The following is a 57,671-nucleotide window of genomic DNA, read 5'->3' as shown; positions in this document are numbered from 1 at the left end:
GCTTTCCCGCTTGCCCCTCTCAGAACGTGGAGCGCATTATAGGCATCCCCACACACAACACAACCCCTTTCTGCACTTATTTTGAATTTAATTTCAAAGCGGTTAAAAAAAGGCCTAAACTGGTTATTTAACATACAAAAAGACGTTAAATGGGTGATTTTTAACCAACAGATTAGAAAAGCCCTAAGCTTGCGTCCGTATATCTTGTTGTTTGACGCGGCAGCCCATTATTAACAGCTTCTTTCAAGTCCAGGTTAATTCCACCAGTTGGAATGTTTAAATAGAATCCCTGACCTGCGCGCATAATCCCTTCAACGTACTCTCCTCCCCCAATCGGGTTAGAAGGATCACCGGTAGTAAACACATCGGTTCGCCAAGGCAACGCTTCCGTTTGTAGCCCTAAGAACAACCCTCTAGCTTCTTCACCATTCCCAACATCCAGACTTTGATACTTATTTAAGGGAAAACATGTTTCTATTCCCGCCAATTCACAACCATCTGTATAGAGATCGATATCTCCCCCGGTACAAACACCGAATAAACCACGAGAAGTGCAGTCTGTTGTTGCGCCAGTTTCAGGCGGAGCAAACAGCGTCATTGCAGTCTGTAGTAGAAACCAGTTAATCGGACCAACGTCACTGGCGTCAACTCGGAAGTTAGTTCCATCTTCCACCCCAATATGGGTTGCCCGGTAATCCAAAGCCTGGCCTGGATTCGGTCCATCAGGACCTTGCTGCAATATGGCTCTGGTCGATAGCTCACTATCACCTAACAATATCGGTGCAACATATTTCAGCAAGACGCCAAAAAAGCCATCGGGGTCTTGAGACGCCAATGCTTGAGCATTGTCCTGAATAATAACGTCCAGGTTTCCTGATAAGGAAGCAATGTCGGTTGTGAACGTTCCTTTTGCACCGCCAAAGCCTATTCGCACTCCAGCAATACTTTGCACGCCATTTTCTTGTTTATACGCAAATTCAATGAAAGGGTCTTTAATATTAAAGGGCATTGGCACACCTTTATCACTTAATCTAAACTGCCTCCCCGTTTCCGGGTTAATGGGGAATTTAGATGGATCTGGCTTAGGCAAACCATCCGACCCATAAACAATGTCACCTTGCCGGTTCACTTCAAAATAATCATGGGGATTAAAGTAGCCGCCTAACGCTACGTTCTTCATATCAATGTCCACGCCTGCTCCATTGATGTCTCTGGAGTCCGAATAGCGCCCCAACTCAAGTTCATCGATGGTAAGGATTGTATCTATATCCATCCCAAAATTTATTCGGGTGTATTTATATTTGGTAGCCCCTTCGGTAATGGATTCAGGTTCATCAATAGTGATGAATGCCTGACCGGTGTATTCAGACAACTCACTATCAGGCAGAGGCTCTAATTTGGAAAACACAACGGGCGCAAATAAAAACCCTAACAGAAATACATACAATCGAGTGAGCGGATTATTCATCTTAATTACCTTTTATTATTATTTTTAAAAGGCAACTTTAGAGTAAATACTCAGCTCAATAGTTAAACGAAACGGACGATTTCATGACATTAATAGACAACTCTGAAAATACCTTAAAAAGCGATGTTTATGCGTACTGTTTTAATGATAAAAAGAGACAGCACCAAATCACAGACTGAGACTTTTTTAATACAATATTACGAGCACCCTACTCTTTTTTCATAAGACCCACAGTCGCTCCACTGCTGATAAATCTGCTGCCAATGCTCGATCGGCACTGGTCGAGAAAACAAATAGCCTTGATACGCGGAACAAGAAAGCTCTCGTAACAATTCAAGCTGCCTTGGAGTTTCAACACCCTCAGCAATAATTCTCATATTCAATGAATGCGCCAACCTGACAACCGCTTCCAAAATTGCTCGATTTCTGGGCGTTTCTTCCATCTTCCAAATAAAACTACAATCCAGTTTAAGCGTATCAATGGTATCAAACTCCAATAAATAGCCGAGAGAAGAATAGCCCGTTCCGAAATCATCTAAGGCAATATTTAACCCCATGTTCTTTAATGTTAACAACACATCTCGGGCTTTGTTTGTATCACCAAGCAAGATGCGTTCAGTAATTTCTAATTCGAGTAAATCTGCTGATAAGGAATGCTTTTCGAGTAATCGTCCGATGAACTCAGGTAACTGTGGTGACATCAATGTAAGTGCCGACAAATTCACTGAAGTTCTGGTCATAATCCCCAGCTCTCTCCAGTCAACCAATTGCCGGCAGGCTTCCTCAATGACCCAAAATTCAACGCTTTTAATTAGCGGCGACTGCTCAAGTAATGGAATAAATTCACTTGGCATAACCAATGTGCCATCAGGCAACTGCCATCGTAACAGCACCTCTGCGCCAGAAATATTTTCCTGTCCCATTTGAAGCTGAACGAACAACCTAAACTGCCCTTCATCCAAAGCCCGCTCCAGTCGACTCTCTAACTCTAACTTGCGTATAGTACTGCGATGAATTTCAGCACTATAAAACTGATAATTATTTCTTCCCGCTTCCTTCGCTCGATACAAAGCGGCATCAGCATTGAGCACAAGAGTTTTGTCGTCATTACCATCTCTAGGGTAAATGGCTATACCAACACTCACAGTGACATTAAAAGGTTTTTCGCCCAATAAGAACGAAGCGGCCATAATTTCTAGGATTTTATTTGAAAGAATGACCAGGCTTTGCGCATCTGGATTATTCTCCGCCAAAATCACAAATTCATCACCACCACTACGAGCCACCGTATCCGTTTCACGTACCGTCCTTTTCAAACGTGAGGCAAATTCTTTAAGCAATTGATCACCAGCATCATGTCCGAGCGTATCGTTCACTAACTTAAAACGATCCAAATCCAACATCATAACGCCCAACATCTCGCCACTTCGTTGTGCATGCAAAACCGCTCGAGAAAGGCGATCGGAAAGCAAAGCCCGATTGCCAAGACCAGTCAAAGGATCATGATGAGCCAGATAAATTAAGTTCTCCCTTAGGTGTTTTTGCTCACTGATATCTCGCAGGGTGATAAGCTGGACAAACCTGCCACGCCATTCAGTAGCCATTACATGCATTTCGACATGTTTGCCGGAAGACAATTGAACTTCAACCCGCTCCTTGCTTCCTACCACATACCCAAACTGTGCCCCTTCTAAATGACCGCCCTCCTCACAGCACAATTGAGTCGCAGCCACGTTCGCAAAAAGGACCCAGCCATTTTCATCAACCACTACCATCCCGTCCGGATTATTACTTAATAGTTTCCGATGTAAATAATCTCCCTGAAAGCGCTGAATTGCTTTCTCCATAGCGCGAAGCAAAGCGTCTGTGGAGAGTGTTGATTTTTCCAGATAATCTTGTGCCCCAAGTCGCAATGCCTGCATTGCTATATCTGAATCTTGTTGTCCGCTAAGCACAATGATCGGCGTATCACAAATACTCAACAGACGAGAAACCGTCACCAAACCACCACTGTCCGGTAAGTTTAAATCACATAAAACAACCGCCATTGTTTTATTATTCAACAATTCAATCGCAGCGGATAACGAAGTACAGTGCTCTATCATCTGAGACGATGACCAACCGCTCAAATACTCAAACACCAGAGCTGCGTCTGCAGGGTTATCCTCTATCAACAAAATGCTATTCTGAGCGGTCATCATATTTTGGTTTTGAGCCCGCCGTAACAGCTGTAGTTCCAAAGCTCGATGCAAAGCCGAAACTAACTCTCGTTCATTCCAGGGCTTAATAAACTTGTCACTGACAAACCCGGCAAGCTGAGTATCCCAACATACGTTTTGCTCTAGCTCATTGCCAACCACAATAAACGCGGTTTCAGGGTATTGATGATGCATATGTTCAATCAACTTATCACCGTCAATTCCCGGAAGTTGCAGCTCCACAACAACCAAAGCATAAGAGTGTTGTGCCATTTTAAGCAGCGCTTTACTGCCATCCTCTGCTGTATCCGTTTCTAAACCATGCGCTTTCACTGAACGCACGAAGCTGTCACAGGCTTGAGGATCATTATCAACATAAAGTATCTCAGCATTTGCCATGAGTCGCTCCTTAACCAACGGAATACGATTGTTTAGTGTGTATATGGGAAAAGTGGCCAGGTGCTTCTTGCCATTGTTGAAAAAAAGCTCGCCAGGCAATAGGCTCCAGTGGCGGTGCAAATAAGTACCCTTGAAAAGCATCGCAGTGCAGCGCATGCAAACCAGCCAGTTGAGACATCGTTTCCACCCCTTCTGCAATGACATTCATTTCAAGTGAGTGCGCCAGCTGGATAAAAGTTTTTAAAATGGTTAAGTCGCGTTCTCCTCCTGAAGCATTGAGGGTCAATGACCGATCCAGCTTTAACGTATTTAAACTGGGCAGCTCTCTTAAATAATTCAGTGCAGAAGCGCCTGTGCCAAAATCATCCAGCGCAGCACTGACTCCAATGTTCGCTAACCCGGATAATGTGCGACTTGTCTGAAGCGTATCTTTTAGAACAGAACGCTCCGATATTTCAATCGTCAAAGCCCCCTCAGACAACCCTCGCGACAACAATGTACTTTCAACAAATGAGACCAACGAAGGCTGATGAAGACCCGCCACCGATAAATTAATGGCAAGCCGAGGCGACGAACCAAACTGCCGTCGCCATTCAACCAACTGATCACAAACCGCGCCAAGCAACCACATCTCAACTTCACTGATCAGGCCCTTATTCTCAAGTAACGGAATAAATTGACCAGGAGGAAGCAAACCATGAACCGGGTGCTGCCAGCGCATCAAAGCTTCAGCGCCAACCAAACCATCCTCCGAAAACTGCGGCTGATAATGCAGGCAAAACTGCTTTTCTTTTATGGCTGTAACCAATTCTTTTTCTAAGGAGAGATTTCGGACAGCACGCTGGTGACATAACTTATCGTAAAACTGATACAAATTACGTCCACCTTCTTTGGCCCGATACAGCGCATTATCCGCATGTTTCATCAACGACTTAACTTTCAAACCATCCTTTGGAAATAACGCAATGCCAATACTGGTGGTAACAACATGCAGAGTGTCAGCAAAATCAAATGGCTCCTCCAACGCAGTCAGAATTTTTTTAGCTAACTTACCCGCGCTTTCAGCGTCGTGTATATTTTCTGCCAGAACAACAAATTCATCTCCGCCAAAACGCGCTACCGTGTCACAATCTCGAACCGTTGATACCAGCTTGTCAGCGACCTGTTTAAGAAGAGCATCCCCTGCATCATGACCTAAAGTGTCATTAATCATTTTAAAGCGGTCTAAGTCCAACATCATTAGCGCCACAACTTCTTCATTTCGGCGTGCCTTGCGCAGAGCAAAGTCCAGTCGGTCTTCCAGCAATGCCCTGTTTGCCAGCCCAGTCAAAACATCGTGTTGCGCTTCATGCTGAAGCTGTTCTTGCAGGCGTTTATGTTCGGTGATGTCTCTCAAGCAAACGATATGGGCAAAACGTCCCAGCCACTGCGTCGAGACTTGGCGCATCTCCAGTACGCACTGATCGCCTGTTTCAATTTCTATGGTTCCTTCTTGACCCGTTATCGGGTAACCAAATGACTTGCCCATTAACGGAGACCGTCCAGACCGCCCCCTCTTAAAAAGTTCATTCGCAGCAGGGTTCGCCCATAAAATCTTCCCAAGATCGTCCACCACTAAAATCGCATCCGGGTTTTGCCACAACAACTGTTGATAACGACCATGAACACGCTGACGGACTATGCTGTAACGTATTAACCGATGAAGTGTTCTTTGAGTCACATCGGATTTATACAAATAATCCTGCGCACCCAACTGCATAACATCAAGTGCCATCGTTTCATTTTCTAAGCCACTGATCACTGCAACCGGTGTATCACTTACTGCCAGTATTCTGGATAAAGTGGCCAACCCCTGACTATCAGGTACATTAAGATCGGCCAGGATCAAACAAAATGTGTCATGCCCGAGTGCATCAAGCGCCCCTTCCAACGTGACACGAGTCGTCAAATTAACTTTTGGGGTGCACGTTCGACGCGATAAGTTATCAATAATAAGGTCAATATCCGCTGGGTTGTCCTCCAACAGCAATACATTGATTGTTTCCTGGCTATTTGAGCCAGGCGGCACACTATTAAGAAAATAAGTATCATTCAGCGTTTTTCTTTGAGTCAGTGCCCGCCACAAACTTTGCGCCAGAGCTTCTGGCTGCCAGGGTTTAGCTATGAACTGGCTAACCGCTGATGATAGCGGATGATCAGAATCCCAATAATGTTCCAGTTGCTCGCCTAGAACCAAAAAAATAGCATTCGGCACCGTACGCCTAAGACGATCGAACCACTTGTCCAAACTCGCATCGGGTAACGATTGATCAAGAATTATCACCGAAAACGCACCGTTAACCGCTAGTTTCAAAGCACTTTCACCATTTGCCGCTAACGTAATATTAAAACCATACCGTGTCAGACAATTAAGAAAATGCTGGCGCTGAACCTGGTCTGGGTCAATGTAAAGAATGTCTGTTGTATTCATAACCCTTCACCGTTCATTTGCTTGAGTATATAAAGCGGATGCTTCCACTGTTTTATTAAAAATATCCAACCCCAAGAGAACTTCTGCTTTGTTGCCAAAGTCCCCCACGATTTTTCTTAATGGCAGAGGCATATGCTTGATTAAGGTCGGCGTCACTAAAATATCGAACTTATCTGCACGCTCCGGTTGTTCCAGCACATCGACGACCTCAAGCGTATATTGATCAGCCAGCTCCTGGCGGAACATTTCTTCCAGGTTCCGGCGAGCACGCTGAGACGTCCCCGACGTACCCGCAACAAAAAGAGTCAGTTGATATTTCACGGTTCATCTCCTGATCAAACATAACCCGGAAGCAATAATGACCAAACACTCCCACCCAAAGCAGCCCCAGAGAGTCCCCCTAGAGGCCATCCGTAACCAGCACTTACTTATTTTTGATCTGGTGGCAATTGAGCAACCCCGAACCAAAAGGCCTCTATTATCCGAATGACCTGCCGATAATCGTTCAGGTTCAACGGTTTACAGGTGTAGGTATTCGCGCCTAAGTCGTAACTTTTCAGCACATCCTGATCGGCCTGCGAAGACGTTAACACCACCACGGGCACACGTTTAAACCGGGAGGTTTGTTTAAGTTTCTGCAAAACGTCCAACCCACCCATTTTCGGTAAATTTAAGTCCAGAAAGATTAAATCAGGAAGCGTTTCGACGGCATTGAGCCAAGCCAACGCCTGCTCACCATCATTGGCCACCTCTACCCGGCTCCGCACTGTGGCATTGGTTAACGCATCCAGGATTAAGTCGACATCTGCCGGGTTATCTTCCACTAACAATAAACGAACGGGTTTAGTTACCATTCTCTGTCCCCCTGGCTGCTGTCGTGGCTAGCGTAAAATAAAAGCGAGTCCCTTGATTAGCCAAGTTCTCGCACCAAACCTTTCCACCATGCCGTTCCACGATTTTTTTAACAATCGACAACCCTATGCCACTGCCTTCATATTCGGTACGGCTGTGTAACCGTTTGAAAATAATGAAGATCTGATCTGAGTATTTTGGGTCAACCCCAACTCCGTTATCCCGTACGCAAAAGCGGACAAAAAGCTCGGGGGCATCACTGGTTGCTCCAGAAGTATGTGGAAACCCGCTGCCCTTGAACTGAACATCCGATAAGTCGGCAGATTTTATGTCACCCTCCGCTTGATCTGCGTCCAGCAGCGTTGCGTCAATGACGATTTGAGGAGGCGTCTCACCATGAAATTTAAGCGCGTTGGCGATCAGGTTCTGAAAAACCTGAATCAACTGGCCCGCATCCGCCAGTACCTTCGGCAAAGGCCCGAACTGAATATCGGCATGAGTCTCTTCAATCGTAGTTTGTAAATTTGCCAAGGCCTGCATTAATGCTTGCCCTGTATCCACCATTTTCAGGGGCTGCGCCTGAGTACTGATGCGTGACAGACTCAATAGGTCGGTCACCATACTCTGCATACGTTGCGCACCATCCACTATGTAGTGGATGTATTTGGTCACCTTGTCATCCATTTGATCTTGAAGGTGCTCCTCCAACAATTGCGTAAAACTGGCCATGACACGCAACGGCTCTTGTAAGTCATGGGAAGCAATATAAGCAAACTGTTCCAATTCTTCGTTCGACCTGGCCAAGGCTTCGGCTTGTTTCTCCAGCTGCTGAGCTTGCTGTTTCAGTATTTGAGATTGAGCAGCCAGAGCCTCTGCCGCTTCTTTTTCTGCTCTCAGCCTTTGGTTAGCTTCTTCCTTCAGTTTCGCCTCACTTTCCAGGCGACAAATGAGTGCCGTCTGAGTACGTACCGCTTCCGTTTTTTCGAATAAAGCAACAAACACCGAAACCTTGGCACGTAGAATATCTGGCTCAAATGGCTTAAACATATAATCCACTGCGCCCAACTCGTACCCTCGTTTCACATGTATTTCTTGCTGACTGAATGCAGTTAAAAATAAAATTGGCGTATTACGGGATTGAGGCCGGGCGCGGATCAGCTCTGCCGTTTCAAAACCATCCATATCCGGCATTTGCACATCTAGCAGAATCGCAGCCACCTCTCTGTCCAGCAATAAACGAAGAGCACCCGCACCAGAGTCTGCTTCAAGCAATTCATAACCTAAAGGCTCAAGTACCTGCTCCATTGCTAATCGGTTTGCTGCATTGTCATCGACCACCAAAATGGCGGTTTTGCTGATCGGGGGGGAAGGGGGTGACTTTGTAACATCAAACATGCGGTTCATTTCCTTCACCTTTCCATCGGGCCTGCGTTGCCTGACCCAACGCGACCAGTTCTGCCGTGATCTCATCCAGTGACAATATTCTCGCCGAAGGCACCAAGGCCAACGCAGCCACAGGCATAATGGGCGCTTCACATTCATTTGGATTCTGAACCCATACATCGCCGCCCGCCTTTAAAATAGTCTCGGCGCCCTGTGCTCCATCATCACTGTTGCCAGAAAGTATCACTGCCAAACAGTTCTTACCGAAACTGAACGCAGCTGATTGAAATAAAGGATCAATGGCCGGCCTCGAGTGATTGACAGGGCCTTCCGTGCTCAATGCAAAGTGCCTCCCCTCCAGCAATAAATGGTAATCCGCTGGGGCTATGTAAACGTGTCCAATAACCATGGCGTCCTTATCATCCGGTTCAGACACCGGCAACAGACAATGGCTTTGTAATAAGGCCCCTAAATCGGTTGTGGTACTCGGACTGCGATGAAGCATCATCACCACAGACTTCCCCTTTCTTCCCTGGAATGCCTTCCGAGGAAGTGATGCCAATATTCGTTGAAAAGCCTTAAACCCGCCTAATGAACCAACAATGAGCACAACGCCATCAGGCGAACAGCCCCTCACTGGCTGAGAGTGCAGCTCATCAGTATTACGGTTCATTTGATTCTGTTGACTTTCCATCGGTGCTCTCTTAATTCGCGCCAACCCTGTGTTCACCAGCCGATGCGACGATACAAACGTTCGTTTTCGGCGAGGGTGTCATAACGGAACCCTAACTCTGTACCGTTCAAAGACTCTTTTTTCCCTAGTGCTAACACCCCAAAACGGCACAAACTTTGATGCAATAACCTAAGGGTTCTGTCCTTCAATGCGTTGTTGAAATAAATCATCACGTTACGACACAGAATCAAATTAAACTCATTAAAAGAGCCATCGCTTACTAAGTTATGTTGCGCAAATACAATGTTTTTCTTTAATTCATTTCTGATAATCACGCGATCGTAATCACTTCGGTAATAACACGAGAAATCTTCCTTCCCGCCAGCCAATCGATAATTCTCAATGTATGTTTGCACATTTTTACACGAATAAATTCCCTGCTTTGCTTGCTCCAGTATCAACTCACTGAAATCTGTGGCATAAATTCTACTTCGCTCATACAACCCTTCTTCTTTCAAAAGTATAGCCATAGAGTAAACTTCTTCTCCGTTTGCACACCCTGCATGCCAAATACGGATAAAAGGCCAAGTGCGTAACAATGGAATCACCTGCCGACGAAGTGCCAAATAAAAATCCGGATCACGAAACATCGCCGACACATTGACAGAAAGCACCCCGAGCAACCGGTAAAAAAACGCAGGTGAATGCAACAGGCGATCTTGAAACTCATTAAAGTCCCGCAATCTTTCTTTTTTCATCGCTAGTGAGAGCCGACGAATTAAAGAAGCTCTGGCATAATCTCTCAGGTCATAGCCATATTGTTGATGAATAGCATTTATCAACGGCTCTATATCCGTCACCTCGTTGAGAACATGAATAACGGTGCTCCTCTTCTTTATTCGACCTTTCCAAGGCCCACTTTCTTCCCCTGCACGTTGACCAAAATGAACACGATCCAGCGGTCAGCATCTACTGCGTTATTTAGCAATCCAAACACGTAACAACGACAATAACTGCTCCGAATTAATGGGTTTCGTAATGTAATCCGATGCACCGGCAACAATGCATTTTTCCCGATCCCCCATCATGGCTTTCGCCGTCAACGCAATCAGGGGCAAACGTTTAAACTTGGCCTGCTGTCGAATCCGGCGCATGGCTTCATAACCGTCCATTTCGGGCATCATTATGTCTATCAAAACCGCATCCACGTCCGGGTTTTGTTTTAAGGTTTCAATGGCTTCTTTGCCATTCTCCGCTCTTAAAACCGTTAAATTATGCTGTTCCAATAAGCTGGTCACCGCGAAAATATTTCGAACATCATCGTCCACCACGAGCACTTTGCTACCCGCTAGCGCTGGGTCACTTTGATAAACCTGCCGAATCATTTTCTGCTTTTTTTCTGGTAACTGGCTTTCCATACGATGAAGAAACAGTGCTGTCTCATCCAGCAGCCGTTCAGGAGAGCGAGCGTCTTTGACAATAATGCTTTCGGCCAGTTGCTTCAGGTTCGTTTCTTCTTCTGGGGTCAATTCACAGCCGGTATAAACAATAATAGGAAGAGGTTTCACACCAATATCGGCTTTCATCTTATGCAATAGATCAATGCCATCCATGTCCGGTAGCATTAAGTCCAGAACAACGCAGTCGAATGACTGCGCTTTCAAAGCACTCAGCGCCGCTTCCGCAGAATCCACCGCCATAATTTCAACGTCCGGACCACTGATCAGATCAACGATGCTATTTCGTTGAGTGCTGTCATCTTCAACGACCAACAAGTGTTTAACCTGTTTCTCAAGATATTGGCTGATGTTAGCCATCGCCTGCTCTAGCCCGTTAATATCCAAAGGTTTTTGCAAAAAATTAATCGCACCTTGAGCTATACAACGAGACTCAGCGTCATCGACGGAAAGGACGTGCACCGGAATGTGCCGGGTGTTCAAATCGTGTTTCAAACGATCCAGCACCACCCGCCCCTGCATGTCCGGCAAGTGTAAGTCCAGGGTAATCGCATCGGGTTGATACTCGGACGCCAATTCAAGTCCCTCGCTTCCGGTCAAGGCCACCATCACTTTAAAACCTTGACTTCGCGCATGGTTCATTAACAGTTCAGCAAAGGCCTCATCATCCTCGATGACCAACAAACTCCGGTCACCCTCAACCAAACTCCCTCTATCATCAAGCAGCGATGAAGTCTGTACCGTCTTTAACCCCGAAGAAGCCATTGACTCAACAGGGAGCGACGACGAGGGCGGCGCTTTTAAGTAATGCTCTGCCTGTAAGTAACTTTGCTTATTATCTTTTCTGGACACCTGTGTTTGGTATTGAAACCGCAGAGGTAGGTAAAGCGTAAAAGTACACCCCTCATCCTCAATGCTTTCGACCCGAATTTCACCCCCCAGCAAACGAGCCAGTTCACGGCTGATGGAAAGACCCAGCCCGGTACCGCCGTACTTTCTGCTGGTGCTGCCATCCGCTTGTTGAAATGCTTCAAAAATCAATAATTGACGATTTTTAGGAATGCCTATACCGGTATCTGATACTTTCATCGCGACCACAGCAGAGGCTTGGGAAAGTACCGGGTGACCAATTGTCCAGCCTCTGGTCGCAGGTTCAATAATCAGTTTAACTCCGCCATGCTCCGTAAACTTAAACGCATTACCCAGCAAGTTACGCAAAATCTGCTGCAACCGTTTAATATCAGTTTCAATTTCTTCCGTTAAATCCTCCGCTAGCTCAACATCAAAATTTAACAATTTACCATCAGCGACCTGATCAAAACTGCGATGCGCAAAACCGGCAATATCCAGGAAGGTGGTTCGGTTCACATTCACGGTCAGCGTACCGGACTCCACTTTGGCTAAATCAAGAACTTCATTAATCAGGGACAACAAGTCACTGCCAGACTCATAAATGGTCTTCGCCGCTTTGACTTGCTTTTCATTCAGGTTACTTTCCAGATTTTCCGTCAACTGTTGAGATAAAATCAGCAAGCTATTAAGCGGAGTCCGTAATTCATGGGACATGTTTGCCAGAAATTCACTCTTGTATTTGGAAGACAGCGCAAGTTGTTCAGCTTTTTCTTCCAGTGCAGTTCGTGCTTCTTCCACTTCGGTATTTTTGCGTTCCACCTCCGTTTTCTGCTCACTCAGCTGACGCGCTTTTTCTTCCAGCTCTTCATTGGTTTGCTGCAGTTCTTCTTGTTGATTTTGTAATTCTTCCGTCAGTCCTTGTGACTGTCGCAATAGCTCATCTGTGCGCATACTGGCTTCGATGGTCGCGACCACAATCCCCATACTTTCGTAGAGTTGCTCCAGAAAAGCCAGACGAACATCATTGAAAGAAGCAAAGGAAGCCAACTCCACCACGCCTTTCACTTCGCCTTCGTAAACAATGGGCACAACCACGATATTAAGCGGCGGCGCTTCCCCCAAACCAGAGTTGATCTGGACATAGTCGGATGGCACATGAGTCAGCAAAATACGTTGTTTTTCCATCGCGCATTGCCCCACCAAACCCTCACCAAACTCAAACTGATTTGATAAGCCCTTACGTTCTTTATAGGCATAAGCGGCATAAAGCTTCAGATAAGCTTTATCCCCATCTTTCTCAACCATATAAAAAACCCCGTGCTGGATATCCACCACCGGCGCCAATTCTGAAAGAACCTGACTGGTTACACTGAACAAGTCTCGCTGCCCTTGTAACATCCGGGTAAACTTCGCCAAGTTGGTTTTCAGCCAATCCTGCTCCTGGTTTACCCGTGTCGTCTCTGCCAGCGTATCAATCATCTGGTTTATATTATCTTTCAATAACGCAACTTCGCCTTGCGCCTCCACCGAAATCGTACGACTCAGGTCACCGTCGGTCACAGCGGTTGCTACCTCACCAATGGCACGTACCTGGTTGGTCAGATTCCCCGCCAATTCGTTTACGTTATCCGTAAGATCTCGCCAAGTCCCGGCGGCTCCAGGTACATCCGCCTGGGCTCCTAAGCGCCCTTCCACCCCTACCTCACGTGCAACCGTTACCACCTGATCGGCAAACGTATCCAAGGTATCGATCATGTCGTTAATTACTTTCTTAATTTCCAGAATCTCACCTTTTACATCAACCGTGATTTTCTGGCTCAGATCCCCTTGTGCAATGGCCGTTGCAATTTTTGATACATCACGAAGCTGCTCTGTCAAATTCGAGGCCATCAGATTCACATTATCTGTCAAATCCTTCCACACCCCAGCAGCCCCTGGTACATTGGCTTTTACACCCAATTGCCCTTCCGTCCCTACCTGTTGAGCCAAGCGGGTAACCTCTGAGGCAAAGTCCGCTAACTGATCAACCGTGGAATTAATCACCTCCTTAATCTGAAGAATTTCACCACGCACCTCAACGGTAATCTTCTGGCCCAGCTTGCCATCACGAATGGCCGTAGCCACCTTGGATACATCCCGCAGCTGCTCTGTCAGGTTGGAGGCCATCAGATTTACATTGTCGGTTAAGTCTTTCCAAATTCCCGCAACACCCGGTACCTCAGCCTGTACCCCCAAGCGACCTTCCGTACCCACCAAACTGGCCAACTTGGTGGTCTCCGTCGCGAACACATTGAGCTGATCCACCGTGGAGTTAATCACCTCCTTAATCTGAAGGATTTCACCCTGTACTTGAACGGTAATCTTCTGACCTAATTTGCCGTCACGAATGGCTGTAGCCACTTTCGATACATCCCGAAGCTGCTCTGTCAGGTTAGACGCCATAAGATTCACGTTATCCGTCAGTTCTTTCCAAATGCCAGCAACACCCGGTACTTCTGCCTGCACCCCAAGCCGCCCTTCGGTACCCACCAGTCCGGCCAGTTTGGTCGTCTCCGTGGCAAAGACATTCAACTGATCCACCGTGGAGTTAATCACTTCTTTAATCTGTAAAATTTCGCCTTGCACATCCACGGTAATGATCTGACTCAGATCACCATCTCGAATCGCTGTGGCCACTTTCGACACATCACGTAACTGTTCGGTCAGGTTGGATGTCATCAGGTTCACGTTGTCGGTCAGATCTTTCCAAATACCGGCCACGCCAGGCACTTCAGCCTGTACACCCAAGCGTCCTTCGGTACCCACTTTGCCCGCCAGGGTCGTCACCTCAGTGGCAAACAGGTTTAACTGATCCACCGTGGAGTTGATCACTTCTTTAATCTGAAGAATCTCCCCCAGCACCTCAACCGTAATTTTCTGACTTAAATCGCCATCTCGAATGGCCGTAGCCACCTTAGATACATCACGCAGTTGCTCTGTCAGGTTGGAGGCCATGAGGTTCACATTGTCAGTCAAATCTTTCCAAATACCTGCAACGCCAGGTACTTCTGCCTGCACCCCAAGCCGGCCTTCGGTACCCACCAGCCCGGCCAGTTTAGTGGTCTCCGTTGCAAAGACATTCAACTGATCTACCGTGGAGTTAATCACTTCTTTAATCTGAAGAATTTCGCCTCGTACCTCCACTGTAATTTTCTGACTCAAATCACCATCACGAATGGCGGTCGCCACCTTGGATACATCCCGAAGCTGTTCGGTCAGGTTCGAAGCCATCAGGTTGACGTTATCGGTCAATTCTTTCCAGATACCAGAGAAGCCAGGCGCTTCAGCTTGCACCCCCAGTTGACCTTGAGTCCCCACCTGACTGGCTAAAACCCTAAGCTCGTTGGTAAACATACTCAGCAGATCTACTTTTGAGTTAATTGCCTGCTTCATTTGGAGAATTTCACCCTGCGCATCGGCGGTGATTTTCTGGCTCAAATCCCCATCACGAATGGCGGTAGCCACTTTCGATACATCTCGTAGCTGCTCCGTCAGGTTGGCCGTCATCAAATTTACGTTATCGGTCAACGCTTTCCAGATACCAGCAACGCCCGGCACCTCTGCCTGTACGCCCAAACGGCCTTCAGTACCCACTTGCCCCGCAAGCGAGGTCACCTCGGTGGCGAATATGTTCAGCTGGTCCACCGTGGAGTTAATCACTTCCTTGATCTGCAAAATCTCACCACGGACATCCACCGTGATTTTTTGGCTCAAATCCCCATCACGAATGGCGGTAGCGACTTTGGAAACGTCTCGAAGCTGCTCCGTCAGGTTGGAGGCCATCAGGTTCACATTGTCGGTTAACTCTTTCCATACCCCCGACACATCATTAACCTGAGCCTCCACGCCCAAAGCACCTTCTGTCCCCACCTGTCTGGCCAGCCGGGTAACTTCAGAAGAGAAACTAAGGAGTTTATCCAACATCGTATTGATGGTGTTTTTGAGCGTTAAAATTTCCCCTTGAGCATCAACCGTAATTTTCTTACCCAGATCACCTTCGGCAATGGCCGTTGCAACTTCCGCAATATTACGTACCTGACCGGTCAGATTATTCGCCATGGAATTTACGTTATCGGTTAACTCTTTCCAAACCCCGGCGACACCTTGTACCTTAGCCTGACCACCTAACACCCCTTCGGTACCCACCTCTCGGGCCACCCTGGTTACCTCATCCCCAAACGACCCTAACTGATCCACCATGGTGTTGATGGTGTCTTTCAGCGTTAAAATTTCACCTTTGGCATCCACTGTGATTTTCTTTGTCAGATCACCATTGGCCACTGCCGTCGTCACGGTGGCGATGTTACGAACCTGGCTGGTCAGGTTGTTGGCCATGGAGTTTACGTTTTCGGTTAACTCTCGCCAGGTACCCGCAACCCCTTTCACTTGCGCCTGACCACCGAGCACCCCTTCGGTACCCACCTCCCTGGCTACTCTGGTTACCTCATCTGCGAAGGACCCCAACTGATCCACCATGGTATTGATGGTATTTTTCAACGCTAAAATTTCGCCTTTTACCTCCACCGTAATGGTTTTGGTAAGATCACCGTTGGCCACCGCCGTAGTGACCTGGGCGATGTCTCGAACCTGATTGGTTAAGTTATCGGCCATCAGGTTTACGTTATCGGTCAGCTCTTTCCAAGCTCCCGATACCCCTTTCACTTGTGCCTGAGCCCCCAGTTTCCCTTCAACCCCTACTTCCCTAGCAACACGCGTTACTTCCGATCCGAACACCGAAAGCTGCTCCACCATGCCATTAACCATTTTGCCGTAACGAAGAAAATCCCCAGACAAGGGCTGATCTTCCCCAGATAAATCAATGGTTTGAGTCAGATCACCCTTACTCACCGCAGCAACCACTCGCGCCATTTCAGCCGAGTGTTGGGTCAGTCCGCCCACCATACTGTTGACGGAATCCACATAATCCGCCCAACCCCCTTTTAGGCCTGCTTTGGACAAACGTTGCTTCGTCTTACCTTTTTGTCCCACCGATTTACTGACACTGTTAACGTCCGCCACCAAAGTTCCGGCGATATCCGCCACTTCATTAAAAAGATTCGCTATTTGCCCATCCACCCCTTCAAGATCTTCAGGTAATCGAGTTGAAAAGTTGCCTTGTTTTAATTGTCTCAGTGCCCCCAAGAGCACTTTGGGCGGTAAGACATCAACAACGCTTTCGATTGAACTGGTGGCCATGTTTTCTCCTTGTATCAACTCATAACGCCTGAGTGACACTTCCTGATAGTGGCTGTCATTAAGTAACTGTCTATTAAATAGCCGTCTATTAAATAACCCTTGTTATTCACTGTCGGCGTTTTTACTCCGCCTGATTGCATTTAAGCCAACCAAAACCACACCCGATTCATTCCCAAGCATAGCTGAAGTGGTTAAACGTTAAACAACGGCCATAAAAACTCCGCTAAATACACTCTTCACGTTAGTACATAACTGAGCCTTAAAAGACCCGAACAAACAGGGAAAAACCAAATTTCAAACGTAATGAAGTGTAATTGACACGCAGAGACCACCCCTCTTCTTGGTAAGAAGAACTGCCTGTCAATCGTTATCGGGAAACAGCACACGGCAACGGCATGCCTTCATTCAGACATCCAAAAAGCTCAGACAAGCCCACAGACTGGGAAGTATTGGCTAATGGACAAAAGATAAATAGCGCGGAAAATCAGGTTATCAACCTTAAAGGCTTACTTAAATCAAGACGCTTTATCACCTCTCCATGGATCGAAAGAAACAAAATGGCTTCCGCTTTTCTTGTTTTTAGGAGATACAAAGTCTTACATGATTTACAGAAATCACTGAAAATCGAAACAATAGGTAAATCAATCAAACGTCCGACATTTAACTGAATACTTTAAAGCGCGCTAAAACGTAACAAAACGCCACCTCACGTGCAGCGACGGACTCTGGATGTGTAAACCCGGTAAGCGACTGCAAGCACAACACATGCACCTGCGGGCACAATAAGCGCCAAAAAAGAAACCGCCTTAAATAAGAAAGCCCCCAAAGTGCCACCCAAAATAAAGCCAATGATGATAATCAAGAACAGCACCGCTTTACGTTTATCAAAGGCTTCGCCCCTGAGTGACGCGCCCAACATAATACCCAAATCGGTAAATAGGCCGGTGACATGAGTGGTTCGAACGACGGCTCCGCTGTAGGTAGTCGCCATGGAATTCTGAAGACCACAAGCCGCCGAAGCCAAGTAGTGGCCATAAAACTGCCCCTTGGTGAGGGCATAACAGGCGCTAAGCAATAACACGGATTCAATCAGAAGCGCAGTATCGTAATGACGCCCCAATTTCAGGGCACTGCCATGCAACAATAAACCAGACAGCGCAGCACCAACAAAGAAACTTAATAAAATACCGGCAAAGTGAAATACGCTGACCCAGGAAGCGTTGAACATGCTCGCGCCCAGCAAAGAAGCCGTACCCGACAAATGAGATACCGACTGATGCTCAAACCCCAATAAACCCACCGCATTCACACACCCCGCAATGGCCGCCAAAATGAACGCCCCCAATTCCAACCAACGAGGTAACTTAGAAATCAAAAGGTCTTCCCTGCATTTTTCATTGTATAGTTTTCAATGTGAAGGCTGGCTAGAAAAAATCAAACAAACTCACCAGCCGCAAACCCGGACGCCCAGGCCCACTGAAAATTAAACCCTCCGAGCCAACCGGTGACATCAATCACTTCGCCAACAAAATATAAACCCGACACCTTTTTTGACTCCATCGTTTTTGAAGAAAGTTCGGAAGTATCCACACCGCCTAAAGTGACTTCTGCCGTTCGGTAACCTTCCGTGCCGGAAGGTACCACTTTCCAGGCTGAGAGTTGCTGACTAATGCTTGCAAGTTCCGGTTCGTTATAAGTTCTCAGTGCTCGGGATTCAAACCAATCCTGGCACATTAACGTTGCCACTTTCTTGGTAAACTTTTCAGACAATAATGTTTTAAGTTCCGTGTTGGGGCGATTTTGCTTCTCAGCTTCCAGCCACTCTGCTGCTGAACCATCAGGCATCAGGTTAATTTCTATTTCCTGCCCTGCTTGCCAATAAGACGAAATTTGCAACATCGCCGGGCCGCTCAAGCCTCGGTGCGTAAACAAAAATGCTTCTTTAAAAGATTGACCGTTGCAGCTCACCACACAATCAATGGCGGTGCCCGACAGCTCAGTACACCAACGCTTTAACTGATCCGTGATCGTAAAAGGAACCAACCCAGCGCGCGTTGCCAGCACATTTAAACCGAACTGTTGAGCAATGTCATAACCAAACCCTGTTGCTCCCATCGTCGGAATCGACAGCCCTCCTGTGGCTATCACTAACGACTCTGAAGCCAGAATCATGCCATTCGTAGCTAATTGAAAACCGGTATCGGTTTTCGTGACCCGATCAACCCCATGATTTAATCGAATTTCTACACCCGCTTGCTCACATTCATCCAACAGAATAGAGAGAATATCCGAAGATTTATGATCACAAAATAACTGGCCCAAGGTTTTCTCATGATAGGGCACGCCATGTTTATCAACCAGTGCAATGAAATCCCATTGGGTATAACGAGAAAGCGCCGACTTACAAAAGTGTTCATTATTGGAAAGGTAGTTTTCCGGCTCAGCAAACATATTGGTAAAATTACAACGGCCACCACCGGACATTAAAATCTTCTTACCCGGCTTATTGGCATGATCTAACACCAAAACCTGACGCCCTCTTTGTGCTGCTGTTATTGCACACATGAGACCGGCTGCACCAGCACCTATCACAATCACGTCAAATTTCACTTCAGAACACCCTACATTTAAAAAACATCAATATCAGCGTTGGTGATTTACCAAGGCTCAAAAACCATTTGCGCGCAGTTTAAAGCACCCCTCACCAGAGTAAAAGCGACTTCTTAAGCGAGCCATCGGGATTAAATATTTCTAAGAAAAAGAAAAGCCAACTACACTGAAATCATCTGATTAGATTTCATACAAGTCGATGAGACATATGGGCGATAAACTATTATTTGATAATCAAAAGACCAACACTGCATTAAAAGATGATCACTCGGTTCCTGTCCCAAACAGCCAAGGGTACTGGCACATTCTGATCGTTGATGACGAACCTCAGATTCATCAGGTCACCCAGATGGTGCTCAAAGGTTTTGAATTCGACCACAAAGGCCTGCAATTCACCAACGCCTACTCAGCGCAAGAAGCCAAGACCATCCTTGAAGAAAAAGAATTTGCCTTAGCCTTAGTCGACGTGGTGATGGAAACAGAACATGCGGGCTTAGAACTCGCCCAGTACATTCGAAATGACCTCAACAACAAAACCACCCGGGTCGTCTTAAGAACCGGTCAACCCGGTCAGGCCCCGGAAGAACGCGTCATTCGTGAATTAGACATCAACGATTACAAAGACAAAACCGAACTCACCATCACCAAACTGAAAACCCTGTTTTACTCAACCCTACGTTCCTATAAAGACATCAAAACCCTGGACAACCATAGAAAAGGCCTGGAGAAAGTCATTAGGGCCAGCAATGAAATCATGGAATTTAATCGACTGGAGGAGTTTGCTTCCGCCATGTTGATGCAAGTAACCAACATTCTTGGTCTGGATGAAAATGCCATTTACCTAAACACAATTTCCGCCTTTGCCGCCTCTCACAGACAAAACCAATATCAGATTCTGGCTGCCACAGGCGACCAACTGGGCTATTTAACGGAAACCAGCAACAGCCAAATCCCCAGCAACATCATGACACTATTTAAAGAGACCATGCTCCAAAAACGATCGCTGCATAGGGACAACCACTTCGTTGGCTACTTCGCAACTCGTTCAGGCAGCGAAAACCTGCTGTATGTTTCAAATGTCCACTATCTGACTGAACTCGACCACAAGCTGCTTGAGATTTTTTCTAACAGCGTTGCCATTGCCTATGAGAACCTAATTCTTCGGGATGAGATCGAAGATACTCAAAGGGAGCTTGTTTACCTCCTAGGCGAAGCGGTCGAAAAACGCAGCAAAGAAACTGGCGGCCACGTAAAGCGAGTTGCCCAAATCAGTCAGATTCTAGCCTCAAAAGCGGGGCTCGGCAGCGCTTATTCAGAACTCATCAAGCATGCATCGCCCTTACATGACATAGGGAAAATTGCGATTCCCGATGCCATTCTCAACAAGCCCGGTAAGCACGATCCTGCAGAGTGGGAAGTCATGAAAAGCCACGCTCAAATTGGTCATGATATTTTAGCCAAATCGGACAAACGCATTCTTAAGCTGGGGGCCACTATTGCGTTACAACATCATGAAAAGTGGGACGGCACCGGCTACCCTCAAGGCTTAAGCGGTGAAGATATTGACATCAGCGGTCGTATCGTGGCTCTGGCAGACGTATATGACGCCTTAGGAAGCAAACGCTGTTACAAAGAACCTTGGCCGGAAGATAAAATTTTAGAATTGATTGAGAGTGAGTCAGGCAAACACTTTGATCCAGGTTTGGTGCAGCTATTGCTAGACAATATTGCCCACATCGCCGTATTGAGGATGAAATTCCCGGATGAGGACGAATAGGATAATGACTGAAGAATGTTCATTCAATAAACCAACGGCCTTTACCCTGCAAGAATCGCCCAAGGTTGTAACATATAATGAGTAAACCCGGTTCAATAAAAAGGCAAGATCACGATGGATGAATCTGATCCGCGCCCTCAATTAACCACCGAAGCCGGTCTGTCGGAAGCGATTGACAGCGGCGACTTTAAGCGTGCCTGCGAAGCCGTCAAAAAGACAATACATTCTGTCTTAAACGTTCCAAGAGTCAGTATTTGGCTTACAGACAAGGACACTGCAAGCCTTTGCTGTTTGGATCATAATTCAGCAACACCCATCACTCCAAACACTTGTGATTTAAGCGCTTTAAACAACTACATCAACGCCCTCGAACAAACCGGCGTGCTCTCCATTGATGAAGAATCTCAATCTCCCGGAGCTAAAGACTTAATACAAGAATACCTTCAGCCCTCAAACGCAGTCTCACTATTGGATACGGCCATCTACCGAGATGGCTGTTTGGTTGGTATTTTAAGAGCTGAGAGCCTTGACGAAGTAAGGAACTGGGCAGAACAAGAGCAAGCATTGCTCGTGCACATGTCAGACCTCTTAAGCCGCGCCCTCATTGCCCGGGATTTGGAGTCTTTAAAAAGCCGTTATGCCGAAGTAAAAGCGGTTATATCCAATACCCAGCAACAGATCATAGAATTAGAAAAAATGGCGACGTTAGGCAACTTGGTGGCGGGTGTTACGCATGAAATCAATACCCCCATTGGCATCGGTATTACCACCATATCCCATCTTGAATTTCTGACGTCTCAGATTGAACAAGCTTTCACCGCAGGCAGCATCACCGAAAAGCACTTCAATACTTACATCCATTCTGTTAATGAAGCCTGCCAATTATTAACAGATAACCTCAATCGCGCTGCCGACCTGATACAAAGTTTTAAACAAGTGGCGGTAGATCAGAGCGACGATACCTTCTTACTTATTAATCTCGAAGATACCTTAAAAAATATCACGAACAGTGTTCGCCCCGAACTGAATAAAAAATATCAAACCAAAATGAAGCTCACTTGTGAGCCACACATTCACTTTAAATCCTGTCCGGGAAGCCTGGCTCAGGTGCTGACAAATTTACTGATTAATGCGGGCATCCATGCGTTTGATCAACATCATAAAGACAGAAAAGTCTGCATCAACGCCCATAAAGCCAACGATCAAATCATCATAGAAGTACGGGATAACGGTGACGGCGTACCTTTTGAGCTGCAACCCAAAATATTCGAACCTTTTGTGACCACCAAGCGTGGTGCCGGAGGCAGTGGCCTGGGGCTTAACATTGTTCGCACATTGGTTCAGGAGAAACTGAAAGGTTCCATTTCTATGGAATCGCAACCCGGCGAGTTCACAACCTTCATCATTCGTTTGCCCTCGTTATAAGCTTATTTGCTCCGATTTATCAAACCACTACAGCGGCAACTTCGTTACCTGCACTGGCCGGTACAAAACCAAAGCCAGAATGGCTAATACACCACTCAACCCGGACACCATAAACATGACTTGATAATCTTGAATCCAGTCGCCCATGACACCAGCCAATACACCAACCAAACCTGCAGCAAAAACCTGCAAACAAGCTTGTACGGTATAGTCACCACCTTCGTGCTGTTTTCGGCAATGACCCATCATGACCGCAAACAACACCACCGTAGCCATCGTATCAATCGCCTGATCAACTCCGACAATGACATACACCCAGGTCATAAACGACGAATCACCCGTTTGATGCAACCCAGGTAATATGGCATACGCGGCAACGGCAAACATTTGCAAAACCGTGAACCCCATCAATAACCACCAGCTATTCAAACGGGAATACAAAGCCCCCGCTAGCAGTGCTCCAGCCAAACCAATCAGAGAAGCGATGAAGGTGATCTCTCCGACTTCTGCCAGTGATAACTGAAAATCAATCAACATAGGTTTGACCAATGTTGAGCTGAAACTGTCAATTACTTTAAACGTCACCAACACCCCGACCCAACGCATGATGTTAGGCGTTTTAAAAAACTGCCAAAAATTATAGCCGCCCAAAGGTTGATCGGTTGCTGAGGCCGTTTTTTCTGAATTTTGATCCAGAGCCTTAAACGTTGCGATTTCATTAAAACGAAGCGTTGGCAATAACATAATCATGAGCGTCAGCGCCACCAGCTGGATGGACAACGACCAACCAATGTCATTAATGAGCACAAGTAAGCCTGAGCCCCCTAGCATTAAGCCGACTTTGTAACCACAAACCTGAATACTGTTCCCTAAACCGCGCAAACGCTCCGGCAATAAGGTCACCGCCAACCCGTCAGTCGCTACATCTTGGGTCGAAGAAAACAGATTCACCAAAAATAATAAAATAAATAACAGAATCAAACCTTCCGCAAATAACCAGGCAGGATCAAACCACGACAACCCAAACAGCGTCAGAACAGCCCCCGTTTGCATCACCATTATCCAGCTTCGGTGTGGCCCTAACCGGGAGAAGTGGTATTTATCCAATAGAGGCGCCCACAAGAACTTAAATAACCAAGGCAATGCTAAGAGTTTGAGCATACCAATAGAAGTCAAAGAGCTGCCGTATTCACGCATGATCGCAGGCATGCCATGCGCCAACAGACCGGAAGGAAAACCTTGTGAAAAGTACAAAGAAGTGAGCAGAACAAACAGAAATCGATTCGAGATCAAAGGCATGTCATCCAGTTCTATAAAAGTGAGTACATCAGCGTAAATTGAATCACGCCATAGTAGCCAAACATTCTTTTAAGAACCAGTGACAAGACCGTAACATGGAAGGTTTTCTTTAGCCTCCTGCGTTTGAGATTGTTCAACGCAAAAAAAACGAAATAACTCCCTTCCCATGAAAGTTTTACCCCTTAAACCAAATCTTTCACTGCGTCATAGCAGGTGCCAATCGGCAACCACAGTTCCAACCGATCATCTTCTGCCGGATCGGCGACCATGAAACCGTATTGCTCATAAAACGGCACCACGTCGGGCGTCATGGGATCAACAAACAAGCCAATGGCGGAGATTTGTTCCGCCGCCAACACCGTTCGACGAATGGCGTCGATCAGTAATTTCTCACCCAGACGCGCCCCCTGACAGTCGCGATCCACGGCCAATCGAGCCAGCTTAACGGCCGACAACGGATGTGGGTAATTGTGGTAGTCTTTATGAACCGGCGGTGGGCTGACCGAATAACCGGTTAACGTGTAATAACCGGCTACCACGGCAGGGGATTCGTCCCAGCACCCAACGTACGTTTTCGATACGTGTTTGGACGTTTTTTGACGGGCCTGTTGTTGCAGAAATTGATTTAATTCCTCAACCCCACAATCAAATTGTTTTCGATCGTGCTTTTTGGATACTTCATCAATGTTCAGCAACATTCACCGTGCCTTTAAATCCCTTGGCCGCTTTCAATAATTTCGTATTGGCTTTTGGCGGGGCTTCCAAGGCGTCAAACAACGCATCCGCTCCCTGCATGGAAAGATGCAAGGCTTCTGTTTTTTCAATAATGGTACGGGCTTTATCCATCGCTGAATCAGTCAAAAATTGAGAAATGCTAGTTCCCGAATAATCAGCTGCTCGCTGAATCATTTTTTGAACGTCTTCCGTAACCCTAGCAACCAAGCGAGCCTCTTTGTTTTCTGCTGCCGCCATAATATTCACCTAGTCTGTTTAATCGGATCTGGTGCCAGTATGGCACACAAAACACCCACAGACCACTTGTATGACAAAGTGACACACAACTATTTATTTCAACAAAACCCCTCATACGTCGCACTTATACTGCCGAAATAGATGATTCTGAGTGTTAAAACAACTCTACATCTTCATCGTGAACTTCTTCCTCTACAGACGCTTGCTCATCTTGCACCTCAGAAGTACTGGCTTTGCTGGCAATCGCCTTATCCACCATAATATGCTGCTGTTCCACAAGATGATCCAACAAGCGGGTCACATTGATGATCGAGCCTTTCAAATTCGCGCCTGAATCCAGCACCTCGTTCGCTTCAGTGACAGCACCATCAATCCGCTTAATCAGGTACGTCTCCTGATCTTCATCCAACCCCAAACCGGGCACCACTTCATCCAGTTCCATCAACATGTCATTCATGATGCTGGCAACGTTTTCCTGGTTCACTTGCATCGCATCCGTCAACTGCATAAGGGTCTGCTTTACGATATCGAACGACTTCCCTAAATTGCGGGTTTGAGAAACCAGCTGTGATTCAATGTTTAAGGTTCTTACCGTGGCGTTGGCCACTTCAATCATAAACGGCAGCAGGTCTTTGTAACGACCATAGCGATCCGGTTCGTCGGAGGGCATGTTCTTGACCAGCAACGAAATGTAAGGGTAATTAATTTGAGTCCTCTGACCAAAGTCGTTAAAGCGCTCAGCGGTGGAGAGCATAGTAATCAATTCTTTTTCGAGTGGACTGACCGCAGGACTGGCATGATTACTGGTAAAAAATAAAGGTTCAGATTCCGTTTTCATCATTAAACTGCAACTCAAACCAAACTGATCCGTTGCTTTAAAAAACTGATCCGCCAACAACTCAAACGTACCAATACTGTGGCTGCGCTCCACAAACCGGATGGCTGTGCCGAATTCACTGGTACCAGACATCGCCTGATAGGCGGCATTGTTGGCAGCATCCACTTGCTGTTTCAGGCCGTCGCGCTCTTGCCTGAAAGCCAGTAGTTTATTGAGCTTCGCTTTCAACATCTCTGGTTCAAAGGGTTTGGTGAGAAAATCGTCCGCCCCCACTTCCAGTCCATGAAGTCGCTCGGACATAGAGCTTAAAGAAGAAATAAAAATAATCGGCGTATCCCGCTCCGGGCCGTTCGACGTTTTGATCTGATTACAGACTTCAAATCCAGACATGAAAGGCATCTCAACATCTAACAGAATCAAATCCGGCGATTCCACAGGCACCATATCAATGGCGGTAGGTCCGTCTACTGCTGTTGTAACTATGTAAGTATCCTCCAACGCCTTGGATATCGTTTTACGGGCGACAGAATCATCATCAACAACAAGTACTTTCATTAACTCACTCCATTGCACCTAGGTGCTGGGTATTTACTATTGTCTGGCGTTATACTTCTTTCCAGTATTCTGAACAGATCCTGAACCACACTCACGCCAGCAGTGACCTAAAATAACCATAGTAGGTATCAGGGAATTCGAATATGAGAGATCAACCATTCGAACCCCAGCGATGTCCCCAAGGTTGGATGACAAATTTCTTACATAAAAGGTGATTTTTTAATGTTCTCTATGAAAGCGTTTCTCAACACAGTCGTTGGTCTGTCGGTTACATTCAGTTCAATCGCTCTGGCGGAGAGGGCTTACCTGCCCAATCAAATAAATTATGGGCGGGTCGTGACACATCAGGTGCATAAAATTGAAGCAACCTATGGCCGGGGGGCTGTTTTAGGCGCCATTACAGGCGCGGTCATTGCCGAGAACGACCGAGGCTGGGGCGCATTTGGCGGAGCATTGGTAGGGGCCGGGTTAGAGGCCGCAATGACCTCCGGCCAGGAAGCACACAAAGTCGTTGTTCAGCTCATGTCCGGTCAGTCGTTTTCAATTGCCTCGCCACCCAACCGGCTTCGTACCGGCGATTGCGTTGCTGTTGAGCAAACCCCTGAAGGCACGGAGCTGATGAAAGTCAATTACAGTTTCTGTGAGCAAAGTGCACAAGACCACCGCGCGACGCACCCGACCAAACAAACCTCAACTCATGCGCCTGCACAGCAACCGACCAGAGAACAACAATGCGAAGAAGCCAGAAGTCGGTTAATGCACGCCAGTGACGACAAGTACAACCGAGTATTGGCGGACGTTCAGCGATATTGCCAATAGCGGCGCTTTTTCCAGTAAACCACCGATTAACCGAATCATTGATAAACCTTCATGACCGAAACAGAACATCTTAACCCCCCGACAATGGATCAGGCAGACTACCAAGAGCAACACAAACAACGCATGTCCTTCATGCCTTGGCTCTATCACAGTTTGAAGCCCAAACTGAAAGCGTGGGCAAAGCCCTGGCAAGACGCTGTACAGGCAAGAATAAGCACTCTGGAAACGGTGGAATTCGGACTCGACTGTTTCATCGCCCCCACCGCTCATCTGTTTGCCGAGCGAGGGCGAACCATCACCATAGGTAATCGTTCAACCATCGCTGCCAACGTATTTATTCACGGCCCGGCATCACTGGGTAAAAACGTGGCAATCAACCACAGTGTCAGTATGGACGGAGGCTCGTCCGGCATCAGCATCGGCGACAATAGCCGCATCGCTTGTCAATGCACTTTCTTCGCGTTTAACCACGGACTGGCGCCTGATTTATTGGTTCGCGAACAAGCTGTTTCTTCCAAAGGAATCACCATCGGCGAAGACGTTTGGGTCGGCGCCAACAGCAGCGTGGTCGACGGAGTTCATATTCACAACCACGCCGTCATCGGTATGGGGGCCGTCGTCACACAGGACATCCCCGAGTACGCCATTGCGGTAGGCAACCCCGCACGAGTTATTGGAGACCGGCGAGAAAAGCCCGATGCACAATGGCAGTGGGTACTGAACGAAAAAGCCGATACCAGCACTTCAACATCAAGCTGACACACCAAAATCAAACTGACGTATCAGCATCGGCTAAACCGACAACTGATAAGCGCTGATATTCACTGCCATCGCCAGGTTTAAAGACTCAATAGCGCCACGACCAGGAATCGTAAACGCCTGAGCGTTCAAGGCTTGCAGCGCATCATGCGGCACCCCTCGGGCCTCATTACCAAACAAGTAACAATAAAATTCGCTGAACGCAGGGCTCGATATGTTCTCGCCATCCATATCCAAATAAGCAAATCGATCAAAACGATTTTGCAAATCATCCAATTGAACGTCCAGTTCCATCGGCACATGAAAAATCGCCCCCATACTTGAGCGCACCACTTTCGGATTAAAGGGGTCAACACTGTTAGGGCTGAGCAATAAGCGAAAATCCCCAAACCAGGCAAGTGTCCTTAGAATGGTTCCCAGATTGCCCGGGTCTTGTACTTCATGCAGATAAATACAACGCTCATTGGTTTGTTCGATGCCTACAGAAGCTTGTTTATCAGGCAGCGGCACACATGCGATGATCCCTTGTGGCGTTTTAGTATCGCTTAATTGCGCCATCTGTTTTTTACTGACAACCTGCTTTTCAAAAGGAGAAGACCACGCTTGATAATCTTCCGTCACATACAAACGTATACGAGCTGAATCCCCTTGTCGCTGCACATCAGTACGCACTGAATGAGCCTTTTGTAACTCCTGAATCAGATGCTCGCCTTCCACCAGGTAATACCCCAGTTGATTACGATATTTTTTATGGTGCAGCTTTTTTACATCATCTAACTTCATGCGTCCGCGCCTTTTAAATCATCCAGCAAGGCATTCACCAAAGCCTCGGCCACTTTGATGCCATCCACACCCGCTGATAAAATCCCTCCGGCATACCCTGCGCCTTCACCCGCTGGATATAAACCACGGGTATTCAGACTTTGCAGCGTTTCTCTGTCACGGGTAATACGTACTGGCGAAGAAGTCCGGGTCTCAATGCCTGTTAATACGGCGTCGGGACGATCAAACCCACGTATTTTCTTACCAAAAGCAGGAAACGCCTCCCGGATGGCCTCAATGGCATAATCCGGCAACGAAGGCGCCAGGTCCGTCAGTTTAATCCCCGGCTTATACGAAGGTTCTACCTCACCGAGTTCCGTGGACGGAATACCTTTAACAAAGTCCCCGACCAACTGCCCCGGAGCACAATAATCACGGCCACCCATTTCATAGGCGTGGCTTTCCAGCTTCTCCTGCAACTCCACCCCGGCAAGCGGGCCACCAGGAAAATCCTGTTCAGGGTGAATGCCGACCACAATGCCAGAGTTGGCATTTCGTTCGTTACGGGAATATTGACTCATGCCATTCGTCACAACACGACCTTCTTCCGACGTCGCCGCCACCACAGTGCCACCAGGGCACATGCAAAAGCTGTAAACCGCACGACCATTCTTCGCATGATGAATGACTTTATAATCCGCAGCCCCCAACTCCGGGTGACCGGCATATTTGCCCAAACGCGACTTATCAATCACAGATTGCGGATGCTCCACCCTAAAGCCAATGGCAAAGGGTTTGGCTTCAATGAACACACCTTTTTTATGCAGTAAACGGAAAGTATCACGCGAGCTGTGCCCCAACGCCAACACCACATAACGGCTATCAATGGTTTCACCGTTCTCTAAACTCACACCGGTGATTCGGCCATCGTCAATATGCAAATCAGACACTTTGCTTTCAAAACGCACTTCGCCGCCCAGCGCCTTAATTTCCTCACGCATACGGGAAACCACGCCGGTTAAACGAAAGGTACCTATGTGCGGTTTGCTGACATACATGATCTCTTCCGGCGCACCGGCACGCACAAACTCATGCATGACCTTGCGACCGTAAAATTTCGGGTCTTTAATTTGGCTGTACAATTTGCCGTCCGAAAAGAGCCCTGCCCCACCTTCACCATATTGTACGTTCGACTCGGTATTTAAATTATGTTTTCGCCACAGCGCCCAAGTGTCTTTGGTTCGCGCCCGCACTTCTTTACCGCGCTCAAGAACGATGGGTTTATATCCCGCCTGAGCCAAAGTGAGAGCCGCAAATAAACCACATGGCCCGAAACCAATCACCACCGGGCGCTCGGTTAACTCAGCCGGTGCCGATTCCACCGGATAATAATTGGTATCCGGCGCTGGCTTAACATGAACATCGTCTTCAAACCGGGCCAATAACTGAGCTTCGTTTTGAATGTTTGCATCAATAATGTACACAAACTTAATTTCAGTGTTCTTTTTACGCGCATCATAACTGCGCTTAAACACCGTAAAATCAATCAATTCATTGGCTGAAATGCCCAGACGTTTTAACAGCGCCGATTGAATGGCCTCTTCTGGGTGATCAAGGGGTAATGCTAATTCCGAAATGCGAATCATGGTCTGTCCTGGCCGGTGTCTCCGGCAAAGGTAAATAGGTGATGAGGAATGTGGCGGATTATAGCGTTTCGCGCTTTTTATGTCAGGTATGCTTTTTGAATCAGATAAAGCGGATTAACACTCATCGTTTCGACTTCAAAGAGTTTTGCAGATCAAACCTGAAGGCGTACAATGTGCGGCTATTTTTCAGGATATACAGCAGGCTTGCTCCATGGCTCGATCAAAAACCAGTAAAAAATGGATGAACGAACACGTTAACGACCCGTATGTTAAGAAAGCCCAACTCGACGGATATCGCTCCCGTGCCAGTTATAAGCTGATTGAGATCAACGAGAAAGACAAGATCATTCGCCCCGGCAACGTGGTGATGGATTTAGGCTCGGCGCCTGGCGGCTGGTCACAGATTGTAGCGCCTTGGGTGGGCGACAAAGGCCGCACCATTGCCTCCGACATCCTGCCGATGGACTCCATTGCCAGCGTCGACTTCATTCAGGGCGACTTCACCGAAGAATCCGTCTTTGAAGAAATTCTGAAAACACTGGGAGACGATGTGGTGGATGTCGTCATTTCAGACATGGCCCCGAACATCAGTGGCGTCAATGCCACCGACCAATTTTCCTCCATGTACTTGGTCGAACTTGCTCTGGACATGGCCCGGAACGTACTAAAACCCGGCGGCAACTTCTGTGCAAAAGTATTCCAGGGTGTCGGGTATGAAGAGTATTTAAAAGACGTTCGCAGCTCGTTCAGTAAAGTACTGATTCGCAAACCTGCGGCCTCTCGCCCTCGCTCGCGGGAAGTCTATATCGTCGGGAAAGGGTTTAAGGGGTGAGGTAGAAACCGACAAAAAGAATAGGCATCATACACTGGGAAAAAGTACCCGATAAATGATGCCTAAACTTATTCAGAATGATGACACCTGAAGGATTAAAACTCCTCCATGTCCTCTTCTTCGTCAACACCGTCGACGATTTCAGTGACCACAGTTCCGCCACATTTTAAGCATTCACCTTCGATAAACACCCGGCCATTTTCTTCGTACTCTTTTGGGTTCTTCATGCCCAAATCCACTTCCATACATTCGTTGCACCAGGTTTGTTCCAAAAACGCCTGACGTTCTTCTTCCGGACGAATATTAAAATCGCGCTCTTCTCTGCTCATGTTGTTTTTACCTTAAAAACCTATCTGTAAATACTCAAAAAACTGCCGTAAGTGTAAAGCATTATAGCGCTCAGTGCCGAGATAAATAAAACGTGAACTGTTCTGATACTTTCATCAATAAACATTCATTTACTTGACATATCAATTAATTTTGATCAACTATTACACATCTTATAAAACTGCACGCTTCCATTGAGGAGACAAAGTGACGACTCAGCTCCCCCCTCTCCAAAGTTTACGGGCATTTTTAATCGCGGCCGATCATGAGAGTTTCAAGCTGGCGGCCAATGAGCTGCACTTAACGCCCTCTGCGGTCAGTCATCAAATCAAAGGGCTGGAAGAACTGCTGGGCATTGATTTATTTCGTCGTCATAACCGTCAAATCAAACTGACCCCTGCCGGCCAAATGTACCAATCGGTGGTTGAAAAAGCGTTAAATGATCTCAACCTCGGAACCGACAAACTCCAACGTCACTTTGGCCGTAACGTATTAAGGGCCAGAATTCCTCCGATGATCGCGACGGATTTCATCATTCCGAAGCTCAACCAGTTTCAACAGAAGCACCCTGAAATAGAACTCAGATTAGAAACCTGTCTACAGTGGACAACCGCTGATCTTGGCGAACTCGACGCCATGCTTTTTTTCGGCTTGCCATTGAATACCAGCGACACGGAATTCAGAAAGATTCTGCCTTTGTCTGCCACCCCCATCATGACGAAGACTTATTATGACCGTTATAAGCCAACCATGGACACAATAACTTCGCACCCCTTGATCCACTCGACCATCGCGCCGGATGGCTGGCAACGGTATTTCGATGCTTTCGGGTTGAGCTACACCGCCAAAAGCAGTGATCTTTGGTGGGATTCTTACTCTTCCATGTTGCAAAGTTGTTGTGCAGATCACGGCATTACACTCGGACTCAAGCCATTATTGTCCCCCCGCTTAGAAAGCGGTGAACTGATTGCTCCATTTAAGGAAGAATTCGAAATTACCGAAGCCATCTATTTGGTTTATCGCAAAGACCGCCACCAAAGCCCGGCCATTCAGGCATTTAATGACTGGGTGGAAGAATTGCTTGCGCCACTTTTAAAAGGATGAATACAGATGAATTATTTTCATTCGGGTTGAAAAATGTTTCGTTTGTTTTAACCCGACTAAGCCAGCACAATACCCGACCGAAAAAAATATAAAAATAACGTGTAACCGATCCAAACAAGATAAACGCAATTATCTCTACGATGGGTTACATACGCTAAGGAAGCGCTATGACAGAGAAACACTCTTCAGCCTTTAATAAACAGAGCCCAAATGCGCCACAGGATGTCACCAGTGCGGATCGCTTGGCGACCACCATCATCAAAGCGCGTTATCTGACGTTACTTGCCACAGTCGCCATTTTTTACGTGTGCTTTTTGGGGTTGAAGAACATCACCTTCACGACGGATTACCGCATCTTCTTCAGTCACGATAACCCGCATATGCTGGCGTTTGAAAACCTGCAAGAGACGTACACCAAAGACGACTCTCTGTTGTTCGTGATTGAATCCAAGCAAGGGAACGTTTTCGAACAAAAAACCTTGTCAATGATCGAAAAGATCACCGAAGACGGCTGGACAGTACCCTACTCATCTCGGGTGGATTCCGTCACCAACTACCAGCACACCTACGCGGAAGAAGACGACTTGATCGTCGGTAATCTAATTGAATACGCAGATGAGCTGACCGAGCAGGATTTCAGAAATGCAGAACAAATTGCATTGGCGGAACCGATTCTGAAAGACCGGATAGTATCAGAAGACAGCCGGGTGACAGCAGTCAACGTGACGGTGAGATTACCCGGCATCAACAAAGTGAAAGAAGTGCCTGAGATTGTCTCCCAAGGCCGCGAAATGATCGAGCAATACCGGGCTGAATACGGCGACATCGCCAACTTCTATCTGGCAGGCTCAGTCATCAATAACAACGCGTTTAAAGAATCCTCAATCAATGATTTAACCAGCCTGATCCCGTTGGCCATGTTACTGGCCATTCTCGGCATCGCCATTTATATGTTCTACGCCAGCCGCAGTTTATTGACGACCATCACCGGCACTTTAGCCACGGTGGTGATCATCGTTGCGTCCATCTGGACGGCAGAAGGCGTCGCGGGTTGGTTAGGCATTAATTTGTCGCCGCCAGCCGCAAATGCACCGACCATGATCCTGACCTTGGCCATTGCCGACAGTATACATATTCTGGTGTCGTTCTTTTTGGCCAGTCAAAAAGGCCTGAACAAACGGGAAGCTGTGAAAGAAAGTTTGCGCCTGAACTTCCAACCCGTGTTCTTAACCAGCCTGACCACCATGATTGGCTTCCTGACATTGAACTTCAGTGATTCGCCACCGTTTCGGGACATGGGCAATGTCGTCGCCATTGGCGTTATTTTCGCTTGGATTTACTCCATTGTGCTATTGCCGGCATTGATCATGATTCTGCCTTTCAAAGTGAAAGTCACTAAGAAAGCTGAACTGCCGATGATGCAAAAAATTGCCAATAAAACCATTCAGCATTACAAATCCATTCTAATCGGCGTGTTGGCCGTAATTATAGGCTTTGGTGCTTTCGTGCCTAAAAACGAACTTTACGACGTTTGGGCCGAGTATTTCGATGAAAGCATGCCGGTTCGTCAGGCCATCGACTTTACCCAGTTCAATCTGACCGGGGTAGCCACAGTTGAGTACTCGCTGTCTGCCAATGAGGAAAACGGGGTAACTAACCCTGAGTACCTCGAAGGTCTGGAGAAATACACCAACTGGTTAGAAGCACAACCGGAAGTCGCCCACGTTAACAGTTTCATTCACGTCATGAAGCGTCTTAACAAGAACATGCATGGGGATGACCCGGCCTGGTATAAAGTACCGGACGATCGTGAATTAGCGGCTCAGTATTTATTATTGTATGAAATCTCCTTGCCGTTCGGTCTGGATTTAAACAATCAGGTCAATATTGATAAGTCGGCCACTCGCGTAGTAGTGAGTATTCACCGACTTAGTACCGTCGATTTGCTGGCCTTCGCAGATCGTGCGCATTTATGGATGAAAGAGAATCTACCGGAGTACATGGTGGACCAAGGCTCCAGCCGGGACATCATGTTCGCGCACATCGGTGAGCGCAACATCAATAGCATGTTGCAAGGCACCGCCATGGCCATCGTTTTAATTTCTTTGGTGCTGGCCATCGCGCTTAAATCTTACCAGTATGGTTTACTCAGCCTTCTGCCCAACATAGCACCAGCGGCTATTGCCTTTGGTATTTGGGGAATTGTCAGTGGCCGTGTTGGCGTATCTTTGTCGATCGTCACCTGCATGACGCTGGGCATCGTGGTGGATTACACGGTTCACCTGTTGAGTAAGTACTTACGCGCCAAACGCGAACAAGGTTTATCCACCGACGACGCAATTCGTTATGCCTTTGATACCGTCGGTGTGGCGTTGATTGTCACCACCGCCATTCTTTGTGTGAACTTCGGAATTCTGGCCCTTTCTGACTTCAGCATGAACTCTCAGATGGGATTGATGACAGCCATGACCATTCTGATCGCACTGATTATCGACTTCTTGTTCTTACCCGCATTATTAAAGTACCTGTCGGAACGCCAGAAAAACCGCAAAGGAGTCTCTTCGACAGACGCAACAGCACACACCGATACAACAGACAACAACCAAAACAACAAAAGTAACCAGAGCCAATCGCAGCCACTCAAAAAGGAGTCTGAGCATGAGCCAGCCTAAGCGCAATTTTTACCACACCGCGACCCTCGTCGGTGCGTTACTGACGTCCTCATTGTTTACAACAGCAGGATGGGCTGAAACCGCCGAAGAAAAAGGGCTTGCTATTGCCCTGGAAGCCGACAAGCGAAACACCGGCTGGCAGGACTCCTCGGCTTCCATGAAAATGGTTTTAAGAAACAAGCGCGGCGACCAAACCACCCGCGACCTTTCCGTTAAGGCACTGGAAGTTGAAAACGACGGCGATAAAAGCCTGACCCTGTTTAACTCACCCAGAGACGTGAAAGGTACAGCACTGCTTTCTTTCTCGCACAAAGTCGAGTCGGATGACCAATGGTTGTACTTACCCAAAGTAGGCCGCGTCAAACGCATTGCCAGCCGCAATAAATCCGGCCCGTTCATGGGCAGTGAATTTGCGTTTGAAGACATGACCCCTCAGGAAGTTGAAAAATACGAGTATAAATACCTGCGGGATGAAGAGTACAACGGCATGCTATGCTTCGTTGTTGAACGTGACCCGATTGATAAATATTCTGGTTATACCAAGCAGGTCGCCTGGGTTGATCAGGAAGAATACCGCACCCTGAAAGTGGAGTTTTATGATCGTAAAAACTCCTTATTAAAAACCATGGTGACCAGCGAATGGAATGAATACCTTGGTCAATACTGGCGCCCGCACATGACCACCATGAGCAACCTGCAAACGGGTAAAAGCACCGACCTGATCATGAGTAATTTTCAGTTCAAGAGTGGCCTGAACGACGGCGATTTCAACAAAAACAGTCTGAAACGCGCACGTTAATTCAAATCGCTGCTCCGGTCTTGATCAGCCATTGATCAAGACCTGCCACCATTTATTGGTGCCATTAGTTTTGTTCTATACATTCCTGTGATTCACTTACTTAATTCCAACTAGAGCCAAGAACGGAATTCCTGCTACACTTGCCTGCTCCAAATACATCTTCTCTTTATATTTTTATCAAGGCAGCTTTATGAGTGATACCTTACCCCGTTTTATTGCCATTGAAGGCAGTAGCTACAGTGATCAAAGTTTTCCGGTAATTGCTGCCTGGACACTCGAAAACAACGACATCAAAGACGCCATCATCACTCCGGAAGAAAGCTGGAACGATGAAGAAGCACGACTCAGCGATCTGGATTTGGAAGAGTACCAACTCAGCCAAATGGGCCATCCTGCCTGGGAAGTACTGAGAGAACTCAACAGCGACCTGGAAGGCGAAACCGTTTATTGCATGAACGCTCCCATCGTTGAGCGCTGGTTGGAACTGGTTGCCGAAACCTTCAATGATGAACTCAATTTCGAAATTGAAAGCGTCTACGAATTATTCCCGGACCGGGTGCCGGAAGAGTTTGATGACCAACTGCGCGAATGCGCGGATTTATTACTGATGTCCCAGGACAAAAGCGACGAACAAGTTCGTTTACTTCAGGAAAGCTGGATTCGACTTAACCAGCTTTAAGACAATTCCGAACGACAAGAACATCCAACACAGGTAAACACAGTGCATGTTTAAACAATGTTTCATCTATCAAATTACCCGTCCGCTTGATATAGACGCGACAGAACTGGAAAGCAAACTAAAAGATTACCCGTTTAAATCGTGCAGCCAGCAAGAGCGCAAACGCAACGGCTGGGCCGCTCCGGTCAAACAGGCGCCAGACATGCTGGTGCATGAAATCATGGGCTTCTGGATCGTCTCTCTGCGTCAGCAAGAAAAAGTGATTCCCCCTTCGGCCATCAATGAGCGCCTTGAAGAAAAAGTGGCAGAGATAGAAGCCGAGCACGGCCGTCCGGTACGTCGCAAAGAAAAAGCACAATTGAAAGAAGACATAACTGCCTTATTGTTACCGAACGCGCTATCTCGCACCAACGATACATTAGCCATCATTGCTCCGGAAAAGAACATGATGTTCGTGAACGCAGGCAGCTCATCCAAAGCGGAAGAAGTCGCCAGCAGTTTACGAAAAGCCTTAGGCTCCATGCCAGTGGTACCGCTTCAAACCGACATGTCCCCGGCGACCGTGATGTCCGCCTGGCTGAACGGTAAACACGACTTACCACAGCACATGACGCTAGGCTTTGAAGCAGTACTGAAAAGCGACGATGAAGATGGCGGTTCGGTACGTTTAACGGGTATGGATGTGGCAGACGAACACGCACTGAATTACCTCAACAACGGAATGAGCGTAACTCGCCTTGCCTTAAACTGGAAAGACAAACTGGACTTAGTGATTGACGATCAATTAATCCTCAAGCGTATAAAATTATCGGACACCTATTCAGAAGAGATCCACGACGAATTGGGCGAGTCCGACGCTATCAGTCAGTTCACCGGGTCTGCGGCACTCATTACCACTGAAATACTGGACGTGGTTGCCAGCCTGAACGACAATTTCAGTGACTGAGCCAACCGATACTGAACTAACCAGCACTAAGCCAGCGAGATAAGCGACTCTCATATCTGGCCACCAGGAACCTTGATGCTGGTGTTAGCGTTGTAAAATGATGAACAACACATCCATAACCTTTTGGGTGTGTTATACAATCAATCACCGGCCGAAAGCACAAAGCGTACATCAAAAAGGACGTGCTTCATGCAACCTAACCATCCTTGGCAAAATTTAGTCCGATTTTACAGCGACTGTTATCAGGCAGATAACAGACACGTTAACTTTTGGGACATCTTCAAATTAAAGAAGAACGACTTTGAGGTGTTCAGCGGCCAGGATGAGTTAGCCAATAACAGTCTTCCCAGATACCCGATCAATGCGAACCTGGCACAACATCTATCAAATCAGGTAACCACCTACCAACGAGAGAAGCTGTTAACCTACGGAGTCATCTTCGTAGCGGGCACACTGAAACCTGAAAACCTGGTCAAAAACAGAACGGTGTGTGCGCCACTGATTTATTATCCGGCACAACTCGTCAACTCAGACAACATCACCTACGTCGAACTGTCAGACGAAGTCCACGTTAATACCCCCTTGCTTCGCTCGATCATTACAGCTGACAACATTGACAGTGTCATGGACACCTTCCCCGCACCCAAAGACGGAAGCCATGAGTTAAACATCGGTCAAATTGCATCTTGGTTGGAGAAATTTACGATCATCGAAGACGTGCTGCCGCTCTTGAAATACCCCAAACTCGCATCAAAAGGCGAGTTAACCGAGCACGCACAAGCCTCTTCCGTTCAGGTGTTATCAGCCGCCGCCGTCGCCTTGATTGACCGACCTAAGGCTTCAAGAGGCATTGTTCATGAACTGGATGCCATCGCCAAAGCCTCTCATACCAGCCTGCCCTGCCAAGCCATTTTAGGCGGACTGCAATCAAGGTCAGCGAACACATTCCAGCAACCCGGCTCAGCATCAGTTCTGCACGCTCAACAAGGCACGTCTCGTTCCGGCGACTCATCACAGAACACGGTCAACTCCCAGCCCGAAATACTGCCTGTCCAATTAAGCACGGCTCAGCAAGACGCGTTATCTATCTGTGCATCCCAAACCTTAGGCTTAGTCTCTGGCCCACCCGGTACGGGTAAAAGCTTCACCATTGCCGCAATGATCGCGGATCGGGTACTTCATGGTGAAAAAGTATTGGTGGTCAGTGAAACCGAACAAGCCGTGGAAGTGATCGCTGAAAAACTGATGTCCGATTTCGGCATCAAAGAAGGCGTGGTTCGCGCAGGACGGGCAGAATATTTAAGAGAATTAAAATCTTACATTGATGATTTATTAAAAACAGGCACCCGCGCCGAGCCAAAAGAAAAACTGAAAAACCGGTTCCAAGAATTAAAGCTTAAACAAGCCAACGAACATCAAACTGAAGCATTATTCGTTCGTCGTGCCAAACAGTCGGTGAAATGGGGACAAGTCATTGCCCCCAAGCACCCATCTGAAACACTTGGCTGGTTCAGACGACTCAGAATCAAGCTCATCAGATACAGAGTCAAACGCGCGGCGAACCTTTGGGATCTCATGGAACAACTGGATCAGCTGAATACCCAAAAGGAAAAAATGTCGTTTGAATACATCAAACAAATTAAGAACGCCCAGCTGGAGCAAACGCTGCTCAACAGCCGTAATGATCTGGTGCATTTCAACAAAGCCTTAAAAGCCAGAACCTCATTGAAGCAGCAGTCCTTTTTCAATGAGATTGATTACGCTGTATTACTGGACGCCTTTCCCGTTTGGTTGGTCAGCCTATCGACGTTACACAAAGTACTTCCCCTGACCGAGTCACTATTCGACACCGTTATCTTTGACGAAGCCACTCAGTGTAATCTGGCCATTTCTATTCCTGCGCTGTACCGAGCCAAGCGAGTAATGGTCGTAGGAGATGCCAAACAGTTAAGCCACGTCTCTTTCCTATCATCCGCCAAAGAAAAAAGCCTGCTGGACAAGCACGGCATAGATACCAGTCAGTTTGAAGAGCACTCTTATCGCAACAACAGCTTACTGGACAAAGTTTCAGCACAAATCACCCACCAGTCATCGGTCACCATGCTGGACGAGCATTTCCGAAGTAAGTCGGACCTCATCTCTTTCAGTAACTATAAGTTTTATCGAAATCGCCTGAAAGTCATGCAACACCGGCCGGGGGCTTACGAAAACGGTAACTTGGTTTTTTATTCGTGCTCGGGAACGAGAAATAAGCAAGGCATTAATACTCAGGAAGCCAAAGCGTTGGTTGAAAAGCTCTGCGACATCGTTCAGGACGCCAAACCAATGAAGGCGAAGCCTTCCATCGGCGTGCTCTCACCCTATCGAACTCAAGCTGAGTATCTGGACAAAACCATCGCCAACCAAGTCAGCGCCGGTGATATCGAGCAACATAATATCCGGGTAGGTACCCCGTATCAGTTCCAAGGGGAAGAGCGCGATATCATGCTGTTATCGTTCAGCGTTTGTGAAAACAGCTTAAACGCCAGTGGTTATCTTAACAGAGAAGATGTATTTAACGTTGCAATCACCCGAGCGAAGCAAAAACAATGGGTGTTTGTGTCTGTTTCACCCGAGAAGCTGCACATCAACAATCTTTTGAGGCAATACATAGAAAGCCCGACGCAAACTACGTCAGCCAATGAAACCTCAGAAACGCTGGATTATTTTCAGGAGGTGGTCTGTCATCATCTGTCAAAACATCAGATAACCACCTGGAAAGGCTATACCATTGCAGGCCAGACCATGGACATCTTATGCCGCAAGCACGAGAAATTTGTGGCCATTGACCTCATCGGTTTTCCGGGCGAATGGCAGGATTTTTACGATACCTCATCCTATAAGGTATTCAGGCGAGCGGGCTTAACGGTTGTTCCAATCTGTTATGCGGACTGGATTGAAAACTCAGAATCCTGTTTGTCGTCCGTACTTGCTAACCTCTGATCCGCATTCGCGTACTGCTAAAACGAGCACGGTTCCTAAATCTTCAGCGAACTGCATCACTTCCTATCAGGCTGTTGATTTTCGTTATCGAGGCAGGACTAACAAGGCAAAATCAGGCGAAAACGCGGAGTTTATAATTTATAAATGAGCATTTTGAGCCTGATTTTAACGCCGTTAGGGCAACACAGATAGAAAACCAACAACCTGCTAAGGTTTATGACGCTTTGGCACTTCCATCTTCCCCTTCACTGCCTCTACAATACCGTTACACAATAAAAATGTAATGAACGCAGATTGAAAGCCCGCTTTCACTCAGACGCCTCACTACAAAAAATAATCACTGATAAGATAAATCTGAAAGGAACCACAATGGCTTTTGACGTTTCCATTGAAATCAATAAATCATTTTCTGTTGCAGCGGACGCTGATCTTGTATTTAAACTATTGGCCGATGTACCTGAATCCACCAGCCATTTTCCGAAGTTAGAGAACCTGGTCAAAGAAGGCGAAAACGTATATCGCTGGGAAATGGAAAAAGTAGGCGCAGGCTCCGCATCCATTCAAACCATATACGCTTGTGAATACGCATCCGATCCAAGCACGCGTGATATTTCCTGGAAACCGGCAAAAACCAGTGACAGCAACGGTAAAGTTGCGGGCACCTGGAAAATCACCGAAGGCGCCAATGGCGGCACAGACATCGAGTTCGCAACTCAGGCAACACTGACTTTGCCACTGCCAAAACTGACGCGCGCCATGATCACACCCGTGGTTAAAAGTGAATTTGAAACCATCGTCGATAAATACATCACAAACTTAGGCGTTGTGTTTAAAGATTAACGCCTTAGTAAAACTAAAAAGGCTTTCAATCAGAAGCCTTTTTAGTATTCAGCATTCTGCTTCTACAAAACCTATTCTTAAGCAAAATTACGACTGACTCTGAAACTCTGCGATCGGTTAACCATTCGCCAGTGCTTGAAACCTGACTTTTTGCCAATCTTCACTCGGCCTATTTAACTTCAGGAAGAGTTCACAAACCTGTTCTTCCGAGTTATAACAACTTTCAAAGCCTAACTTCTCTGCCAATCTCAGCATCGCTGAATTTTCGGGTAACACAGTTCCGATCATGGCCAGTGTCTTTCTTTGTTTGCAATAGCCAATCATTTTATTCATCAACGTCACCCCTAAGCCTTCGCCCTTCTGATCATCCCGTACCATGACCGCAAACTCAGCAGACACATTGTCCGGGTCGGTCCAGGTTCTGACTTCACCAATGATCCGGTCTTCTCCAAACTGATTCTGGCTTACCGCTACAAACGCCATTTCCCGGTCGTAATCAATTTGAGTCAAACGGGCGATTTCCGTGGCCGAAAAACGCGCCTGACGATGAAAAAACCGGAACCGGTTGGCTTCCGGTGAAATGCTGTTCTGAAAATCAATCATCGCATGAGCATCTTCGGCCCGAATCGGCCGAATGATGACGCCGGTTTTCGAGCGTTTTAAGACCACAGGCTCAATCAACTGTTCAGGATAGCCTTGAAAAAGAGACGGTTTTTTCGAGGCAGCAATACCGGATGCATCGTAAATCACCAACTTATCTTTACGGTGGAATTGCGCCGAAATTTCCAACAACCCAAGCGTAGGCTGATCCATCACCATCTGAGATAAAGACACCAACGCCTTCGCCAGAATTTTCTTCTGAAGTTCACCTACACCGCCATTTTCCTGCAATAAATGCGAAACGTAGGAACGACGGATTAAGTCACCGGCAAGCGTCATATTTAACGGAGGAAAAGCCACCTGTCGGTCGGATCGAATGTTCACCGTAGAACCGCCCGCGCCAAAGAAAATCAACGGCCCGAATTTTTCATCCCGGGTTACCCCAAAGTTAAACTGCAAACCAAAGGACGGCGCCAACACCTTCTGCGCGCTGTACATCAACACCGGATTCTCCGGGTCATGCTGTTGGTAACGTTTAAGCAACGTCTCCGCTGCGTCTTTCAATTCCGCCTGATCACTGACATTTCGCTGACAACCCCGCCACTTCAAAGGGTCATCGCGATATGAAAACGGCGTTAACCGGCGGGTATTAATCAGAGTGAGGTTCACCGGAAACCCTAACTTTTCAACGTTACGTTGCAAGCCAGGGATGTCATCGGCGAATACCGTGTCCACCATTTCAAAACCGTACAGTTTCACCAGTTCGACCATGGTATCCGGGTTCAACACACAACCCGGCGTGTATCGTTTGAATAACTTTTTGGAACCTTCCTTACTGCCGGGCAAATTCAATCGCACCGGCGTTTCCCGCAAGATGGATTTGGTAAAGTGATAATTCATCGCATGGCGGTAAGCCTGTGTGGCAATTTCAGGGCTATTGAACGAAGGAATAGAATGCTCATCAAACAAGTCCCTGGCTTTTTGCAAACTGCTTTCGCCGACCCAACACATCAACATAGGTACTTTTACTGTGGAGCAATGTTCCACCAACTGTTCAGCAATTGTCATCGAGTGTGCATGAGCACTGGGGACGTGCAACACCATCAGAATGTCGACGTTCGGGTCTGCCGATATGATCTGCGCGACCTTCAGGTAAATCTCCGCCGAAGCGCCCACATCCAGATCCACCGGATTACGGTGCGACCAGTATTTGGGTAAAACTTTACTGAGCTTAGCCACCGTTTCCTGACTCAAGTTCGCCAACAGGTCACGCCCTTGGTCGTACAAGCGATCGCTGGCCACCATCGCCATTCCGATACTGTTCGACAAAATCGCCAGACGATGCCCCTTAAACCGCTTTTGCTGTTCAAGAATCGGCAAACTCTCCATCAGGTCAATCGGTGTTTTAAGATGCATTACCCCTAAACGCCTGAACATCTGGCGATAAATTCTGCCGGAATCCTGAATGCCTTCCGCCAAACCGCTGTCCTTGCCATCGTATAAACCATTGCTGTCACCGGAGCGCACCGCCACCACCAGTTTGGCTTTTGCTGCGGCACCGACCGCAGCAACAAACTTATCCGGTCGCTTAATGTCTTCCACATGAAGCACTATGACTTTGACTGATCGATTCAAAGACAAGTAGTCAACGATGTCAGCAAGGTCCACATCGCCCCGGTCATCCAGGTTAATGAAATGAGAAAAGCCGAACCCTCTTGCGTACGCCCAGTCCAGTATGCTGCTCGCCACCGTGCCAGACTGGCCGACGTAAGCCACGCTGCCCGGCAGAATAGGTAAATGGCCATAGCTGATATTGATCGGATTGACTGAAGACATCAGACCCAGGGTATTGGGGCCAATCACCCGGATATTATGAGCCTTGGCCAAACGCAACACCGCAAGATTGATGTTGTTGTCTACCCAACTGTGTTTGCGTGACAGCCCGCCGGTCAGCAACATCACTGCGCGCACACCTTTCCACACTAATTGCTGCATAATCAGCAGTAAAGTTTCCGGTGGCGTACACACCACAGCCAGATCGAGTTTTTCGGGTAAAGATTTGATTCTTTTGTAGGTAGGAACCCCTAAAATGTCGTCCTGGCGGTGTTTATTGACAGCGTATACCGCGCCTTGGTAATCGCTTTCCACCAAATTTTTCAGGACAATCTGTCCCATCTTGCCTTCTTTTACGGACGCGCCAATCACAGCGATGGACTTCGGTTCGAAAAAGTATTTAAGATATTTCGTTGCCATGACGAACTGACTCCAGGTTCTTCTCTATTCCATTGAAAAGCAGTATATTTCGGTTCTTAATTGAAAGCACCGTTAAAGTACGCGCCAGATCAATGTTTTGTGCATTGGTTGGTGTTAGCGTTTAATTAAATTCACAGCGCCGTCACAAAAATAAACCAGGATTAAGAATCGCTTTATGCCTGTCACCTTAATAAGCCACCCTGCTTGCCTAAAGCATTCGATGACCGATCACCATCCGGAATGTCCTGAGCGTTTAACCAAAATCATGGCCCACCTGGAAAAACAACCCTTCTACGATGACCTGAAAAAAGTACAGGCCACCAAGGCCGACCGAAAATGGGTAGAAGCCATTCACCCGGCCGGTTACATCGACCAACTCGAAGGGCTCGAACCGGAACACGGTTTAATCATGGTAGATCATGATACTGCCCTACGACCTGGCTCGATGGACTCCATATGGTACGCAGCCGGCGCCGGTTTAAATGCCGTGGATGAAGTCATTGGCGGTGACAGCCGGGTTGCCTTCTGTGCCACTCGCCCGCCAGGACATCACGCTGAACCCCGAAAAGCCATGGGCTTTTGCTTTTTCAGCAACATCGCTATCGCCGCCAAATACGCCCTTGACCACTATGGCCTGGAGCGCGTTGCCATCATTGATTTTGATGTCCATCAAGCTAACGGCACCATTGAATGCCTCAAAGATGACCCAAGAGCATTAGTCTGCACGTCGTTTCAACACCCTTATTACCCGAACAGCCATTGGTACGGTTTGCCCGAGCACATCGTTAACCTGCCCATCGACGAACACACCAACGGCAGCTTCATTCGCAAGGCCGTCCACGATATCTGGGAGCCAGCACTTGAAATTCATCAGCCTCAGCTTATTTTAATTTCTGCCGGTTTCGATGCTCACCGACTGGACGCCATGGCTCAGGTTGACTGGGAAACACGCGATTACGCCTGGATCACTCGCTGGGTCCAGAATATGGCCTACAAATACTGCCAGGGAAAAATGGTCAGTATGCTGGAAGGGGGTTACGCTTTATGTTCTCTGCCACAGTGCGTTGCAGCCCACATCGGCGTATTTGTCGGGGATGAAAAAGCCATGATGCTTTCCAGAGTGCAGCAATAATTACCAGCCCACCATGATGTTTTCAGTATTTTTAGCCGATTGAATGAACTCAAGGTATAATTCCTGAATTCATTCCATTTTCGTTGTAACACATCATGAATCGTCGTAAAAAAGTTAAAGAAACGCTGAAAAAGAAAGCCAAAAAAGCCAACATCAAAAAGGACCTTACGCTTAACCCTTCGAAGAAAAAGCCCCGCTACATCTCAAAAGCAGAGCGAGCCAAAATGGAAGCCGAGCAGTCATCGGCCGAAGCGTTAACGCAAACAAATACCGATGGATCTGAAACCGGTACAACCACAGAACAAAGCAGTTAAGCCCAGTTCGGCCAAAGGCAAGGACTTAAATTACCGAGCGTTATTGGCCGGGCTCTTCTTTACGCTCGCTTTAACGCAGGAAAGCGCCTTTGCCCAAACAAGCACTTGTTACGGCACCACCGCCAACGGCCGTTTAGAAAACGGCGTTCAGCTGCCTCATGAAGGCGATAACTTTGTAGGCTACAGTCGTATAGGGCAATTGCTCGGACGCACTTATGTCCACTCGGAAGTTCACACCATCATAACGAACGCTTATCGTCGCCTTGAGTCAGAACACCCCAGTAAAGTTTATAAATATGCGGAAACCGGCTTTGAAGAAGGCGGTCCGTTTCGCCCCCATAAGACGCATCAAAATGGCCTTTCAGCCGACTTTATGACGCCTATTCACAATGAATTAGGCGATTCTGTGCATTTGCCCACAAACCCCCTGAACAAATGGGGATACAATATTGAATTCAACAACCGTGGTCAGTTTGAAAATTATTCCATTGATTACGAAGCCTTGGCTGCGCACTTGGTTGCGTTGCATAAAGAAGCAAAACAACTTGGCTTTGATCTCTGGCGAGTAATATTCGACCCCAAGTTGCAACCAAAACTCTTTGAGACTCAATACGGCCCTTATCTTAAAAAACACATTCAGTTTTCTAAGAAGCCATCTTGGGTAAGGCACGACGAACACTACCATGTAGATTTCGAGGTGCCATGTAAATAATCTGTTTAACTGATAAAAGAAGTCACGTGTTCCGAATGATAAAAAGTCAATACATCACTTTATTCGCTATCTTATCTGCCATATCACTTCTGGCCATGGGAACTCTGAACTTAGCCACACCGACGTGTGCAATTACCATACAGAGCGAGCGACTCATTCAATTGATCTCGTTACTGATCGTTATTCCTACCTTAGTGCCTTTTTTGGCTTATTCGTATTATTCCAAAACCGATGCGTCCCGCCATCTTGTTGTTTTCTTACTTCCTTTCGTGGCGTTTAATGTCATCAGTTCTGCTCAGCGTCACCATAACATCATGGAGCCACTTAAAAACTCATTCAGCCTGATCTCAGTGTCTTACGCATCCGGGAGTGAAAACCAGATGGCATCGGTTTCAACCAACGCCCATGGTTCGTTTTCGCTGGCCGAAAACGCTCAAACCGATTGCCTACGGACTCGCTAATTCACTTACGGATTCATTAATTCACTTGTGGCGGAATGGTTCTTGGTTCCCAAGACCACCACTCGTGCTCACCTTCGTTTGAATCGTCTTGTTTTTGTTGAATATCCCAGGTCACGAAATAATCCGGGTTCTTAACATCAACGTTATTTTCAGAATTTCGATAATGCCCTTTTGGCGCAATAAACCAGGCACTGAGTGAAGGTGGCAACACAAATAAATCCGGGTCTTCCTGACCTGAGCTGTCCACAGCAATGATGTTAGAAGCCTCTTCGGTTTGATTATCCAAACGGACAGCAATTCCATTTTCTTCATGCACAGAAATCACTGACCCCGAAAGCTGAACCTGCTTTAGCAAGTCACCAGCAGCGTTAAAATAAGTTAGTCCAATTAAACAGGTTTTATTTAACAGGTCATCAAGTGTCATATCAGGGTGTCAACTCATCAGTAAATAATCGAAAGAATGTGATGCAGTTTACCAGTTTTTAATCATGAACTCAGTTTCGGCTGTTTTTAATCATTACTTCCAAAGTTTCAGCGGCTATAATTCACCCACTATCATGTACGTCCAGAATGTACCATTCGACATGTCTACTAATAACCAGCAAGGAGCTGCGACACTATGTTCGCTATTACGTCAGGGTTGATGTCCGTTATCGCCATGATCGTCAAAATCGTGTTATTTCCGATTCTTTGGCCGTTTAAATTCCTCTTCAACCGTTTGCTCGGTTTCAGTTGGTCAACGCCCGGCTGGTTGCAATCCCTTAACGGCAAACGCAGAGCATCTCCGGGCAAATTCTGGTCGAGTTTGGTGACGCTGGTTATCCTGATCGGCGGCGGTTACACCGGTTATCAGTGGTACCAGTCGATACCTGAGCCCGCCCAGGTACTGGCCCAGATAACTGCGCCAGACGTGTCGGCGAATACCGAAGTGGTGCACCCGCAACCGCTGGATATTTACTTTAAATACGATTATTCAAAAAACTCCGTCATTCCTGATGGCCAGTTATCCGTCGCACGCATTGAAGACGTTGATAAAGAAATCACCAAAGGCATTCGTTTGTTCCCGAACAAAGCCGGTAAATGGCAGTGGTTGGGCGACAAGCACATCCGATTCGTCCCGAAACAAGACTGGCCGGCCGCTCAAACCTACAAAGTCACGTTTGATCAATCCATGTTCGCAGAATCCGTACTGATGAGTGAGCTTGAATACGAATTCACCACCGCTGAGTTTTTTGTCCGCGCTGAAAATTTCCGCCTCTACAAAGATCCGACCAAAAAGAGCGAACAACGCTTGGTGGCTACCCTGTCTTTCAGCCACCCCGTGGATAAAGAATCACTGAAGGAACACCTTGAGCTTCAAATTAAAAACACCAAAAACGCGACAGCCAGCATTGAGCGTCAGACGTTCGAAATCAACTACGGCTTAAACGACCGCGAAGCTTACATTAAAAGTGCTCCGATTCAGTTGCCCGAATCAGAAAAATACGCACACCTGGTGTTAGGCAAAGAAGTCAAAGCTGCGGCCAACGGTGCCAAGTTTAAATCCGAAATTAATAAAAAAATCCTGCTCCCGGATGCGTCAACTTTCCTGAAAGTCAGTCAAGCGAATTTCAGAATTTTACGTAATGAAGAAAACAAGCCAGAGCAAATTTTAACGCTGCAATTCACCGACAGCATTTCTGTGGACGAAATTAACAAAAAACTTGAAATCCACCTTCTGCCAAAGAGCAAAAAAAGCTGGAACATTTCACGCGCCGAACGGGCCAACCTGAGCAACACCAAACTCCCTTTGACCCTGCTTGAAAACGAACGGGACTTCTCTAAGTTCTATAACGTAAAACTGGACGTCCCCGAAAACCGCTCGGTTTACATCAAAGTGAACTCAGGGTTGTTATCCACCAGCGATTACAAACTCACCAAAAACTATCAAAAAGTATTCCGGGCACCCGACTACCCGCGAGAAACCAAAATCATGGGCGAAGGTTCGTTGATGTCACTCAATGGCGATCAAACCTTGAGCTTCATGGCACGCGGTCATAAAGCCATCAAAGTCTCCTTAGGCAAACTGGTGGATCATCAATTAAACCACCTGATCAGCCAAACCGGTGGCGATATTTCCAGCCCTTATTTCAATAACTACTTATTCGATCAAAACAACATTGTTTCTAACTACGACCAAGTCATTCGTTTAAGCCCAAGTCACCCGAAGGAATTAAACTACGCCTCATTACCTTTGACCCCTTACCTGAAAAAGCAAGGCATGGGCGTGTTCTTCGTCAAAGTGGAAGGCTGGAATCCAAAGCACAATTACCGCGAATACGGCACCGAAGACCAACGATTGATCATAGTGACCGATCTTGGCGTCATCGTGAAAAAAACCAACGATTACAACCGCCAAAACGTATTCGTCCAGTCTCTCAGCAAAGGCTTGCCAGTGAGCAACGCCAAGGTGGAAGTGCTGGGCAAAAACGGGTTGCCGGTATTCAGTGGCCACACCAATGATTCCGGCATGGTCGAAATTCACGACCTGTCCAAGCTGTCCAGAGAAAAAGCGCCGACCGTTTACGTGGTCAGCCAAGGCAAAGATGTTTCCTTCCTGCCATTCGATAACGGTTACCGCCGAATCAACTACTCGCGTTTTGATATTTCCGGCAGTCGAAATACCGGAAACAATAACAGCCGTTTAACTGCCTTTGTCTTCTCCGACCGGGGAATTTATCGCCCAGGCGAAACCGTTAAACTGGCCAGTATCGTTAAAAACCGCAACTTTAAAAACAGTGAAGGCATTCCGCTTGAATTTGAAATCAAAGACTCACGCAACAAACGAGTTCTTAAAAAGAAACTGAAACTCAATAAAGAAGGTTTCTTTGATATCGAGCTAAAAACCGAAGCCACCAGCAACACCGGTAATTACTTTGCCAGCGTGTACCTGCTGACCAAGCGCGGTTATCGTGATTACCGCTTAGGCGGAGTTAACTTCAAAGTAGAAGAGTTCCAGCCTGATACGTTAAAAATCGCCACCGAGATCACACCGAAACAATCGAAAGGTTGGTTAAATCAACCGGCGCTCGTAGGCAAAGTCACGCTTAAAAACTTATTTGGTACGCCGGCACAAGATCGTAAAGTTCACGGCACGCTAGAACTAACGCCGATCTCTTTTGGCTTCCCTGAGTTCCGTGCTTATAACTTCATCGACCCATTGCGGGATGATCGTGCTCAGCTGCGCAGCGTCACCGAAACGCTGGAAAGCCAAACAACCGACGCCGACGGTTTGGCCCAATTCAGCATGGACATCTCCCAGTACGACAAAGGCACCTACCGCTTGAACTTTAAAGCCGAAGGTTTTGAAGCGGGCGGTGGCCGCAGCGTGATTGCATCCAGCAGTGCACTGGTATCGCCATTGAATAAATTGGTCGGGTATAAAACCGACGGCGAACTGAACTACCTGAAAAAAGACCAGGCGCGTCAGCTTTCTTTCATTGGCATCAATCACCAACTTGAAAAAGTAAACCTGGGCGAAGTCACTCTGAAGCGCATTTTCAAACAACCCATTTCAACCTTGGTGATGGCCAACGACGGCACCTATTCGTATCAATCGGTGATCAAAGACAGATTACAAGACGAAACACGGATGGCGCTGACGGCTAAAGGCCTGGATATGCACCTCTACACCGAAAAAGCCGGTCAATATCAACTGCAAATGTACAGCGAACAAGGCGAGCTGCTGACCAAAGTCGACTACCACGTAGTTGCCGCCGGCAATATGGCCGGTCAATTGGAAAAGAACGCTGAACTGACGCTGAAACTCGATCGCAGAGACTACAAAGCCGGTGATACCATTGAAATGAACATCATCGCGCCTTACTCAGGCTCCGGTTTGATCACCATCGAAAGCGATAAAGTGCATAACCACAAGTGGTTCAAAACCAGCACCAACAGCACCGTTGAAACCATCAAAGTACCTGCTGGCTTAGAAGGCAACGCCTACGTTAACGTCACATTTGTTCGCTCGCCAGACTCCAAGGAAGTATTCACCAGCCCGTTAAGTTATGCGGTGAAACCGTTCAACATTGACCGAAGTGCCCGTGAAGTCGACATCACCTTAAATACCGAACCTCTGGTACGGCCAGGCTCGCCAATGAAAATCGGATACAAAACCGATAAACCTTCCCGAATCGTAGTGTTTGCCGTGGACGAAGGCATTCTTCAGGTGGCGAAATACCAGCAACCGAAACCGCTCGATCACTTCCTGACTAAGCTTGCTTTGCAGGTCAACACGTACCAGATTCTGGACTTAATTCTGCCGGAATACCGCATTCTGATGGAACAAGCCGGTATCGGTGGCGGCGCTGAAAGCATGAAACTGCTGGGTGCCAACCTGAATCCGTTCAGCCGAACCGTTGATAAACCTGCGGTCTACTGGTCTGGCATTGTCCATGCCGACGCCACAGAACGCACTTTGACCTTCAACGTGCCGGATACCTTCAGTGGCAATTTGAAAGTCATGGCCGTTGCCGTCAGTGACAGCGCTATGGGCGCCACCAGCAAAGACAGCATCGTTCGTGGTCCGTTTGTGTTATCGCCTAATGTGTTAACCGTTGCTGCGCCAAACGATGCGTTTGATGTGGTGGTTGGCGTGGCCAATGGCATCGAAGGTTCTGGCGACAACGCCGACATCAAAGTTTCAGTCAAGGTTTCTGACAACCTGTCCGTCGTTGGTGATAGCAAAACACAATTGATCATCGGCGAAGGCAGCGAGAAAAAAGCCCGCTTCAAATTGATTGCAAAGTCGGATCAGCAAGGATCTGTGCTTGGCGAAGCGAAAGTTACCTTCATCGCTCAGCACAAAAACGAGATTTCAGAACGTTCTGCCACCCTGAGCCTGCGTCCGGCGTCATCCTACGCCACCCGAGTGAAAACCGGTTACAGCGAAGACAAGGTAGAACTGAACCTGAACCCTACCTTGTATTCGGCGTTCAGTGACAAAACCGCAACAGCGTCAGCCAGCCCTATGGTTCTGACACAAGGCCTTACAGAATATCTGAACAACTACATCCATGGTTGTACCGAGCAAGTGGTCAGTAAAGTGTTCCCTTGGGTCACCCTGTCCCAGGAGCGACCTGAACAGCAAACTGAAACCCGAGAGAAACTGAATGCTCTGTTTGATAAGCTTCGCTCTCGCCAAACCTCCGACGGCGGCTTTGGATATTGGCAAAACGGTCGCAGCTACGCCTTCCCGACCTTGTATGCCGCGCACTTATTAACGGAAGCAAAACTCTACGGTTACTCGGTGCCGAAAGAACTGCTTGATCGTGCTTTGGAAAAAGTACGAGACATCGCCAGAACCCAAACCAATAATTTGCGCGCAGCAAGACTAAGAGCGATCGCCATCTACCTGTTAACACGCAACCAAATTGTTGCTACCAGTTACCTGGTCGATATTCACGAAACGCTTCAGGCTGGTAACAGCAACTGGCAGCAAGACATCACCGCCGTCTATCTGGCAGCCAGTTACCAACTGCTGAAGAAACAAGATGTGGCGGAAGAATTAGTCAGCCATTATCAACTTGGCAAGCCTGCCCATGAACGTACCGATTTCCAGTCGGAACTGACGATGGACGCCCAGTACGTTTACCTGATTTCCAGCCACTTCCCGGAACAGCAAAAAGCGTTGGATGTGCACAGCACCATCATGAGCTTGTTAAAAGCACCGATAAATGGCCGGATCAATACCATCAGCTCGTCTTACACCACCATGGCGCTGAGTGCATACAGTCAACAGAACCGCAACCAGTTTGGTCAGGACAGTGTCGAGTTTACCGACATAAGCAAAGCCTTGGCGGAGCACAAGAAACTGGCACTGAACACCAACGCCGATTTCCCGGAAGTGGATCTGTCGTTATCCAGCAGCGCACTTGAAATTGCAGCTTCACACCCTGTTTTCTATCAAACCATTCAGAGCGGGTTTGACTCTAAACTGCCGTCAGAAGCCAATTACCAAGGCCTTGAAGTCTTCAAAGAATACCTCGATGACGAAGGCAACGTGATTGCTGAAATCGCTCAAGGTCAGGAAGTGAATGTTCGCCTTCGTATCCGGGCGACCAGCGGCGATACAGTGACCAACACAGCCATCATTGATTTGCTGCCCGGAGGGTTTGAAATCGTACGCAGCTCAGTACCAAGAGAAAGCGGTTACTGGCAGTCTGACTACGTAGACGTTCGCGAAGACCGAGTGGTGTTCTACGGTCAATTTGACAAAGGCGTGACCGAATTGAATTACCGAGTGAAAGCCACTTCTGCAGGCCAGTTCACGGTGCCTGCGGTGTACGGTGAGTCCATGTATGACCCGGCAATTTTCGGGCATTCAGCGGCGGGTACAATTACGGTTAACGCCGACGACTGATTGACGACTGATTAAGAGCACAATGGGAGCCACTGCAAACACCAAATCTGCCTTTAAACCGATCATCAAGTCCTTGATGTTCGGTTTAAGCGGCCTATTTCTGATAAGCCTTTTGGCTTTGTGGTTGTCCCCCAAACCCACTCTCTTTTCATGGCAAACCTGGTCGACCGCCTATTTTGACCGCCAAGGCAACTTGCTGAGGCTGACCCTGGCTGACGATGACAAATATCGGCTAAAAAGCCCGCTGACCCAAATATCACCCCACCTGACCAAAGCCACCTTACTGTACGAAGATCAATACTTCTTCGAACACCCCGGGGTTCATGTACCTGCCTTATGGCGTGCGTTCTGGAGCACTTACGTACTGAAAGAACGTCAGATTGGCGCTTCCACCATCAGTATGCAGCTGGCCAGAATTGCGTTTGGCATCGACTCTTCCACTCTGCCCGGTAAATTCCTGCAAATGGCCGGAGCCTTATGGATTGAGCGGCATTACACCAAACAACAAATTCTGGAAGCCTATTTAAACCGGGTGCCTTACGGCGGCAACATCGAAGGCGTATATGCCGCCAGTTTGATATATTTTCAAAAAAAACCATCGCAACTGAACCCGGCGGAAGCCATGGCGCTGGCGGTGATTCCGCAAAACCCGTCCAAACGTAACCCGGTCACCGCCTCTGGTTACCAAGCCATGACAGAAGCCAGAGCGCGGCTCTTCGGCCGTTGGCAAGCAACCTCCGATGAAGCCGAAACAAACCCGGAGTCACTGAAACTTTGGATGAGCATGCCGTTGCAAATTCATACCACCCGGGATTTGCCGTTTCATGCCCCGCACTTCATTGAGCATTTGCGCAAAACACGGCGGGACTTAAACAACGAAGTCATCACCAGCCTCAGCTTAAAACATCAAACCAAAGTAGAACGCTGGACACGGCTTTGGTTACAGCAACAAGCCAAACTCAAATTAAATAATGCCGGAGCCATCTTACTTAACCACCGCAGCATGGAAGTGGAAGCCTGGCTCGGTTCTGCCAACTTCTTTAATAATGCCATTGAAGGGCAAGTGGACATCGTCACCGCCAAACGATCTCCGGGTTCAACCCTCAAGCCTTTCGTCTACGGCCTCGCTTTGGAACAAGGCATCATCCACCCGAAAAGTTTGTTGAAAGACACCCCCAGCCGGTACGCAGCATACACCCCTGAAAATTACGATCTGGCTTACGCTGGCCCTATTTCCGCCACCGACGCGCTGATTTCCAGCCGTAACGTACCGGCCGTTCGACTTACGGCCAAACTTAAAAACCCCGGTTTGTATGATTTTCTGAAACAAGCCAACATTACCGAAATGAAACCCAAGCACCATTATGGCCTGTCCCTGGCGCTTGGCGGTATGGAAGTGACTATGCTGGAAATGGCTCAGCTTTATGCTGTTTTGGCCAATCAGGGGGAATGGCAACCCACGCAACTGGTTGTGTTAAATGCACGTCAAAAAGCCACCCTTCGGATGGCACCAGAGAAACAATTAATGCAGCCCGAAAGTGCCTGGCTGACCGAAAAAATGCTGCAACAAAACCCAGCCACCGACGAAACCGGTCTGGATCAAATCATTGAAGTCAGCCATCAGCAAAAACCCATAGCCTGGAAAACCGGAACCTCATTTGCTTTTCGCGATGCCTGGGCGGCGGGCTTTGATGATCAATACGTGTTGATTGTCTGGCTGGGCCATTTCAACAGCGACAGCAACCCGAACCTGATTGGTCGCTCCGCCGCCGGGCCGCTGTTTTTCAACATCCTCAGAGACCTGCAAGCCAGTGCCGCAAACAATACTCACGCCTCAGAACCGAACCGAAAGCCACCGCCAGAGAACGTCAAACAAGTTGATATATGCAGTTCAACCGGCGCCTTACCCGGTCGCTTCTGCCCAAGAACCGAAAAGGGCTGGTTTATTCCTGGGGTTTCTCCCATCACCGTCTCGGACGTGTACCGCGAGATTCCCATCGTCACAGCCACAGGCAAACGTGCATGTTATCCACAGCCCGAACGAACCCATATGAAAATCTTTGAGTTCTGGCCATCAGACGTCCTGAGGTTGTTTCAAATGGCAGGCATTCAACGCAAACAACCGCCGCCTTTTGAACAGCAGTGCGACTTGGCCGACCTGGCGACCGGAGGCACCAAGCCGGTCATACAAAGCCCGCTTAACCGCCTTATCTATCAAATTGCCAACGGCAAAGATGAAGTGCCTCTGCAAGCCACTGTGGATGCGGACGTGGAACACACCTACTGGTTCCTGAACCAGAGTTATTTAGGCCAGTCACATAAAAATAAGCCTTTTTTCTGGAAAGCCAAACCCGGTTACTACCAATTAACGGCCGTGGACGATCGCGGGTTAAGCGATGCAATTGAGTTTGAAGTCAGGAAAATCAATTAAACCGACAAGCTCCATCAGCTCGCTCATTAGAGCTGTGGATAAACTTGTCCTTCTAACTGACCACAACGAGGAATCCACATGAAGCAATGTCTCTGCCTGATAATCAGCTTGTTTATCTTCCAGAAAGCTCACAGCAAAGACGAAATATCAGAGCATTTATCCCAGTTTGTGTTGGGCCAGTACCACTTAATTGGTAAAGCCCCCGACTCCAGCCGCACCTACGCAGGCCAGCTCGAAATTTATGAACAAGACCAACAGCTCAAAATTAAGCGTATCATCAATGAACAGGAAATCCTGGGCACTGCAGCCATAGAGTCCGCACTCCACGGTGAATCTCATGTGTTAAGAATGCGCTTCAATGAAAACAACCAATCTTTTGAAACCACCTGTTTGATTCGGAGCGACCTTGATAATTACGCCAGAATCAGCTGCTATCTTTATCAACCCGGTGTCCGAACCAAAGAACCAGGTCTTGAAGCATTGTTCATAAATCATTCACGTGATTAATTTATAACGCTACCCTTTCTACTACAAATAACATTATCATTTAGGGTAGGCGTCTCACCTTAAGCGGACTAAAAGCCGCTGATTTTCTGGAAATATTGCTGTAACCAATTAAGCTAAAAAGAACCTTGTCGGCTGAACAAAGTATTCAAAACCATGAAAAAAAAGACATTCCCTTTTTACGACGTCAACTCTGTTGACTCCGAAACGCATCAGCAGCGTCAGCAGGCCTTGAATAAAGAGCCCAAAATAAAAAGCGTTCAGCAAAAAAGAAAAGAACAGGAAACCGACTACCGTAAGGCGTTAGACGCTTATCGTTTAAAGAATCAACACGATGCTGCGTACATCAAAACCTTATCCAAAGAGCAATGCACTTTAGGTAGTTTACCCTATGATCTCCCCAAAGCTGTGACCCACTGGTCACTGCCATGCCCTCTTATTCCCTGTCAGGTAGAAACCCAAAATGGTGAGAAATACGACCCGGCACTGATCATCCCCTACGAATTTTGTACCAGTTCGCCAGTCATGAGTCTTTATCCGCTGTGTTATAAATACGGCGGCCATATAGTCACCGCCAAAGAAGTGAAATCCATTTCGGCCAGCCCGTTAACCTTGCCGAGTGCCATTATCGAAGCGTCGATGGAATCCGATGAAATCGCTATGGGCAATTTTTCTTCACTGCAGGTTTCGATAAAAGAACGCGATCACTTTGTGTTACCGGATCACGCCATCTTTGCCAATTTCCAAGAGCACTTAGGCAGTGAAGTCAGCCCGATATACTGGTCATACATTGGAGCCCGCCCAAACCTTGGGGATAACGTTATTCATGCCGACTTATTACAGGCAAGAGACGACTGGCCTAAGAGCTTCCGGGAATCACAAATCACCTTGGTCATTGCAGACATCTGATCACACCGTCACAGTTTAATCTGCCATCGGCCATGTTCATCCTTACATAACTCTTTATGAGCAATTTCCGGCTTGCCTTGATTGGTCTTATAACTCATCTCAAGAGACTTACAGCTTTTTCCTTCGTGCTGGAATGAACGATCAAAGGTCACCCGGCCTTCGCTGCCGGAGTTCACATTGACCCAACGCTTCGACTTAGGTTCCTCCGATAACAACACCTGCTTGGCTGCATCCTCAATCAACTTAATGTCTTCTTCCGTCATCTTCTCAGCGCTTTTGAAGCTGGAAGAAACCAATCGTTCAGCCCCTTTAAACAGTTCAA

41 protein-coding genes (1 of these 41 only partly in view) are annotated in these 57,671 nt (G+C 47.4%); 20 read left to right on the top strand and 21 right to left on the bottom strand.

Translation table 11 applies throughout. The annotated features are described in order from the left end of the window. Nucleotides 1-172 precede the first annotated feature (172 nt). The 11 genes from ABD744_RS21190 to ABD744_RS21140 all read right to left on the bottom strand — a co-directional run bounded on the left by ABD744_RS21190 (nt 173) and on the right by ABD744_RS21140 (nt 19,552). Nucleotides 173-1,468 carry a hypothetical protein gene (locus ABD744_RS21190; protein ID WP_344800601.1) on the bottom strand — a complete coding sequence of 432 codons (1,296 nt, stop codon included), beginning with the start codon at nt 1,466-1,468 and terminating at the stop codon, nt 173-175. A 197-nt stretch (nt 1,469-1,665) separates the two neighbouring features. Then, on the bottom strand, nt 1,666-4,065 hold the full coding sequence (locus ABD744_RS21185) for an EAL domain-containing protein (RefSeq protein WP_344800600.1): 2,400 nt from the start codon (nt 4,063-4,065) through the stop codon (nt 1,666-1,668). A gap of 10 nt (nt 4,066-4,075) precedes the next feature. Further along, nucleotides 4,076-6,535, bottom strand: a complete 2,460-nt coding sequence (locus tag ABD744_RS21180; protein WP_344800599.1) for an EAL domain-containing protein — start codon at nt 6,533-6,535, stop codon at nt 4,076-4,078. A 6-nt stretch (nt 6,536-6,541) separates the two neighbouring features. Further along, nucleotides 6,542-6,856: a circadian clock KaiB family protein gene (locus ABD744_RS21175; RefSeq protein ID WP_344800598.1), complete on the bottom strand. Its 315-nt coding sequence runs from the start codon at nt 6,854-6,856 to the stop codon at nt 6,542-6,544. Between the two features lie 107 nt (nt 6,857-6,963). Continuing rightward, a complete protein-coding gene (locus tag ABD744_RS21170; RefSeq protein ID WP_344800597.1) occupies nt 6,964-7,389 on the bottom strand; it encodes a response regulator in 426 nt (141 codons plus the stop codon). Next, nucleotides 7,379-8,782 (bottom strand): sensor histidine kinase, encoded by a 1,404-nt coding sequence (locus tag ABD744_RS21165; RefSeq protein ID WP_344800596.1) that lies wholly within the window; start codon nt 8,780-8,782, stop codon nt 7,379-7,381. The genes ABD744_RS21170 and ABD744_RS21165 overlap by 11 nt, the downstream gene beginning before the upstream one ends. Beyond that, the gene (locus ABD744_RS21160; RefSeq protein WP_344800595.1) at nt 8,775-9,464 is read right to left on the bottom strand and encodes a chemotaxis protein CheB; all 690 of its coding nucleotides are present in this window, start codon (nt 9,462-9,464) and stop codon (nt 8,775-8,777) included. The genes ABD744_RS21165 and ABD744_RS21160 overlap by 8 nt, the downstream gene beginning before the upstream one ends. Nucleotides 9,465-9,496: 32 nt before the next feature. After that, entirely contained in the window at nt 9,497-10,285 is a 789-nt protein-coding gene (locus ABD744_RS21155) for a CheR family methyltransferase (protein WP_344800594.1), read from the bottom strand. Between the two features lie 135 nt (nt 10,286-10,420). After that, complete coding sequence (locus tag ABD744_RS21150) at nt 10,421-16,987, bottom strand: HAMP domain-containing protein (protein WP_344800593.1); 6,567 nt, start codon at nt 16,985-16,987, stop codon at nt 10,421-10,423. Nucleotides 16,988-17,693: 706 nt separating this feature from the next. Then, nucleotides 17,694-18,362, bottom strand: coding sequence for a YoaK family protein (locus ABD744_RS21145; protein ID WP_344800592.1), 669 nt, complete (start codon nt 18,360-18,362; stop codon nt 17,694-17,696). 59 nt (nt 18,363-18,421) lie between these two features. Then, nucleotides 18,422-19,552: a BaiN/RdsA family NAD(P)/FAD-dependent oxidoreductase gene (locus ABD744_RS21140; protein ID WP_425562200.1), complete on the bottom strand. Its 1,131-nt coding sequence runs from the start codon at nt 19,550-19,552 to the stop codon at nt 18,422-18,424. A 253-nt stretch (nt 19,553-19,805) separates the two neighbouring features. Between ABD744_RS21140 and ABD744_RS21135 the strand changes: the two genes are divergently transcribed. Both ABD744_RS21135 and ABD744_RS21130 read left to right on the top strand, forming a co-directional pair. Continuing rightward, the gene (locus ABD744_RS21135; RefSeq protein ID WP_344800590.1) at nt 19,806-21,374 is read left to right on the top strand and encodes a DUF3369 domain-containing protein; all 1,569 of its coding nucleotides are present in this window, start codon (nt 19,806-19,808) and stop codon (nt 21,372-21,374) included. A gap of 114 nt (nt 21,375-21,488) precedes the next feature. Continuing rightward, nucleotides 21,489-22,799, top strand: coding sequence for a GAF domain-containing sensor histidine kinase (locus tag ABD744_RS21130; RefSeq protein ID WP_344800589.1), 1,311 nt, complete (start codon nt 21,489-21,491; stop codon nt 22,797-22,799). 27 nt (nt 22,800-22,826) lie between these two features. On the opposite strand, the gene ABD744_RS21125 is transcribed toward ABD744_RS21130, so the two are convergent. The 4 genes from ABD744_RS21125 to ABD744_RS21110 all read right to left on the bottom strand — a co-directional run bounded on the left by ABD744_RS21125 (nt 22,827) and on the right by ABD744_RS21110 (nt 26,463). Beyond that, entirely contained in the window at nt 22,827-24,098 is a 1,272-nt protein-coding gene (locus ABD744_RS21125; protein WP_344800588.1) for an MFS transporter, read from the bottom strand. Between the two features lie 182 nt (nt 24,099-24,280). Continuing rightward, nucleotides 24,281-24,796: a GNAT family N-acetyltransferase gene (locus tag ABD744_RS21120; protein ID WP_344800587.1), complete on the bottom strand. Its 516-nt coding sequence runs from the start codon at nt 24,794-24,796 to the stop codon at nt 24,281-24,283. After that, the gene (locus tag ABD744_RS21115) at nt 24,780-25,070 is read right to left on the bottom strand and encodes a type II toxin-antitoxin system TacA family antitoxin (protein WP_344800586.1); all 291 of its coding nucleotides are present in this window, start codon (nt 25,068-25,070) and stop codon (nt 24,780-24,782) included. The genes ABD744_RS21120 and ABD744_RS21115 overlap by 17 nt, the downstream gene beginning before the upstream one ends. 154 nt (nt 25,071-25,224) lie before the next feature. Continuing rightward, on the bottom strand, nt 25,225-26,463 hold the full coding sequence (locus ABD744_RS21110) for a response regulator transcription factor (protein WP_344800585.1): 1,239 nt from the start codon (nt 26,461-26,463) through the stop codon (nt 25,225-25,227). A gap of 222 nt (nt 26,464-26,685) precedes the next feature. Between ABD744_RS21110 and ABD744_RS21105 the strand changes: the two genes are divergently transcribed. Next, nucleotides 26,686-27,282, top strand: a complete 597-nt coding sequence (locus tag ABD744_RS21105) for a hypothetical protein (RefSeq protein WP_344800584.1) — start codon at nt 26,686-26,688, stop codon at nt 27,280-27,282. A gap of 51 nt (nt 27,283-27,333) precedes the next feature. Continuing rightward, nucleotides 27,334-28,041, top strand: coding sequence for a DapH/DapD/GlmU-related protein (locus ABD744_RS21100; protein ID WP_344800583.1), 708 nt, complete (start codon nt 27,334-27,336; stop codon nt 28,039-28,041). A 33-nt stretch (nt 28,042-28,074) separates the two neighbouring features. Here the strand turns inward: ABD744_RS21100 and ABD744_RS21095 are convergent, their stop codons facing one another. Both ABD744_RS21095 and ABD744_RS21090 read right to left on the bottom strand, forming a co-directional pair. Then, the gene (locus tag ABD744_RS21095; RefSeq protein ID WP_344800582.1) at nt 28,075-28,824 is read right to left on the bottom strand and encodes a TrmH family RNA methyltransferase; all 750 of its coding nucleotides are present in this window, start codon (nt 28,822-28,824) and stop codon (nt 28,075-28,077) included. Then, nucleotides 28,821-30,449 carry an NAD(P)/FAD-dependent oxidoreductase gene (locus ABD744_RS21090; protein WP_344800581.1) on the bottom strand — a complete coding sequence of 543 codons (1,629 nt, stop codon included), beginning with the start codon at nt 30,447-30,449 and terminating at the stop codon, nt 28,821-28,823. The genes ABD744_RS21095 and ABD744_RS21090 overlap by 4 nt, the downstream gene beginning before the upstream one ends. Nucleotides 30,450-30,660: 211 nt before the next feature. On the opposite strand from ABD744_RS21090, the gene rlmE reads away from it, so the two are divergent. Beyond that, complete coding sequence (gene rlmE, locus ABD744_RS21085) at nt 30,661-31,281, top strand: 23S rRNA (uridine(2552)-2'-O)-methyltransferase RlmE (RefSeq protein WP_344800580.1); 621 nt, start codon at nt 30,661-30,663, stop codon at nt 31,279-31,281. 95 nt (nt 31,282-31,376) lie between these two features. Here the strand turns inward: rlmE and ABD744_RS21080 are convergent, their stop codons facing one another. Next, nucleotides 31,377-31,610: a hypothetical protein gene (locus ABD744_RS21080; protein ID WP_344800579.1), complete on the bottom strand. Its 234-nt coding sequence runs from the start codon at nt 31,608-31,610 to the stop codon at nt 31,377-31,379. Between the two features lie 205 nt (nt 31,611-31,815). Here ABD744_RS21080 and ABD744_RS21075 point away from each other — a divergent pair, with 205 nt between their 5' ends. From ABD744_RS21075 to ABD744_RS21045, 7 genes are all read left to right on the top strand, one after another. Continuing rightward, nucleotides 31,816-32,712: a LysR family transcriptional regulator gene (locus ABD744_RS21075; protein WP_344800578.1), complete on the top strand. Its 897-nt coding sequence runs from the start codon at nt 31,816-31,818 to the stop codon at nt 32,710-32,712. A gap of 167 nt (nt 32,713-32,879) precedes the next feature. Then, nucleotides 32,880-35,384: an efflux RND transporter permease subunit gene (locus ABD744_RS21070; protein WP_344800577.1), complete on the top strand. Its 2,505-nt coding sequence runs from the start codon at nt 32,880-32,882 to the stop codon at nt 35,382-35,384. Beyond that, nucleotides 35,371-36,183, top strand: a complete 813-nt coding sequence (locus ABD744_RS21065) for an outer membrane lipoprotein-sorting protein (protein WP_344800576.1) — start codon at nt 35,371-35,373, stop codon at nt 36,181-36,183. Before ABD744_RS21070 ends, ABD744_RS21065 begins: the two co-directional genes overlap by 14 nt. A 190-nt stretch (nt 36,184-36,373) precedes the next feature. After that, nucleotides 36,374-36,862 carry a hypothetical protein gene (locus ABD744_RS21060; RefSeq protein ID WP_344800575.1) on the top strand — a complete coding sequence of 163 codons (489 nt, stop codon included), beginning with the start codon at nt 36,374-36,376 and terminating at the stop codon, nt 36,860-36,862. 46 nt (nt 36,863-36,908) lie between these two features. Further along, nucleotides 36,909-37,808 carry a recombination-associated protein RdgC gene (locus ABD744_RS21055; RefSeq protein WP_344800574.1) on the top strand — a complete coding sequence of 300 codons (900 nt, stop codon included), beginning with the start codon at nt 36,909-36,911 and terminating at the stop codon, nt 37,806-37,808. Nucleotides 37,809-37,997: 189 nt separating this feature from the next. Further along, entirely contained in the window at nt 37,998-40,790 is a 2,793-nt protein-coding gene (locus ABD744_RS21050) for a DEAD/DEAH box helicase (protein WP_344800573.1), read from the top strand. Between the two features lie 369 nt (nt 40,791-41,159). Then, nucleotides 41,160-41,630, top strand: coding sequence for an SRPBCC family protein (locus ABD744_RS21045; RefSeq protein ID WP_344800572.1), 471 nt, complete (start codon nt 41,160-41,162; stop codon nt 41,628-41,630). A 117-nt stretch (nt 41,631-41,747) separates the two neighbouring features. Here the strand turns inward: ABD744_RS21045 and ABD744_RS21040 are convergent, their stop codons facing one another. After that, on the bottom strand, nt 41,748-44,483 hold the full coding sequence (locus ABD744_RS21040; protein ID WP_344800571.1) for a bifunctional acetate--CoA ligase family protein/GNAT family N-acetyltransferase: 2,736 nt from the start codon (nt 44,481-44,483) through the stop codon (nt 41,748-41,750). Nucleotides 44,484-44,658: 175 nt separating this feature from the next. On the opposite strand from ABD744_RS21040, the gene ABD744_RS21035 reads away from it, so the two are divergent. From ABD744_RS21035 to ABD744_RS21020, 4 genes are all read left to right on the top strand, one after another. Next, nucleotides 44,659-45,615, top strand: a complete 957-nt coding sequence (locus tag ABD744_RS21035) for a histone deacetylase family protein (RefSeq protein WP_344800570.1) — start codon at nt 44,659-44,661, stop codon at nt 45,613-45,615. 95 nt (nt 45,616-45,710) lie between these two features. Next, nucleotides 45,711-45,929 (top strand): DUF2986 domain-containing protein, encoded by a 219-nt coding sequence (locus tag ABD744_RS21030; RefSeq protein ID WP_344800569.1) that lies wholly within the window; start codon nt 45,711-45,713, stop codon nt 45,927-45,929. Continuing rightward, nucleotides 45,889-46,641 (top strand): penicillin-insensitive murein endopeptidase, encoded by a 753-nt coding sequence (locus tag ABD744_RS21025; protein WP_344800568.1) that lies wholly within the window; start codon nt 45,889-45,891, stop codon nt 46,639-46,641. The genes ABD744_RS21030 and ABD744_RS21025 overlap by 41 nt, the downstream gene beginning before the upstream one ends. 35 nt (nt 46,642-46,676) lie before the next feature. Continuing rightward, on the top strand, nt 46,677-47,102 hold the full coding sequence (locus ABD744_RS21020; RefSeq protein WP_344800567.1) for a hypothetical protein: 426 nt from the start codon (nt 46,677-46,679) through the stop codon (nt 47,100-47,102). 16 nt (nt 47,103-47,118) lie between these two features. Here the strand turns inward: ABD744_RS21020 and ABD744_RS21015 are convergent, their stop codons facing one another. Beyond that, nucleotides 47,119-47,526, bottom strand: a complete 408-nt coding sequence (locus ABD744_RS21015; protein ID WP_344800566.1) for a hypothetical protein — start codon at nt 47,524-47,526, stop codon at nt 47,119-47,121. Between the two features lie 195 nt (nt 47,527-47,721). Between ABD744_RS21015 and ABD744_RS21010 the strand changes: the two genes are divergently transcribed. The 4 genes from ABD744_RS21010 to ABD744_RS20995 all read left to right on the top strand — a co-directional run bounded on the left by ABD744_RS21010 (nt 47,722) and on the right by ABD744_RS20995 (nt 57,349). After that, nucleotides 47,722-53,505 (top strand): alpha-2-macroglobulin family protein, encoded by a 5,784-nt coding sequence (locus tag ABD744_RS21010; protein ID WP_344800565.1) that lies wholly within the window; start codon nt 47,722-47,724, stop codon nt 53,503-53,505. Nucleotides 53,506-53,527: 22 nt separating this feature from the next. Beyond that, on the top strand, nt 53,528-55,936 hold the full coding sequence (pbpC, locus tag ABD744_RS21005; RefSeq protein WP_344800564.1) for a penicillin-binding protein 1C: 2,409 nt from the start codon (nt 53,528-53,530) through the stop codon (nt 55,934-55,936). A 78-nt stretch (nt 55,937-56,014) separates the two neighbouring features. Then, nucleotides 56,015-56,443 (top strand): hypothetical protein, encoded by a 429-nt coding sequence (locus ABD744_RS21000; protein ID WP_344800563.1) that lies wholly within the window; start codon nt 56,015-56,017, stop codon nt 56,441-56,443. A 153-nt stretch (nt 56,444-56,596) separates the two neighbouring features. Next, entirely contained in the window at nt 56,597-57,349 is a 753-nt protein-coding gene (locus tag ABD744_RS20995) for a hypothetical protein (RefSeq protein ID WP_344800562.1), read from the top strand. Nucleotides 57,350-57,357: 8 nt separating this feature from the next. Here the strand turns inward: ABD744_RS20995 and ABD744_RS20990 are convergent, their stop codons facing one another. Next, nucleotides 57,358-57,671, bottom strand: partial view of an RT0821/Lpp0805 family surface protein gene (locus tag ABD744_RS20990; protein WP_344800561.1) — the end only. The gene runs 589 nt beyond the window's last position; the window shows 314 of its 903 coding nt (coding positions 590-903); the start codon falls outside the window, past its right edge; the stop codon is at nt 57,358-57,360.

The sequence above is a fragment of the Litoribacillus peritrichatus genome, assembly GCF_039537985.1.
In the GTDB taxonomy this organism is placed as follows: Bacteria; Pseudomonadota; Gammaproteobacteria; order Pseudomonadales; family Litoribrevibacteraceae; genus Litoribacillus; species Litoribacillus peritrichatus.
This window is presented reverse-complemented; position numbering and strand designations above follow the sequence as displayed.

Coding starts and splice junctions, on each gene's coding strand:
- ABD744_RS21190 (WP_344800601.1), bottom strand. CDS start 1,468: ATGAATAATCCGCTCACTCGATTGTATGTATTTCTGTTAGGGTTTTTA.
- ABD744_RS21185 (WP_344800600.1), bottom strand. CDS start 4,065: ATGGCAAATGCTGAGATACTTTATGTTGATAATGATCCTCAAGCCTGT.
- ABD744_RS21180 (WP_344800599.1), bottom strand. CDS start 6,535: ATGAATACAACAGACATTCTTTACATTGACCCAGACCAGGTTCAGCGC.
- ABD744_RS21170 (WP_344800597.1), bottom strand. CDS start 7,389: ATGGTAACTAAACCCGTTCGTTTATTGTTAGTGGAAGATAACCCGGCA.
- ABD744_RS21165 (WP_344800596.1), bottom strand. CDS start 8,782: ATGTTTGATGTTACAAAGTCACCCCCTTCCCCCCCGATCAGCAAAACC.
- ABD744_RS21160 (WP_344800595.1), bottom strand. CDS start 9,464: ATGGAAAGTCAACAGAATCAAATGAACCGTAATACTGATGAGCTGCAC.
- ABD744_RS21150 (WP_344800593.1), bottom strand. CDS start 16,987: ATGGCCACCAGTTCAATCGAAAGCGTTGTTGATGTCTTACCGCCCAAA.
- ABD744_RS21140 (WP_425562200.1), bottom strand. CDS start 19,552: ATGTGTGCAATAACAGCAGCACAAAGAGGGCGTCAGGTTTTGGTGTTA.
- ABD744_RS21135 (WP_344800590.1), top strand. CDS start 19,806: ATGGGCGATAAACTATTATTTGATAATCAAAAGACCAACACTGCATTA.
- ABD744_RS21130 (WP_344800589.1), top strand. CDS start 21,489: ATGGATGAATCTGATCCGCGCCCTCAATTAACCACCGAAGCCGGTCTG.
- ABD744_RS21125 (WP_344800588.1), bottom strand. CDS start 24,098: ATGCCTTTGATCTCGAATCGATTTCTGTTTGTTCTGCTCACTTCTTTG.
- ABD744_RS21120 (WP_344800587.1), bottom strand. CDS start 24,796: ATGTTGCTGAACATTGATGAAGTATCCAAAAAGCACGATCGAAAACAA.
- ABD744_RS21115 (WP_344800586.1), bottom strand. CDS start 25,070: ATGGCGGCAGCAGAAAACAAAGAGGCTCGCTTGGTTGCTAGGGTTACG.
- ABD744_RS21110 (WP_344800585.1), bottom strand. CDS start 26,463: ATGAAAGTACTTGTTGTTGATGATGATTCTGTCGCCCGTAAAACGATA.
- ABD744_RS21105 (WP_344800584.1), top strand. CDS start 26,686: ATGTTCTCTATGAAAGCGTTTCTCAACACAGTCGTTGGTCTGTCGGTT.
- ABD744_RS21100 (WP_344800583.1), top strand. CDS start 27,334: ATGACCGAAACAGAACATCTTAACCCCCCGACAATGGATCAGGCAGAC.
- ABD744_RS21095 (WP_344800582.1), bottom strand. CDS start 28,824: ATGAAGTTAGATGATGTAAAAAAGCTGCACCATAAAAAATATCGTAAT.
- ABD744_RS21090 (WP_344800581.1), bottom strand. CDS start 30,449: ATGATTCGCATTTCGGAATTAGCATTACCCCTTGATCACCCAGAAGAG.
- rlmE (WP_344800580.1), top strand. CDS start 30,661: ATGGCTCGATCAAAAACCAGTAAAAAATGGATGAACGAACACGTTAAC.
- ABD744_RS21080 (WP_344800579.1), bottom strand. CDS start 31,610: ATGAGCAGAGAAGAGCGCGATTTTAATATTCGTCCGGAAGAAGAACGT.
- ABD744_RS21070 (WP_344800577.1), top strand. CDS start 32,880: ATGACAGAGAAACACTCTTCAGCCTTTAATAAACAGAGCCCAAATGCG.
- ABD744_RS21065 (WP_344800576.1), top strand. CDS start 35,371: ATGAGCCAGCCTAAGCGCAATTTTTACCACACCGCGACCCTCGTCGGT.
- ABD744_RS21060 (WP_344800575.1), top strand. CDS start 36,374: ATGAGTGATACCTTACCCCGTTTTATTGCCATTGAAGGCAGTAGCTAC.
- ABD744_RS21055 (WP_344800574.1), top strand. CDS start 36,909: ATGTTTAAACAATGTTTCATCTATCAAATTACCCGTCCGCTTGATATA.
- ABD744_RS21050 (WP_344800573.1), top strand. CDS start 37,998: ATGCAACCTAACCATCCTTGGCAAAATTTAGTCCGATTTTACAGCGAC.
- ABD744_RS21045 (WP_344800572.1), top strand. CDS start 41,160: ATGGCTTTTGACGTTTCCATTGAAATCAATAAATCATTTTCTGTTGCA.
- ABD744_RS21040 (WP_344800571.1), bottom strand. CDS start 44,483: ATGGCAACGAAATATCTTAAATACTTTTTCGAACCGAAGTCCATCGCT.
- ABD744_RS21035 (WP_344800570.1), top strand. CDS start 44,659: ATGCCTGTCACCTTAATAAGCCACCCTGCTTGCCTAAAGCATTCGATG.
- ABD744_RS21030 (WP_344800569.1), top strand. CDS start 45,711: ATGAATCGTCGTAAAAAAGTTAAAGAAACGCTGAAAAAGAAAGCCAAA.
- ABD744_RS21025 (WP_344800568.1), top strand. CDS start 45,889: ATGGATCTGAAACCGGTACAACCACAGAACAAAGCAGTTAAGCCCAGT.
- ABD744_RS21020 (WP_344800567.1), top strand. CDS start 46,677: ATGATAAAAAGTCAATACATCACTTTATTCGCTATCTTATCTGCCATA.
- ABD744_RS21015 (WP_344800566.1), bottom strand. CDS start 47,526: ATGACACTTGATGACCTGTTAAATAAAACCTGTTTAATTGGACTAACT.
- ABD744_RS21010 (WP_344800565.1), top strand. CDS start 47,722: ATGTTCGCTATTACGTCAGGGTTGATGTCCGTTATCGCCATGATCGTC.
- pbpC (WP_344800564.1), top strand. CDS start 53,528: ATGGGAGCCACTGCAAACACCAAATCTGCCTTTAAACCGATCATCAAG.
- ABD744_RS21000 (WP_344800563.1), top strand. CDS start 56,015: ATGAAGCAATGTCTCTGCCTGATAATCAGCTTGTTTATCTTCCAGAAA.
- ABD744_RS20995 (WP_344800562.1), top strand. CDS start 56,597: ATGAAAAAAAAGACATTCCCTTTTTACGACGTCAACTCTGTTGACTCC.